This window comes from Pseudoalteromonas shioyasakiensis (assembly GCA_013391845.1).
Classification (GTDB): Bacteria; Pseudomonadota; Gammaproteobacteria; order Enterobacterales; family Alteromonadaceae; genus Pseudoalteromonas; species Pseudoalteromonas apostichopi.
Map to the genome: position 1 here is coordinate 461,372 of CP058414.1, position 48,629 is coordinate 510,000.

General features: G+C 41.3%; 32 protein-coding genes, 2 rRNA genes and 2 pseudogenes (2 of these 36 running past the window's edge). 16 read left to right on the forward strand and 20 right to left on the reverse strand.

Annotated features, from left to right (window positions below; all coding sequences use genetic code 11):
* The 3 genes from tkt to HYD28_02075 form a co-directional block, all read right to left on the reverse strand.
* Positions 1-1,262: the 5' portion of a transketolase gene (gene tkt, locus HYD28_02065; GenBank protein QLE07857.1), read on the reverse strand. The gene continues 739 nt to the left of window position 1, outside the view; only the first 1,262 of its 2,001 coding nucleotides appear in the window; the start codon lies at positions 1,260-1,262; its stop codon lies off the left edge, out of view.
* Positions 1,263-1,380: 118 nt separating this feature from the next.
* Positions 1,381-2,526, reverse strand: a complete 1,146-nt coding sequence (locus tag HYD28_02070) for a DUF1624 domain-containing protein (protein QLE07858.1) — start codon at positions 2,524-2,526, stop codon at positions 1,381-1,383.
* Positions 2,516-4,600 (reverse strand): TonB-dependent siderophore receptor, encoded by a 2,085-nt coding sequence (locus HYD28_02075; protein QLE07859.1) that lies wholly within the window; start codon positions 4,598-4,600, stop codon positions 2,516-2,518. The genes HYD28_02070 and HYD28_02075 overlap by 11 nt, the downstream gene beginning before the upstream one ends.
* 181 nt (positions 4,601-4,781) lie before the next feature.
* Between HYD28_02075 and HYD28_02080 the strand changes: the two genes are divergently transcribed.
* On the forward strand, positions 4,782-5,246 hold the full coding sequence (locus HYD28_02080) for a TonB family protein (GenBank protein QLE07860.1): 465 nt from the start codon (positions 4,782-4,784) through the stop codon (positions 5,244-5,246).
* Between the two features lie 85 nt (positions 5,247-5,331).
* Positions 5,332-5,577 carry a DUF3297 family protein gene (locus HYD28_02085; GenBank protein ID QLE07861.1) on the forward strand — a complete coding sequence of 82 codons (246 nt, stop codon included), beginning with the start codon at positions 5,332-5,334 and terminating at the stop codon, positions 5,575-5,577.
* A 60-nt stretch (positions 5,578-5,637) separates the two neighbouring features.
* Here the strand turns inward: HYD28_02085 and HYD28_02090 are convergent, their stop codons facing one another.
* The 3 genes from HYD28_02090 to HYD28_02100 form a co-directional block, all read right to left on the reverse strand.
* Positions 5,638-6,021: a MerC domain-containing protein gene (locus HYD28_02090; GenBank protein QLE10462.1), complete on the reverse strand. Its 384-nt coding sequence runs from the start codon at positions 6,019-6,021 to the stop codon at positions 5,638-5,640.
* A 63-nt stretch (positions 6,022-6,084) separates the two neighbouring features.
* A complete protein-coding gene (locus HYD28_02095) occupies positions 6,085-6,552 on the reverse strand; it encodes a transcriptional repressor (protein ID QLE07862.1) in 468 nt (155 codons plus the stop codon).
* On the reverse strand, positions 6,549-7,052 hold the full coding sequence (locus HYD28_02100; GenBank protein QLE07863.1) for a DUF2796 domain-containing protein: 504 nt from the start codon (positions 7,050-7,052) through the stop codon (positions 6,549-6,551). Before HYD28_02100 ends, HYD28_02095 begins: the two co-directional genes overlap by 4 nt.
* A 139-nt stretch (positions 7,053-7,191) precedes the next feature.
* On the opposite strand from HYD28_02100, the gene HYD28_02105 reads away from it, so the two are divergent.
* The 3 genes from HYD28_02105 (at position 7,192) to HYD28_02115 (ending at position 14,441) form a co-directional block, all read left to right on the forward strand.
* Positions 7,192-9,618 carry a TonB-dependent receptor gene (locus HYD28_02105; GenBank protein ID QLE07864.1) on the forward strand — a complete coding sequence of 809 codons (2,427 nt, stop codon included), beginning with the start codon at positions 7,192-7,194 and terminating at the stop codon, positions 9,616-9,618.
* 58 nt (positions 9,619-9,676) lie between these two features.
* The gene (locus tag HYD28_02110) at positions 9,677-11,068 is read left to right on the forward strand and encodes a 5-methyltetrahydrofolate--homocysteine methyltransferase (protein QLE07865.1); all 1,392 of its coding nucleotides are present in this window, start codon (positions 9,677-9,679) and stop codon (positions 11,066-11,068) included.
* A 157-nt stretch (positions 11,069-11,225) separates the two neighbouring features.
* On the forward strand, positions 11,226-14,441 hold the full coding sequence (locus tag HYD28_02115; GenBank protein ID QLE07866.1) for a PD40 domain-containing protein: 3,216 nt from the start codon (positions 11,226-11,228) through the stop codon (positions 14,439-14,441).
* Between the two features lie 59 nt (positions 14,442-14,500).
* On the opposite strand, the gene HYD28_02120 is transcribed toward HYD28_02115, so the two are convergent.
* From HYD28_02120 to HYD28_02150, 7 genes and pseudogenes are all read right to left on the reverse strand, one after another.
* A complete protein-coding gene (locus tag HYD28_02120; protein QLE07867.1) occupies positions 14,501-15,796 on the reverse strand; it encodes a DEAD/DEAH box helicase in 1,296 nt (431 codons plus the stop codon).
* Positions 15,797-15,965: 169 nt separating this feature from the next.
* Positions 15,966-17,094 (reverse strand): annotated as a pseudogene (locus HYD28_02125) (esterase).
* Positions 17,095-17,263: 169 nt separating this feature from the next.
* On the reverse strand, positions 17,264-18,850 hold the full coding sequence (locus HYD28_02130) for a D-aminoacylase (GenBank protein ID QLE07868.1): 1,587 nt from the start codon (positions 18,848-18,850) through the stop codon (positions 17,264-17,266).
* Positions 18,851-19,170: 320 nt separating this feature from the next.
* On the reverse strand, positions 19,171-21,114 hold the full coding sequence (locus HYD28_02135; protein QLE07869.1) for a GGDEF domain-containing protein: 1,944 nt from the start codon (positions 21,112-21,114) through the stop codon (positions 19,171-19,173).
* A 584-nt stretch (positions 21,115-21,698) separates the two neighbouring features.
* Positions 21,699-23,519, reverse strand: a complete 1,821-nt coding sequence (gene glmS, locus HYD28_02140; GenBank protein ID QLE07870.1) for a glutamine--fructose-6-phosphate transaminase (isomerizing) — start codon at positions 23,517-23,519, stop codon at positions 21,699-21,701.
* Between the two features lie 95 nt (positions 23,520-23,614).
* Positions 23,615-24,385 (reverse strand): DeoR family transcriptional regulator, encoded by a 771-nt coding sequence (locus HYD28_02145; protein ID QLE07871.1) that lies wholly within the window; start codon positions 24,383-24,385, stop codon positions 23,615-23,617.
* 120 nt (positions 24,386-24,505) lie between these two features.
* Positions 24,506-26,539 (reverse strand): winged helix-turn-helix domain-containing protein, encoded by a 2,034-nt coding sequence (locus HYD28_02150; protein QLE07872.1) that lies wholly within the window; start codon positions 26,537-26,539, stop codon positions 24,506-24,508.
* A 277-nt stretch (positions 26,540-26,816) separates the two neighbouring features.
* Here HYD28_02150 and HYD28_02155 point away from each other — a divergent pair, with 277 nt between their 5' ends.
* The 5 genes from HYD28_02155 (at position 26,817) to HYD28_02175 (ending at position 32,143) form a co-directional block, all read left to right on the forward strand.
* The gene (locus HYD28_02155) at positions 26,817-28,046 is read left to right on the forward strand and encodes an HlyD family efflux transporter periplasmic adaptor subunit (protein QLE10463.1); all 1,230 of its coding nucleotides are present in this window, start codon (positions 26,817-26,819) and stop codon (positions 28,044-28,046) included.
* Positions 28,047-28,050: 4 nt separating this feature from the next.
* Positions 28,051-28,779, forward strand: coding sequence for an ABC transporter ATP-binding protein (locus tag HYD28_02160; protein ID QLE07873.1), 729 nt, complete (start codon positions 28,051-28,053; stop codon positions 28,777-28,779).
* Entirely contained in the window at positions 28,773-31,163 is a 2,391-nt protein-coding gene (locus HYD28_02165; protein ID QLE07874.1) for an ABC transporter permease, read from the forward strand. Before HYD28_02160 ends, HYD28_02165 begins: the two co-directional genes overlap by 7 nt.
* Complete coding sequence (locus HYD28_02170; protein QLE10464.1) at positions 31,164-31,538, forward strand: prolyl oligopeptidase family serine peptidase; 375 nt, start codon at positions 31,164-31,166, stop codon at positions 31,536-31,538.
* Between the two features lie 77 nt (positions 31,539-31,615).
* Complete coding sequence (locus HYD28_02175) at positions 31,616-32,143, forward strand: sugar O-acetyltransferase (protein ID QLE07875.1); 528 nt, start codon at positions 31,616-31,618, stop codon at positions 32,141-32,143.
* 82 nt (positions 32,144-32,225) lie between these two features.
* On the opposite strand, the gene HYD28_02180 is transcribed toward HYD28_02175, so the two are convergent.
* The gene (locus HYD28_02180) at positions 32,226-33,506 is read right to left on the reverse strand and encodes an acyltransferase (GenBank protein QLE07876.1); all 1,281 of its coding nucleotides are present in this window, start codon (positions 33,504-33,506) and stop codon (positions 32,226-32,228) included.
* Positions 33,507-33,687: 181 nt separating this feature from the next.
* Here HYD28_02180 and HYD28_02185 point away from each other — a divergent pair, with 181 nt between their 5' ends.
* The gene (locus HYD28_02185) at positions 33,688-34,551 is read left to right on the forward strand and encodes a LytTR family transcriptional regulator (GenBank protein ID QLE10465.1); all 864 of its coding nucleotides are present in this window, start codon (positions 33,688-33,690) and stop codon (positions 34,549-34,551) included.
* A gap of 114 nt (positions 34,552-34,665) precedes the next feature.
* Here the strand turns inward: HYD28_02185 and HYD28_02190 are convergent, their stop codons facing one another.
* The 4 genes from HYD28_02190 to HYD28_02205 all read right to left on the reverse strand — a co-directional run bounded on the left by HYD28_02190 (position 34,666) and on the right by HYD28_02205 (position 41,530).
* A complete protein-coding gene (locus HYD28_02190) occupies positions 34,666-37,080 on the reverse strand; it encodes an FtsX-like permease family protein (protein QLE07877.1) in 2,415 nt (804 codons plus the stop codon).
* Positions 37,081-37,165: 85 nt separating this feature from the next.
* On the reverse strand, positions 37,166-39,562 hold the full coding sequence (locus tag HYD28_02195; GenBank protein ID QLE07878.1) for an ABC transporter permease: 2,397 nt from the start codon (positions 39,560-39,562) through the stop codon (positions 37,166-37,168).
* Between the two features lies 1 nt (position 39,563).
* Positions 39,564-40,265: an ABC transporter ATP-binding protein gene (locus tag HYD28_02200; GenBank protein ID QLE07879.1), complete on the reverse strand. Its 702-nt coding sequence runs from the start codon at positions 40,263-40,265 to the stop codon at positions 39,564-39,566.
* 11 nt (positions 40,266-40,276) lie between these two features.
* The gene (locus HYD28_02205) at positions 40,277-41,530 is read right to left on the reverse strand and encodes an efflux RND transporter periplasmic adaptor subunit (protein ID QLE07880.1); all 1,254 of its coding nucleotides are present in this window, start codon (positions 41,528-41,530) and stop codon (positions 40,277-40,279) included.
* Positions 41,531-41,760: 230 nt separating this feature from the next.
* Here HYD28_02205 and HYD28_02210 point away from each other — a divergent pair, with 230 nt between their 5' ends.
* The 5 genes and pseudogenes from HYD28_02210 (at position 41,761) to HYD28_02230 (ending at position 47,301) form a co-directional block, all read left to right on the forward strand.
* Entirely contained in the window at positions 41,761-43,164 is a 1,404-nt protein-coding gene (locus tag HYD28_02210; protein ID QLE07881.1) for a sigma-54-dependent Fis family transcriptional regulator, read from the forward strand.
* 3 nt (positions 43,165-43,167) lie between these two features.
* Positions 43,168-44,472 (forward strand): histidine kinase, encoded by a 1,305-nt coding sequence (locus HYD28_02215; protein QLE07882.1) that lies wholly within the window; start codon positions 43,168-43,170, stop codon positions 44,470-44,472.
* 85 nt (positions 44,473-44,557) lie between these two features.
* On the forward strand, positions 44,558-45,097 hold the full coding sequence (locus tag HYD28_02220) for a hypothetical protein (protein ID QLE07883.1): 540 nt from the start codon (positions 44,558-44,560) through the stop codon (positions 45,095-45,097).
* A 118-nt stretch (positions 45,098-45,215) separates the two neighbouring features.
* A pseudogene (locus HYD28_02225) lies at positions 45,216-46,493 on the forward strand (LysM peptidoglycan-binding domain-containing protein).
* Between the two features lie 91 nt (positions 46,494-46,584).
* Positions 46,585-47,301 (forward strand): hypothetical protein, encoded by a 717-nt coding sequence (locus HYD28_02230; protein ID QLE07884.1) that lies wholly within the window; start codon positions 46,585-46,587, stop codon positions 47,299-47,301.
* A gap of 311 nt (positions 47,302-47,612) precedes the next feature.
* On the opposite strand, the gene rrf is transcribed toward HYD28_02230, so the two are convergent.
* Together rrf and HYD28_02240 are read right to left on the reverse strand one after the other, a co-directional pair.
* Positions 47,613-47,727 (reverse strand): 5S ribosomal RNA (rrf, locus tag HYD28_02235).
* A gap of 106 nt (positions 47,728-47,833) precedes the next feature.
* Positions 47,834-48,629: ribosomal RNA gene (locus HYD28_02240) — 23S ribosomal RNA — on the reverse strand; it runs 2,112 nt beyond the window's last position.

The following is a 48,629-nucleotide window of genomic DNA, read 5'->3' on the forward strand; positions in this document are numbered from 1 at the left end:
TTCATGATTGCGCTCATACCAAACTCACGTACGCCATAGAATACGTAGTTACCATCAGCTGCATCTTGTAAGCCTTTTGCTTCTGGCCATAAGGTCAAGTTAGAACCTGCAAGGTCAGCAGAGCCACCCATTAGTTCAGGAAGCTGGTTAGCAAAGAAAGTGATCGCATTTTGTGATGCTTTACGTGTCGCAATGTTTTGCATGTCAGCTTGGCATTTAGCAATGTACTCATCAGCTAATTCAGCAAAGTTAGCTGGTAATGCTTTTTCCAAGACACGACGAGTATATTCTTTTGCAAGTTCAGGATGTGCTTTGCTATAAGCTGCAAACTTTTGCTGCCATGCACCTTCAAGCTCTTGTCCTTTCGCTTGATTATTCCACTCGTTATAAACCTCTTGTGGAACTTCAAATGCTGGGTGTGGCCAGTTTAGCTGTTCACGTACTGCGGCAATTTCGTCGTGACCAAGTGGTGCGCCGTGACAGTCGTGGCTACCTGATTTATTTGGCGAGCCAAAACCTATCACTGTTTTACAACAGATTAGTGTTGGTTGCGTGGTGTTGCTTTGTGCCGCTTCGATTGCACCAGCAATCGCATGCATATCGTGACCATCAACATCACGAATAACTTGCCAACCGTAAGATTCAAAACGTGCAGGTGTATCGTCAGTGAACCAACCTTCTACTTCACCATCGATAGAGATGCCATTGTCATCCCAGAATGCGATTAGCTTGCCAAGACCTAATGTACCTGCCAGCGAACATGCTTCGTGCGAGATACCTTCCATTAAACAACCATCACCCATAAAGCAGTAAGTGAAGTGATCAACAATATCAAACTGTGGCTTATTAAATTGCGCTGCTAAGGTTTTTTCAGCGATGGCCATACCAACCGCGTTAGCAATACCTGAACCTAATGGACCTGTAGTTGTCTCAACACCTGGTGTGTAACCATATTCTGGGTGACCCGGTGTTTTAGAATGAAGCTGACGGAATTGCTTAATATCTTCGATGCTTACGTCGTAACCGCTTAGGTGTAACAATGCATATTGAAGCATTGAACCATGGCCATTTGATAACACAAAGCGGTCACGGTTAGACCAATCTGGATTTAGTGGATTATGACGGTGAAAGTTTTGCCACAATACAGCTGCAATATCAGCCATACCCATAGGCGCACCTGGGTGGCCAGAGTTAGCTTGTTGAACGGCATCGACAGCAAGTATGCGAATAGCATTTGCAGATTGAGAACTAGGCAGAGTCATCTAATTAGCTTCCTGTTAATATTATAATATAATTAATATCGCAAAAACTCACCCAAATAGCAACTTAATAAACCGCCAGCCCCCGTACTAGGAGAGCTAGCTGTCTATTTATTGTTAGTTATAAATACTTTAACCAAGGCTTATTAGCCTTACGTTTATATTCACTAAACTTCTTGGTTGGCCAATAAAGCCCTATTGCCAACAGTAAAGTAATAAACCAAATACCGGATATATCACTTACTCCCAAATACTGTCCTTGATTTGCACCCCATATCAACATACCAATTTGATACATAATTAAAAGCACATAGAGGTGTAAAATATAAAAGAACATAGGCACAGATCCATATACACGTAGTGCATTGGTAAAGCGATTAAGCGGCCTTTCAAAGAACCATAAACCAACAAACATGCCTGCTAAAGTGATAAGCAAGAAGCTTAGTGATGGAGGGTACTTAGTCACGTTAAACACCGACATCATAGTTTCGGTTGCGGTGCTAAACGTTTGCCAAGGCAGGGTTTCACCATAAATATTAAAACCACGCAGCACAGTAAATAATCCCACACATAACAGCGCTAACAACAGCAATGCTCGTTTACGCGAATCCGCCGATTGAGTGTGCGCATATAAAGGACCTGCACAGTAACCCAGTAAGATCACGCCAATCCAAGGCAGCACTGGGTAGCTAATTTTTACGTCGATTAAACCACCTTGTGATAGATAGCCTCGGTCATGCAAAATCGTCCATAGCGAATATCCAAACTCATCAGGAGTAAAGCTAATTGGGGTCAGTAAGTTATGACCAAATACAATAACTAAGCCAAGTACCAGCAATAGATTACGTGGCAGCTTAATCAATAATGCTAACACCAGCATACAAAGGCCAATCGCCCACATCACTTGTAGCCAAATGGTGTGGTAGTAACCCATCCACGAAAAACAAATGAGGGTTACTTCTAGCGCGATTAAAAATAGCCCTCGCTTTATTAAAAAACTTCGTGCAGAGCGCGCTACACCACTTGCTGGGTGACTATAAAGCCACGCCGATAAACCGGTTAAAAAGATAAAGGTCGGCGCACAAAAGTGTGCAGCAAAGCGACTCCAAAAAAGCCCCGGCGATGTCGTATCAACCACCATAGGGTCAGCCACCTGCATGTGCAAGAAAAAGCGCTCTCGCACATGATCAAGTAACATCAGCAAAATAACGACACCACGCATGATGTCGATACTGTGAATACGGCTTTTAACGTGCTCAGAAGTCATAACTCACGCCAAGTTTAAATTGCGTAGGAGCACCCGGGTAGGCCCACAATGCATTGTATGAGCTTGCGATGTACTCTTCATCAAACACATTATCAACATTTAATGATACCGTTGTACGTTCAGTCGCTCGCCATTTAGCAAATAAACCAACGGTTTGATAGCTCGGCAGACGAAAAGTCAAATCAGCAGGGTCGCCTAAACGGTCAGACACATATTGGTAATGACCACCAATCTTTATTTCTTGTGCAAATACACTTAAGTCATGGTTTAAACCAATTGAAAGGTTATTTTTTGGTACGTTAACAAGTGGGCTGCCTTTCGGAATTGGTACTAACCAGTCAACATTTAAACTGTCTGTTGCTGTCTCGGCATCTACATAGGCATAAGACAGGTTGTACTCGGTATTGTCACCCAATGAACCCGTTAAATCTAACTCAAAACCTGTACTATTTGCTTTACCTACTGGCGTTGAATAACCCACATTGACTGGGTCTGCCACCAGCATATTGCTCTTGCTTGCATCAAAGTAAGCAAGCGTGCCGCTGATATTGGCATAGCTAAATTTAACACCGACTTCAAACGAGTCGCTTTCTTCAAAACCGAATGGCTTACCTTCTGCGTCGGTGCCGCTAAGTGGTAAAAAGCCTTCTGAGTAGCTTGAGTAAAAGTTAATATCGTCATTAAGAGCGTAAACCACACCCAAACGTGGGCTAATGCGATTTTCTTTACTGTTAGAAGCAACACCTGACTTAGTTTCAAAGATGTCTTGCTCAATTTCATCAAAACGCAGACCTAGCATCACTTTTAGGTTATCGGTTAAATCAAGCTGGTCTTGCAAATAGATACCATAAGCATTTTGCTCTTCTTTATTCTCGTATTGCATGCCCATTTCAGGGCCTTTGCCAGTGCTGTAATCTGGCTCATAGATATCAATAGTGTAGGTACCATTACCACCACGATAGCGATATAACCCCGTGCGTAATTCATAATCATACGCATCAGCACCAACGAGTACATGGTTCGTAATACCTGCAAAATCAAAATGACCACTTAATTCAAAGCGTACAGAGGTATCTTCAGACTCATAATCACGGTAACGATGTTGACGAGTTAACGTTCTACCATCATCAAACAAAGATTGGCGAGATGGCGATAGTTCAGCATCAGATGATTCTCCTGTCAGGGTTGCTGAACGATAGTTAGCCCCTGCTAGTAATGACCACTGACTATTAAAATCATAATTATAATTAATCTGATGGCCTCTAGAGTGAACTTTAGTTGGCGCATCAATTGGGTTACCTAAAAAGCGTGACTCAGGAACGGTATCAAAATCATCATTAAGTACCACAATACCGCGATCATACATTTGCTGTTGGTCAACATATTCAAATTCATAAGTAAGCGATGACTTGTCGTTAATCTGGTAATAAAGAGAAGGCGTAATGACGAATTTGTCGTGATGTACATAGTCTCTAAAGCTGTCGCTATCTTGCCATGCACCGTTGATTCTAAATGCTAAATCATCGGTCAGACCATTGGTGTAATCACCTTGAATACGCTTGTGGTCATCACTGCCAAATTCGGCTTGAAGTTGGCCTTGCTGATAAAACTGCGGTTTTTTAGTGATGATGTTAATTGTACCACCCGGCTCTGAGCGACCATAGAGTGCTGAGCCCGGCCCTTTTAACACTTCAATATATTCAATGTTTGATACATCACGCGGACCTGCAAAACCGCGACCACCACTAAAGCCGTTAACTAAATAGCCAGATGGCATATTTTCGTTACCCGACAAGCCACGAATAGAGTAGCTGTCCCATAACGCACCGCCATTATTTTTACGACTAATACTGGCAGAAAAATCGAGTGCATCGCGAAACTTAGTGATACCGTTATCAGTCATCATGTCTTTACTTAATGTGGTGATCGATTGCGGTAAATCTTTTGTTGGAATATCACCACGAAACGCTTGTTTATGCTCGATAGTGATCGTTTCCATATCGCTGTTATCAGCTGCATGTGTATTTGCTGCAAATGCCGCAGCTAAGGCTAAACTAAGAGTTGAGTACTTCATAAGGTCTAATTGTAGAGATTAAGGGAAAACGTTTTGTTATAAAATAACACAAACAACCAAGCTGATATAGTATAACAAATCATTTAGTACCGAATTTTTACTATCTTTTTATTGTTTACATAATACAAGTTCATCATTAGTATTAATAAATGACCAAAAAACAAACAAGTTAAGGAAAACTATGTATAAATCACTTTTAGCATTAACGCTTACATGCGCATCAATCAGCTCATTCGCAAACCCTGACTTATCACGTAAATTTCCATTTGTTGATATTCAAGCACAGGTACTCGATACCACTACGGATAAGCCTAGCTGGCAACGACTCCCACCAATGTCTCATGTACAATACCCGACAGGGCTGTTGAATCGACAAGGCAGTGGCTGCGCAATTGTCAACTTTCAGGTAACACCACAAGGCGATGTGAAAAATCTAAATATAGAAAATTCAGCACCTAAGCGCTTTAGTAAAGATGTTAGAAAGGCAGCAAGACAAATAGTGAGAGACTGGCATTGGCCAGAGCGTAAGGGCGAACAAGTGATTGAGTTAACCATGCGTTTTGACTACTGCTTAACACACGACTTCGACAAAAAGAGTGAAGCCGTTGCCATGTGCGTCGAACATTCAGAACAAGCCTGCGAGTAAACAATAAATTTGCCATGCAGATACTTGAGCCAATGCCAGCTATTGCCTACAATGGCGCACAATTTATTCAATGCAGATCGCAACTATGACTGATACACAAAAACCAGAATTACCAAACCAACTTTCTATCAACCCACGTAGTAAATTTTATGTGGAAGAAGTTTTCGAACATGAAATTGGTGTAAAACTTAACGGCAAAGAGCGTTTTGACGTTGAAGAATATAATATCAGCGAAGGCTGGATCAAAGTCGCTTCTCCAAAAGCGCTTGATCGCCGTGGCCAACCTTTACTATTAAAAGTAAAAGGGTCTGTAGAAGTCTTCTACAAGTAATTCAGTTATTACTGAATGAGCTTGTTGGCCAATCAATGCTTGGCCAACAAGTTTATATCTCTACGAACTAAGGCACTCATTCCCTCGTTTTTTTCCGCACAAGCGAAAGTTAAACCAATGCCCAATGACGACAAATAGCGAGCCCAATAAAGTAAGTATTTTTTCTCCCGCCTCACCAATAATATTTTCGCCAAGCAGCACTGCCGCAGACAACAACACCAGCCCTGCACCGCCTAGCATCAATAATCGGTAACGCTTATGTTTTTTACAGCCTAAAAACAGTGCTAATAAGCTACTTGGCAGTACCGCAACCAACATCCAAAAATGAAACTGTTCGTTACCTAAACCCAATGCTGCAGCACTTGGTAATAAAACCAATAACACAGGCACAGCTAAGCAGTGAATAGCACACATAGCTGATAACCCTATGGCAAATTTGTCCATCTTTTCTTGTAATTTCACTGAATAATTCCTATAAAATTGAACACATGAATTATTAAAAACGCGTCAAGCAATTTTTGCTTGGCACTCATTGCATACACCCATCATTTCAAATTGCTTTGTTTGTGAGGTAAAACCTGCATCATCAAAATGAGGGAAAAGCTTTGCAACATCACTCTGTGAAACCGCTAAAGTCTCTACTTTTTGGCAATGACGGCAAATCAAAAACAAAGAAATCTCACGCTTAAAAACCTCACTGTCGGTACCGTAAGCGATATATTTGTTAGCACTATTAAGCCTGCGAACAAGGTTTACCGATTCTAAAAAGCTCAAGATTCGATAAACAGACATGACAGATACACTCGAGCTTGTGCGCAGCTTATAACAACTGGCCAACTCGTAGGCCGATAGCGGTACGTCTGTGGTTAGTAATATTTGCAGTATTTGCTTGCGCTGAATGGTGAATTTTCGGCCATGTTCAAGGCAAACCTGCTTTGCTTTATTAAGTGTGCTGGTTAATCGCTGTTTATTCATAGCGGCCACTCAATATAAGGTTTTGTTGCTGTAAGCTCGGCTATCCCTTGCGCTTGCTCTGTAATCCACTGCGCTTCTATAACAGATATCGCTTCAGCCCATGCAAACAAAGTAACAGTGACTTTAGAGACCGGTTTATCACAACTAAACGAGTATTCAACTTCAAGGTCTTGATGTGAATGATGAGAGTGATGCTCAAATGGGTTTTCAAAATTTGCATGAATAAGCTTACATTCGCCGTTAAATGTCACTAACTGCTCTGAATTTGCTAACTGGGCTAATGTTTGTTTGATAATTTGCTTTTGCTCAGCGGTTTCAGGCTGATGCTCAAAGCCAAAAATATCTCCAGCCGGCAAAATTAACTTAACTTGCCACTTACCTTGGTCATGAACCACAAAAAGCACTCCCTCACCATGTGAATGATGATGGTGTTGATGCCCTTGAGCTGAAAAAATACATCCAACCATCAAGCATATCACTACCAATTTTGCTGCTTTCATAACCACAATCACTCCATTTACCTCTCTTTAAGCATACTGTTACAAAAAAGAATAAAACTCATTCGTCGATTCATACTTGATACATTATAACAATTAAAGCACAATTGATACGTTATAACATACCAAAGAGTGATGCATAATGAATAACATCTCAAGAGTCGCTGTCGTCATAGCAGCATTATTACCAGCCAGTGTCTTGGCGCAATCAATCAAAGGCGTTGTTTTAAATAACCAAGGTAAAGCAGTTGCTAATGCAACAGTTGACCTTGAAGGCTCAGATCAAAAAGTAACAACTAATGACAAAGGTGAGTTTGAAATCAGCGGCTTAAATAACGGCTTAAAAGAGCTGCATATTTCAGCCCCAGGTTACGCTCACTTGCACCGAGATATCACACTTGCCAATGACCAAGACCACACTACAACTTTTAATCTAAAACGTTCACCCATTGAAGTTATTGATATTGAAGCAACACCGATTCATATGTCGGCAATGGAATCTGCTTCACCAGTTAGTGTGTTATCTGGCGAGCAATTAAGACGCCAACAAGCATCAACGCTTGGTGATAGCCTTGAAAAACTACCCGGCGTTAACACAAACTTCCATGCCAAGGTTGCCAGTACCCCTGTGATCCGTGGTTTAAGCGGACCACGTGTTTTAATAACGCAAAATGGCCTAGATGTGAGTGATGTGTCACGTGTTGGTCCTGATCACTCAGTTGCATCTGAAGCATCAACGGCGCAGCAAATTGAAGTTTTACGTGGCCCAGCAACTCTTTTTTATGGCAGCGGCGCAATTGGTGGTGTCGTCAACGTGGTTGATAGCAGAGTGCCAACTGACAGCACTACACGTGGCGAGTGGAACCTAGAACATAACTCTGTAGATGAGCAAAAAATTGCTTCGTTTAATGCTACTACAGGAACAGAGTCGTTTGCCTTTTATGCTGATGCATTCTGGCGTGAATCAGACGATTACGAAGTACCTGTAGCTGCCGATATTGACGACACCGAGCGCAGCTCAAAGTACGTAGTAGAAAACAGTAATGAAGACTCAGATGGCTTTACTGTAGGCACTAGCTACTTATTTGAGCAAGGTTACGTTGGCGTTGCGGTTGAGCAGTTTAACCGCCAATACGGTATTCCTGGCCATACACATGGTGAAGAAGAGCATGAAGAACATGACCACGAAGAGGTGCACAGCGAAGAAGAAGCCGTTTTTGCAGACCTCGAGCAAACCAAAATCCAGCTACTTGGTGAATACAATATCGACAGTGAATGGCTAAGCAAAATTAACTTACGTGCTGGCCACACAGACTACGAACACGCTGAAATCGAACACGGTGCAGTAGGCACAATCTTCAAAAACGAAACCAATGAGCTTCGCGTTGACATTCTGCATAGCCAATTTGATGAGTGGAATGGTGGCGTTAGCTTTCATTACAAAAAAAGTGATGTTGAAGCACAAGGCTCTGAAGCCTTCACCCCCCCTTCTGTTACTGAAAGTATTGCCTTTGCAATTATGGAAGAAAAGCATTTTGGTGATTTTTTAGTGCAATTAGGTGGCCGTGTTGAGCGAGTCACTATTGATGCTAACAATGTGCTGTTACCAGAAATTGACGCCCATGCTCATGATGAAGAAGGCGATGAGCACGACCATGACCACGAACATGAACACGAAGAATCAAACTACACACGTGTATTTGATGTTGCCCAAGAGTTCACACCGGTGAGTTTATCAACAGGGGTGGTATGGGATTTTACTCCGGGTTATAACCTTGGTTTATCGGTATCGCGTTCTGAGCGAGCTCCGTCTGCTTCTGAGCTGTTATCTTTCGGCCCACACATAGGCACAGCAACCTATGAAGTCGGTGCGCTTTTCGATACTCATGACGGTCATTTTGAGCTTTCACAAGAAGCTATTGATTTAGAAACTGCAAATAATATCGACCTTACATTTCGTAAAACCGAGGGTGATGTTGGTTTTATCTTCAATGCATTTTACAACCAAGTAGATAACTATTATTACCAGATCAACACAGGTTTTTACGCTGAAAGCGGTCATGACCACGACCATGGTGACGAACATAACCTCGAAGATGAGCACGATCATTCATCTGAACTACCCGTTTATTTATTTAAAACAGACGATGTTGTTTTACATGGTTTTGAAGCGCAAGTTGCTTGGCAGCTAACCGACGAATTAAAAGTCGATTTATTCTCAGATTATGTACGTGCTCGCCTAAAAGACGGTGGAGATTTACCGCGTACTCCACCACTGCGTTTTGGTACCGAGTTTAGCTATCAAACAGAGAATCTAACGGCAAATATTCACGTTACACGCTACCAAGAACAAGACCGCATAGCGCATGAAGAAACCACAACTGACGGCTACACCCTCGTTGATGCCAGCATCTCTTATGACTTATCGGTACTGAACCAAGACCTATCGCTGTATTTAAAAGGCACAAACTTAACGGACACAGAAGCTCGCGTTCATAGCTCATTCTTAAAAAATATTGCACCACGTCCTGGGCGCAGTTTTGCGCTTGGTGTTCGCGGCTACTTCTAAAACATAATTACAAATAGCGGCTACTTCTAAAACATAATTACAAATAAAGGAAACCTACATGACACACTTATTTAGATTAAAACTATTGGCACTGGCAATTAGTAGCACCCTGATCACCGCATGTGGTGACGCAGAAACAAATATTGTTGAGAAAGACCCTATCGAGGTTCCTGACGACAGTGGTGATGGCCATGATCACGATCATGATGACGGTTATGCCATTGACTCAATGGGTCGTTTAGCGGTTTTAGCAGCAAATAGCAACGAAGCGAATATCTTTGATTTAGATGACGACTCATTACTAGAAACGTTTTCGCTTATCCATGATTCAAGCTCACTAAATGTTTCACCAAACTACCGTTATGCAGTTATTGCTAACCGCAGCCAAGATTACTTAGGCTTTATTGATAGCGGTTTATGGCGCGAAAATCATGGCGACCATTTACATGACTATAAACAAGGCCCAGCATTTAGTAACTATGAGCTAACAACCGGCAGCCGCCCTACTCACATCGTTAAACATGATGGCCAAATGGCCGTGTTTTACGATGGTAATGCCGATACAGGTACCGTTGCCTCAGTAGAAGTATTAACCGATAACGACATTGCAAACGAAACAACAACACTTACGGGTATTCAGTACGAAATCAATATGCATGGTGTTGCAGAACCTCGAGGTGAGCACCTAATTGCAACCTTGCGACGCGCTGATAGCGAAAGCACTTCTAATGCGAAAATCCTGCCGGATCAAATTGGTGTTTTCCATCTACATGATGGTGAATATGAGCTTGAACAAACAATTGAAGTTACCTGCCCTGATTTACACGGTGCAGCGCAAAACCATGATTATGTAGCATTTGGTTGTGGCGACGGTGTTCTGGTAACACACCAGCATGACGATGAATACCATGCAGAAAAAATCGCAAATATTGAAGCGGTTGGCGATTTAAGAATCGGTACTTTATATGGTCATGAATCAAGCAACAGCTTTATTGGTGTTGCATCTGGTCATGGTGGCGGAGCCGCAGTTTTTGTGAGCATCAATCCGAGCGAAGCTGAAATGGAAGCCCTAGAGTGGCAACTTGATGAAGGCGCAAGCGCTGTTTCTTACTCATTCTCAGGAAGCGGTGAGCACTTTTTGGTTCTTGATAGCTTAGGCTTTTTAAACGTGCTTGCAGCCCATGAGCACGACGGCCACATGCACTGGGAGCTTGCAGGTAAAGTAGATATTACTGAAGAAGACATAACAACGATGCCAGAAGGCATGAACTTTAGCATGACTGTATCACAAAATAGCGAGTTTGCTTACGTTGCTGACCCGATTGCTCAGCACGTACTAAAAGTACATATCGAAGACCTTGAAATTGAAGGTGATCTTGAATTGACCTTTGCACCAAGCGCCATCACTTGGTTAGGTATCGCAGAAGAAAGTGATGATCACGACCACTAAGAAGTTATGTTTTATGGTATGACATAGCTCGCAAAGGTTGGCATTTACTGCCAACCTTTTTTATTCATATTTTGTAACAGACCTTTCATCGCAACTGCATCGCTATTTAAGCCTTAATGGTTATGATGTAACAGTTCCCAATATAGGATGTAATCCCATGAAAAAACTAACAACGTTGGCACTGGCCATGGCTGCGACACTGGCACCTTGGGCATCAGCTTACGAAACTAAAGACACGCGCTTACTGCGTTTTCCAGATATTCATAATCAAAATGTTACCTTTGTTTACGGTGGCGATATTTACATTGCTAATACGCAAACAGGCGAGAGCAAACGCTTAACTGACCATATTGGCTTTGAAACCTTCCCTAAGTTTTCACCTGACGGTAAACGCATTGCCTTTGCGGCTGAGTACAATGGCAGCCGCCAAATTTATGTCATTAACAGCGATGGCTCAGGCTTAAAACAACTGACTTACTACAACGATGTTAGCCCAATGCCACCACGCGGCGGTTTTGATTATCGTGTTCTCGATTGGACACCAGATGGCAAAAATGTGGTATTTCGTGCTAATCGCACACCGTGGGGTAAGCGTATGGGTCGTCCATACATGGTGCCTGCTGACGGTGGCCTTGAACAGCCTCTAGCTATTCCAGAAACGGGCGGCGGTATGCTTTCGCCAGATGGGAGTAAATATGTTTACACGCCAATTGACCGTGAATTTCGTACTTGGAAGCGCACCCGTGGCGGTCGTGCACAAGATGTCTGGGTTTACGATTTAAAAAGCAATACCTCAGAGCAGCTAACCAGTAACCGCGCTACCGATCAGCAACCAACCTGGGTTGGCGATAACATTTACTTTGTATCTGATCGTGATTACACCCTTAACCTATATCAATACCAAAAAGGCGCTGAGCCGAAAAAACTAACCAACCATAAAGACTTTGACGTACTGTGGCCATCAGCTGGCCCTAATGCTGTTGTTTATGAAAATGGTGGCTACCTTTATCGCTTTGACCCACAAACTCAAAAAAGCACTAAGCTGAGCATTAACATTGCTGGTGTGCGTCAATATGCCATGCCGTACACAAAAAATGTCAGCGACTTTATCGACTCAATGTCGATTTCTCATGACGGTAAACGTGCGCTCTTTACTGCCCGCGGTGAGCTATTTAGCGTACCAGTTAAACAGGGCCCAACGCGTAACTTATCTTACACAGCAAAAGGCCGCGAAATTGACGCAAGTTGGTCGCCAAATGGTCGTTATATTGCTTATATGAGCGATGAAAGTGGCGAATACGAAATTTACTTAAAAGATCGCAGTAAAAATAATGCCACCAAGCAGCTAACCAGCAATGGAACTATTTGGCGCTTTACGCCAATTTGGTCACCAGATAGCTCAAAGCTGTTATTTGCAGATAAGAACCACACACTCTGGTGGATAGACGCAAAATCGGGTAAACAACACAAAATTGATACCAGCATCTACGATGAAGAAGGCATTCGCCAATATACTTGGTCGCCAAATAGCGAAGACATTGTGTTTGTGAAAAACAATGAAAACCGCTATGCCTCACTGTGGCACTACAATATTGATAAAAAGAAAGTGACTCGCTTAACGGATGAAATGACCAATGAGCAAAACCCAACTTTCTCTCCTGATGGCCAATACCTCTACTTTAGCTCAGAGCGCGACTTTAACTTAGCCTTCAGCAGCTATGAGTTTGACTACATGTTTAATCGTGCAACGCGTATTTATGCCGCTGCCGTAAATGACAGTATCAAACCGCTTATCGCGCTACAAAGTGACGAAACAGCGATCGTCAGCGATAAACAAAAAAATGAAGACAAGAAAGCGAAAAATACCCTGCAAAGCAGCGACTTTATGCAACGTGTAACCGCTTTAAATGCACCAGCAGGGGATTATCGCAGTTTAACGGCAGTCAAAGATGGCGTGCTAACACTGGCTAATGGCGGCCTACAATTAATAGGCACAGCTCACGACAGCGAGCTTGAAACTGTGGCTAAAGGGGTAAGCAGCTACACTATTTCAAGCAACGGTGAACACCTGCTTGTGCATGCGGGTAACGATTACAGCTTAATTGAGCCAAAAGCAAAACAAGACCTAGCAGCGAATAAGCTAGATCTTAGTAAGATGACCTTAAAAATTGAGCCACAGATTGAATGGCAACAAATGTATGTTGAAGGCTGGCGTACATTGCGTGATTGGTTCTACGATGAAAACCATCACGGCCAAGATTGGGACGCAATTTTAGCTAAGTATCAACCTATGGCTGATGCTATCTCACATCGTAGTGACCTAGATTACATTCTCAGTGAAATCGCAGGTGAAATTAACTCAGGCCACATTTATGTGCAGTCGGGTGATATGCCAAAAGCAGAGCGTAAAAAGCACGGCTTATTGGGTGCAAAACTTGCCAGCGATCCATCTGGATACGTAAAAATTGAGCAAATTTTCCAAGGTGAAAACTGGCATGAAGACTTCCGCTCACCACTTGGTACAACAGGGGTAAAAGCACATAACGGCGACTACATCATTGCCGTAAATGGCCGCTCAGTAAAAGACGTAGCTAACTTCTACGAATTACTAGAGAACACGCAAGGTGAGCAAGTTGAGCTAGTCCTTAACAGTAAACCGCGCAGCAAAGGTGCATGGCAAGTTACCGTTAAGCCTGTAGCTAGCGAGCAAGGCTTGCGCTATTTAGACTGGGTTAACTCTCGTGCAGCCTACGTTGATAAGCTATCAAATGGTCGTATTGGATATGTTCACTTACCAAATACAGCCTACGAAGGTAACCGCGCCATGTTTAAAAACTACATGCCGCAAACCACCAAAGACGCCATGATTATTGATGACCGATACAATGGCGGCGGCTTTATTCCTGAACACATGATCACTTGGCTTGCCCGTAAACCGCTTAACTATTGGAAACGCCGCGGCGTTGAGCCAACTAAAACCCCACAATTTGCTCATGATGGTCCAAAAGCCATGCTGATCAATGGTTACTCAAGTTCTGGCGGTGATGCTATTCCTTACTACTTCCGTCAAGCTGGGTTAGGTAAGCTCATTGGTACCCGTACTTGGGGTGGTTTAATTGGTATTTCGGGTAACCCAAGTCTTGTCGACGGCGGCCAAGTTATCGCGGCAACATTCCGCATTTTAGATAACGATGGCAACTGGATCATCGAAAACGAAGGTGTCACCCCTGATATCAAGGTAGTTGACCGCCCAGAGCTAATCTACCAAGGTAAAGATCCATCGATTGAACGTGCCGTAGAAGAGCTTTTAAAAGAGCTAAAAGACAATCCGAAAAAGCCTCTCACCGTGCCACCAGCACCGACTGACTTTTAATTCTTAACTGGTTGTTAAAAAGTAAAAACCCCGCAAAGATGCGGGGTTTTTTAGGGTTTTTAATGTTTCTTCCAGCCACTCCAAACATCGTCTTCTTGGTTGGCTTTGTTTTTTTTCTTACCTGTTCCCGCAGGTTTCGCTACGGGCTTGTCGTTTTTAAGTGCTTGTGCGGCATCGAGGTTTGCTTGATTTACGGTAAAACCAGGGACTTCTTCGCGCTCTAAACGAAATTTATTTTTCTTTTCGATAATTTTAAAATGATGAAAGTCTTCGTAATCAATCAGTGATAACGCTAACCCAATTTCACCGGCGCGACCACTTCGGCCAATACGGTGCATGTAATCGGCAGGGCTACGGGGTAAATTGAAATTAATCACTACAGGCAATTTAGCAATATCTAAACCACGAGCAGCAATATCAGTGGCAATTAGCACCTCAATTTCGCCATTTTTAAACTTTTCGATTACGCGAGTACGTTCACTTTGGCCCTTATCACCATGAAATACCTGCGCATTAATACCACGCTTTTCAAGCTTACTCGCCAAGTGCCCACAATCTTTCTTTGCATTCACAAAAATCAACACTTGGCGCCATTTATGGTTTTTTATTAAGTGCGCTAAAACAGTGGTCTTCTCACCTTTATTTACGGTAAATACACGCTGTACTAGAGTGCTCTCCTGTTTGCTTTGAACTTGTATTTCTACAGGGTCATTTAACAGCTTTTGGGTTAATAGCTTAACTTGATCTGGGAACGTCGCTGAAAACAGCATTGTTTGTTTTTTAGCGGGCATAAGTGCTAATAGCTCAGCAAGTTCTTCGGTAAAACCAAGACTCAACATGCGATCTGCTTCATCAAGCACTAAGGTGTTTACGTTATCAAGCTTAATAGCATTGCTTGAAATCAAATCAAGTAAACGCCCTGGGGTTGCCACAATAATATCGGCACCGCCTCGCAATGCTTGCATTTGCGCATTCACCGACACACCACCGAATACCGCGACAGTTTTAATCGCACCATTAAAATTTGCAGAGTACGATTTAACGCTATCGGCCACTTGCACCGCGAGTTCTCGGGTTGGCACTAAAATAAGCCCTGATACAAAGTTACCTTTGCCTTGTGCTTTTTTAAGTCCCTTATCTAAAAAGCACTTTTGCAACATAGGCAGAGCAAATGTCGCTGTTTTACCTGAACCTGTATTTGCTCCTGCAATTAAGTCACTACCCGCTAAAATGCTTGGAATTGCTTTTGCCTGAATAGGTGTAGGCTGGGTATATTCAAGATCAGCCAATCGAGCAAGTAGCTCTGGAATAAGGCCAAGTTCGTTGAAATTGCTAGAGTTTGCGGTTGAGGTCATAAAAGGTGTAGGCTCATTACTAAAATAGCCTGCGATTTTAGCGTATTTATTGGCCGTTAAGTAGGGATTAGTGATTTTAAATACCTTTTAAATAACAGAAACTGGTTTATGGTAATTGCTCAATATTAAAATAAGTGCTTTAAAGCCAACATTTAAGTTGGCCATATTTTTAACTCTTGCTCAACTGTGCTTGCAACCTCGTTTTTGTCTCTTTTAAGTAATCAGGGTAAGGATAAGAGTCATCTGCAACGGCTATTGCAGCCTCGATTTGAACTAATGCTTGGCGAATATTACCTTGCATTTCATAGCCATATGACAAAGCTGACAGTGCATACGCTGATTTAGGGTAGTTTTTTATATTGTACTTAAACACCTCAATAGCCCGCTCAAATTGCTGGTTATCCGTTAAGCTGTAACCCAGTAGCCTAACAGCGCGGTCTGGTGGCGCTATTTGTTCACCCCATTGCTGAGATAAACGTTGATAATAAGCATCAATTGATGAAACATCATCGCCCAATGCACTCAGAGGCATATGTTTAGATAAAAATAAGCCATGGTACGCATTAAATGCCCCAGCAGCTGAGGTTAGGTTATGCGAAACGCCTGCAAAGGCATCGCTCTTAAAGCGCAGATTTTGCACCTTACTATTTTGCATTGTTTGCTGCATATCATCGTATCTTTCGCGCATAATGCCAGCTTCTTCGCCGATATTCATATATACATAGCTGTTAATAGTTTTGGCTTTAGTAACAAAGGTTTTTAGGCTCTTAGCCGGGGCGCCATAGTTCCACCATACCGCAGGGCTATAAGCAATATGCGCTTGAAATAGCTCAGGGTCAGCCTGCATTGCGTAAAGAGCAAATACACCCGCAGCTGAGGCGCCTGCGATAACTCTATAATCATGAGTACGATACTGTTTATTAACCAAAGGCATCAGTTTCTTGCTCTACGAAAGCTAAAAACTTTGCTGCACCACCGCCTTCACCAACAGGCCCTTGTGGTTCTTTGTTCACTGTGGGATAAAAATCTCTAAGTCGATTAGTGCTTTCAATCGCAACTACAATCACCTCTGGCGCTTGATCATTTTGTTGTAAGCGTTCAAGCACAGCATTAATCAATGGTAAATTACCGGCCCCATCTAAACGGTAAATAACGGGATATCTTTTGTTTGGATCTGTTTGGTAGCTTTTTGGTAATTGCACAACGACTGTGCGCTGCTCACTAAGATTACTTGATTCGATAGTATGCGTATGTTGGCTGTAATTTGTAACCGCCTCATCAGCGGCTGGTTGAGCCATGACATGGCTAGTACAGAATAAAAAACCACTAATATAGAGTAACTTAAATAGTCGCACGACTTATCCTTAAGAAATATTGGTAATTTTTTAAGCTAACAGAATTGCAGGTACAAACAAAGATAACTTATGAACTTTTTCGTAAAAAAGTATATGTAAGTCATTATTTTAACTAAAGCGTATGACGCAATATTTGCCCAGCACTTTTACCTGTCATGCCATCTGGTGATTTAATGACTTGGCCATTAATAATGACGTATTCAATTCCTTCTGCGTACTGATGAGGTGCGCTAAACGTTGATTTATCAGCAACCGTCGCAGGGTCGAGTATGACAATGTCAGCAGCATAGCCTTGTGCTATCACTCCTCGGTCAGTTAGGCCCATTCTTGCTGCGGGTAAACTGGTCATTTTACGTATTGCATCAGGTAATGAAATCACCCCTTGTTCACGCACATAATGACCTAGTACTCTAGGAAAGGTGCCGTATCCTCTTGGATGCGGGTTGCCTTTACCAAGTTCTGAACCACCCGCATCGGTGGCGATTGCGGTAATTGGGTAAGCCATAATGTACTTAACATCATCTTCATTAATAGCGTGGAAGATCCCCTGAGCACCGCCATTTGCTTGAATTTCAATGGCAAGTTCAGCGGCTTCATCAATACTTTGCGCTCGCCCTTCACGCTTTAATACTTCAGCAAAGGTTAGCCCATCCCATGTAGGGTTTGCCGCATAATGCGCTATTTGCAGCCTTGCGGGGTCACCACCGCCTCTATCTTCACGGATATTTTTGATCAAACCTTGTTTTATTTTTTGCCTTAGTTCTGGATCTTGTAGACGCTTTTCAACTTCAGCTTGGCCACCAGCCAATGACCATGCCGGAAATAAAATAGCAAACCGCGTAGAAGAAGCCGTGTAAGGATACTGATCGAGAGTGACATCTAAACCCGCTTTGCGAGCATCACGGATCATTTGAATAGTTTGCTTACTCTCACCCCAATTTGGATGACCAATCAGCTTATGGTGAGAGATATGCACAGGAATCCCCGTGTCTTTTGCAATATCGAGCACTTCATTTATCGCCGTGACAATCTCTGCGCCTTCATCGCGCATATGAGATGCAAAAAATCCATGCTGAGCATGAGCGGTTTCGGCAAGCACCTTTACTTCAGCAAAGTTTGAGTACACACCAGGAACATATTTAAGCCCAGTCGATAAACCAAACGCCCCCTGCTGCATCGCTTTATCTACCAGCACTTGCATTGCTTTTAGCTCATCAGCGCTGGCAAGCCGCTGCTCTTCACCCATTACAGCTTTACGAACATCATTATGGCCAATTAATAAGGCTAAGTTAGGCCCTAGAGGTGAACGCTCGGTTTGCGCAAAAAATTGCTTAAAGTCGACAGGAGAAAAACCACAGTTACCGCCCAAAATAGTGGTAATACCCTGCTGTACTAAGTTATCGAGCCGAGGCAGCTCTGCAATTGAGCGCTCAGCATGGGAATGTAAATCAATAAAGCCAGGGGCAACAATCTTGCCTTTGGCATCTATAACTTGTTGAGCTTTGTCAGCCGTCATGTCACCAATTTTAGTGATCTTGCCGCTTTCAATGCCAACATCTGCGTGAACCGCTTTGCCACCAAGACCATCGAGCAACATAGCGTTTTTGATGATGAGATCAAAAGATTGCCCATAAGCAATGCCGGAGCTGAGCACTAATACGAACAATCCTATTGAGGTTAAAACACTGCGCTTTTTCATTGTTATTATCCTTAGCCTGAGTGTTTAACCATCCTAATCAATTGCAATACAAATTGCATCAGTGAACAGTAATCAAACAAGTTACAGTCACAAAAAAGCCGGCTAATTAGCCGATGTAGATGCTTAACAAAGTCAGAAACAAAAATAACGCGAGCATTTGAGTGAGCAAAAATCGCTCTAATTTTATATATCAAAGTTGGAAACAAAAACTCTGTTGATATATCTTACGTCAGATGATTTCAACTGAAAAAGTTAAACGTATTCTATTTTGCATTGCTAATTACGATCGATTTAAACGCCATTAACAATACAATCTAATTTTATGACTCTGTCTTTGCTCGTCCATTCGCCTTGGCTTTGTATAGTAAGCCGTCACATTGTTTAATAATGCTGTCTATATTAGAAACCTGATTGATTTCGACAACACCTGCGGAAAAGCTAACATTTGTCGTAGAGTCCAATTCTTTCCAGCTATTAATACCTTCAAATTTTTCTCTAATGCCATCAACGAGCGTAACCGCTGTCTTTTTATCTAAGTTGTTTAATATTAATAAAAACTCTTCACCGCCATAACGACAAAATAAATCTGTTTCTCTAATACGTTCTGAAACTACGTTACTAAACCCTTTTAAAACTTCGTCACCGGCCAAGTGACCATAGGAGTCGTTTATTTGCTTAAAATGATCCAGATCCACTAGAACGAAACAGGTCGAGTTATTAACTTGCAGTGCCTTCTCGGCCAATTTGTACATTGCTCTTCTTGTTTTTGCACCAGTCAATGTATCTGTTTCTGCTATTCTTTTTAAGGCCCTCTTATCACGCCAAAACATAAATGTAGCTGTCGCCAGCAAAGAAAATAATAGAATAAAAATGATGAGCTGTAGGTTAAGGTTTTCCTTCTTTAGTTCTGCCTTTTCCTGCATGGATAATTCATTTCTAAACTTTGCTATTTCAATATCCCTAGTTAAAGAATCAATCGGCGTAATGTTCCCTATCCCAAAATGTTCTGAGTTGTAATTTACCCTAGCAGATTGGTATAACTTACCAAAGTAAAACGCTTTATCATAATTACCATTTAACTCATATAATCGTCTTAAGTTATGATAAATAGTTAAACTTACATCCCCCGGGTGATTACTGTTATTCATGAAAGAATTTGCCTGATCGGCATAGTCTTTAACTATACGCTCAAATTCGACTTCTTTGCTTTCCTCTATTGCCGATGCTAGAGCTCTAGCAAGCTTTAAATACATAACTAATGATTCATTTGGTTGATTACCAATGAGTTGTTCCATTTGTTTAGAAAGCTTTAAAATAGTTACCCCATCCTGCTGTTGATTTCGATGAGTTAATACAGAAATTTTCAACATCTTAGAAATAAACAGTTCGATATCATTTTTATTGCGTTCAGCTCTTCTAATTGCTTCGTCACTTAATTTAAGCGCCTCGTCAAACCGACCCAGTTTATTAAGTGCATAAATACTGGGATTGATGTATAGAGGTTTTTTTTCTTCTTCACTTAATAATGATAACAATACATTACCGTGCTCTAAAGCAGCCATATGCAGTTGCAAATCGTTATAAATGTCTGCAATCCAGTGATGAACACGGATTGATGACATTTGGGTTTCCATAGGCCTCAACGGATCGAATTTTCTCAAATAAGGTAAAGCATATTCATATTCAGATAACGCTTTGAGCAATGAAATTTCTTCTATTTCTTCTCCTAAACGAGCACTAACAATTGCAATTGCATGCTTGTCTCCAAGTTCAATAATCTGCTGTTTCAAGTTTTGTAACTGTGGGATAGTGATGGCAACTCTTTTATTAGGAGTTGATTCGACATTAACACCATGAATATAAATGTAAAAACTTCTATTCGCAGCGTATAACTCTGTATCAATAGATTGTAAATAAGCCCAGTTTTGCTCAGATAAATTATATTGGTTGATTGTTAAAGTTGAAGATAACAGGCCCCGAGAAGCAAGAGTTTCCCTAATTATCGTTTGAAATATTTTACCAAGTATAGAATCGTCCGCTAATAAGTTTGAATTCTCTATTTTTTCAATAAGTTCAACGCGTCCAGCCCCATTGACCTCTTCAATAACCTGCGATGCCAAATAAACAAGTTTGCTGTATTCCCCAGCAATTTGCTGCGGTGTTTGAGGTTGAGCTTTGCAATTCGCAAAGAATAGAGTTAGTGCAATATATGCCAACCAAATACTTATTTTTTTGATAACTTGCTGCTCCGAACGTTTAATCATTTCAATTAAAACTTATAACAATATCATTAAGCTATATAATATAAAACCACATAAAATCCCCCTTATTACTTATCAACCTTGTGATAAAAACAAGTTAACAATAAGGGTAGTAGATTGTACTCTGAGGGGTGGGAAGTCCACTTGTTCAAATAAAAATGGCTGCCTTAATATTTGAAATTCAATTTTTTGGACTTCATCTAATGTTATTGGGCATCTTTAACTATAGCATCATCACGCTTTTTATATTTTCAATATTCAGCTTTATTGGACTCTTCGTTATGTGAATCGTTAAACTTAAACTGCGTGCGCAACCAGAAATCGAATGGCATGGTAAGCCAGCAGCTTTAGCTGCTGCCATATTTTAGATAAACCATCTTCCAAAAGACAAAAGACAATTTAGGGCTGTTTATGACTTTCCTACAAAGAAACAAGGTAAGTCTGGAGGTGTGGGAGAGGTATACGAATACTAAATATCATTAAAGTAATAAAACGGCCATGAAATTGGCCGTTTTAATATATTTCAAACTTTGTTCTGTAGTTTCCAACTTTATTTAGAATCCACAGCCGGCTCTTTATACTTTAACTTACTCAACCGTAACCGATTTTGCTAGGTTTCGAGGTTGGTCTACGTCGGTGCCTTTAATCACCGCAACGTAGTAAGAAAGTAACTGCAACGGAATTGTATATACAACTGGGGCAATCACGTCATCGACATGATTTACGTTGATTACACGCATCGTTTCGTCAGAATTGAACGCTGAGTCTTTGTCTGCGAATACATAAATAATACCGCCACGAGCACGTACTTCTTCTACGTTTGATTTAAGCTTTTCAAGTAGTTCGTTGTTTGGTGCCACAACAATGATTGGCATGTCGGCATCAATCAACGCAAGAGGACCATGCTTAAGCTCACCCGCTGCGTATGCTTCGGCGTGAATGTATGAAATCTCTTTCAGCTTAAGCGCACCTTCCATCGCAATTGGGTATTGTGAGCCACGACCTAAGAACAATGAATGGTGCTTGTCAGCAAATTCTTCAGCTAAATCTTCAATCCCTTCAGCAAGTAGTAATGCTTCTTCTAACTTGTTAGGAAGTGTTTTAATTGCATTCACAATCGCACTTTGATCTAGGCCTTTTTCTTGGGCAATAGATGCCGTTAGCATTAATAAGCCAACAAGTTGTGTGGTGAAAGCTTTAGTTGATGCAACACCAATTTCAGCACCTGCTTTTGTCATAAAGGCTAAATCAGATTCACGTACTAACGATGAACCCGGTACGTTACAAATGGTCATTGACGCCATGTAACCTTGCTGTTTTGCGAGACGAAGTGCAGCAAGCGTATCGGCTGTTTCACCAGACTGTGAAATTGTCACAAGTAAGCTGTTTTCATGTACAAATGATTCACGGTAACGGAACTCAGAAGCAATCTCGACATTACAGCTTACGCCTGCAAACTGCTCAAGCCAGTAACGAGCAACCATGCCCGAGTGATATGATGTACCACAGGCAATAATTTGTACGTGTTTTACGTCTTTAAAGATTTGCTGAGCACTATCGCCGAAGGCATCAATCGCTACAGTATCATTAACTAGGCGGCCATCAAGCGTGTTACGTACAGCAAGTGGCTGCTCGTAAATTTCTTTCAGCATGTAGTGACGATATTCGCCTTTACCTGATGCATCTTGCGTAATGTTTGATTCAATCACTTCGCGCTCTACTGCGTCGCCGTTTGCATCAAAAATTTCAACACTGTCGCGAGTAATACGAGCAACATCACCTTCTTCAAGGTAAATAAAGCTACGTGTAACAGGTAATAGAGCAAGTTGATCAGAGGCAATAAAGTTTTCGCCAAGACCCAAACCAATCACCAATGGGCTACCAGAGCGCGCTACGATGATTTCGTTGTCGTTCGCTTTATCAAAAACAACGGTACCAAATGCACCTTCAAACTGCTTAACTGCAGCTTGTACTGCTGCTAAAAGCGTATCGTGCTGTTGGCGAAGTTGGTGAATAAGGTGCACCATAACTTCAGTGTCAGTTTCTGATAAAAACTCATAACCGTCGCCTTTAAGCGCATCACGTAGACTGGCATGGTTTTCGATAATACCGTTATGAACTAGGGCAATTTCGCTGTTCGAAACATGTGGGTGAGCATTCGCTTCAGTTACGCCACCATGAGTTGCCCAGCGTGTATGTGCGATACCTGTAGTACCATTTACTGCTGCATCATTCAGTGCCGCTTCAAGATTAGCAACCTTACCCACTGACTTTACAGTGTTTAGCTCAGTACCTTTAAGTAAAGCCACACCAGCCGAATCATAGCCACGGTATTCAAGACGCTTTAGGCCTTCAACAAGTATTTTGTTTACTGGGCGTTCTGCAACAGCCCCAACGATTCCACACATAATTTCTCCTTTTGCACATGCCAAAGCGTTTTACTTTGGGCGGTATGTGTTTTCATAAATTTAATGTAATAAGGTGTTGTCGGTCTTATTACGGGTTATTCAATTTCTGCACAGATCAGCTGTACTCCACATGCTGTTATCGCCTCACGCTTATCTGCGCTTAGATTGTTGTCTGTGATAACAGTGGTAACACGCTGCCAAGGCAGTTCTAAATTAGGTATTCTTCGGCCAATTTTTTCTGACTCTACCAGCACCACTACCTCTCGGGCAGCTTCAGCCATCACTTGGCTAAGCCCCACTAATTCATTGAAGGTTGTGGTACCTCTATCAATATCAATGCCATCGGCACCAATAAAGAGTTGGTCAAAGTCGTAAGAGCGTAGAACATTCTCCGCAACTTGGCCTTGAAACGATTCTGAATGCGGATCCCAGGTTCCCCCAGTCATCAATAATGTTGGCTCATTTTCTAATGAAAGTAGTCGGTTAGCGACATTAATAGCATTGGTCATCACCACTAAACCGCGTTTACTCGCAAGCTCTGGGATCATCGCCGCGGTAGTGCGACCGCTATCAATTATGATGCGGTTATGATCTTTAATCAGCTTTGCAGCGGCCTGTGCGATTGCCATTTTGCGAAGCGAGTCGCTTTTCTCATTGCTATTTGCAACGATTTCTTGCGGTAGTGCAATAGCACCACCGTATCGGCGCAGTAATAAGCCACTTTTTTCAAGTGCTGTCAGATCTTTACGAATGGTCACTTCAGAAGTTTGAAACTGCTCAGCTAACGCTTCAACAGCAACTTCACCAAGTTCATTCACTTGGCTTAAGATTGTATGGCGACGTTGTTGAGTGTTTCGTTTTGTCATTTATATGATCACATAAGTTTCGTTTCGAAAGTTTTTGGATTTTAAACGAAACAATATAAATGGCAAGTCAATGTTTTGAGAACACACCTTATTAAGATATGTGGCCTATAGAGCCATTGATTAAATGCTTAAAGAAACTATTTCTGTAGATTGCTTTCCTAACCTTTTAATAATAATTAAATTATTTATCTTATCCACATAGAAATAAGGCCAAACTTCATTAAATGGAAACTCCTGTGTTAACAGAGTGCTGCCATCAACATCTTTTATATTCATTTCATAGAAAGTTGTATTGCCAATAAGGTTATAATTACTCCATAACACTCTATCTTCAACAATAGCCCAGTTTACAATTGCATCGTTAGGCAGCGTTATCGGTAAGGCCGTAAAGCTATTATTATAAGCATCAAATCGAGATAAATTCCCCCACTCGTCACCCACTATGTACCCTCCTTCAAATTCGCGAATATAACGATAACCTTTAAAAAGGAGCGTATTCGTTCTATCTGCCATAGTCTGTTCAAAAATCTGCCACTCCCCATCTGTTTTGATAGAATAGAGGATAGAGTCTTCATTATCGGAAAAGCTGACATCCCCGATCAATTCATCTGTTTTCGATACGTAATTCAATGTATTCGTTATGACATTGAATATAGCGGTTCGGTTATGATGCTTGAGTAATACATATTGTCCAGATTTTGAAGGACTGATCAATTTAAGTGGCTGCTCGGTTTGAAATAATTCAACTTTACTTGCAGAGTTATGCTTTTCATGTAGAGTTAAATAATTAACTTTATTGCGTTTTTCTATCACCCACACTTTATTGCCTAAAGAGTGATAGGTGGTAATACGCCCCTGTTCAGTGTTATTACTTTGTATCACTTCTGTGGTTTTAAATACCTCCATAGGAAGCTTTTTTTCAATAAAAGTATTAAGTCTTTCGCGAGTTTTAATCGCCAATAAAGTATGTGGGTCAAGTACGTTTAGAGCTGTAACAGTGGTATTCATAACCACTTCTGTATTGCCTGTTTTAATATTTAACTTTATCAGTTGTTTCTTATCAGCAAAAACAAGGTGCTCATCATTAAGCCATTGCAAGCTGTAAATCACATCATGATGATCATAATTAAAAAGCGTGTTGCCGGTTTCAGGATCAAGAATACGTATGTTATTACGTTTACTGTCTAAAAATACTCTAAGCACAGCAACTTTACTCATATCAGGTGAAATATCAGCATATGAGTCATACACCCCTTTTTGAGCCACAGATGTCACTTCTTCTATAAGGCCGCCTACTCTATTTAACTTATAAAGAAGCATGCTACCGTGAGGTTGCTTTTGCCCTGTAAAAAAAAGGCTATTATCATTTTTATTAAAAAATACACTGGTAATAAAATGAAAATCGGAAACTAACACCTCTACGTTATTCGCTGGGTTTATTAGAGATACCCTCTTAATTTTTGCAGAGCCAACATCATTATCCGAAAAGTATAAATATCGATCATTATTTGAAAATGCTAATCCAATAGGCAAGGTTGCAGTGTCTGTGAGAGGTTTAATTGACTGATTATCTAGATTTTTCAAGTAAATTTGATAATTACTCTCGTGACTTAATCGATTGCTAAAAGCGATGTACTTACCATTATTCGATACGCCAAGTGATCGCTTTTCAGAAGTAATAGTGTCAATAACTGTCAGGGGATCGTCATGGTTTTTTTTAGGTAGAAAATATACAAACAGAGCGCAAATAAATGCTATCGAAAAGGTTGCTAATATAAGGTTATATTTTTTTCTTTGACTAGTTGGGATGTGTGTATTCGAAGGTTGCTCTGTTTCTATAGAGGACACTTCTTCAATAGTGCAAATAAGCTTATAGCCCCGTTTCGGAAGAGACTGAAGAAAAGTAGGTTCTTTGTGATCATCACCTAATACACTACGGATTTTACTAATAACTCGTCTAACAGCAGCATCAGAAACACAACGATCTTGCCATAGGTTTTGGTGTAAATCAGCCATTGAAATGTAACGGTCGTTATGCTCAATAAAATACATTAAAACAGCAAATACCTTTGGCTCTAATATAATTGACTGTTCATCAACCAGAAGAGACATCTCTTCTGTATTTAAATAGCACTTTCCAATCCGAATAAGCATACAACTGAGTCACTCATCTACCTTAATGATCCCTCTACAAAATATTGTACTTTACTATTAACTAGGTTACTACAAACAATATAAACACTTGATAAATAAAAAAGTTACAGTTTAGTCACAGTAAAATCAGAGGAAGATTATTGGTTTCATGATTACCTTTACGTATTTTACCTTCTCGACTTCAAGCCTTTTGCCACAGCATTAGTAAGTTAAAAATATTTATATTGATAAAACGTGCATTGATAGCAGAGAAATGATCACATGAGGAAGGAAAAAAATAATGAAACTCACATCTAAACTTGTTTATCAGGGGTTAATTGGTTTGTCAGCCATTATGCTTTTATCTGGTTGGCGGTTAGGGTTTGCAGATAATGCAGAAGTGCTCTCTCTTGAATCTGTAACGATGGCAAAAGTAGAGCGAGGTGACTTTTCTATTAAAGTTGAAGGTTATGGTTCTCTTCAATCAATTAATAAAAGACTGCTCACAGCCACCAGCAATGCTGTTGTCGACGAAATAAAGCTAAAAGCAGGGGCCGTTGTAGAGCCTGATACAGTTATCCTGACATTAAACAACCCTGAGCTTGAGAGTAAGCTTCGTCTAGCTTTAGCAAAGCTCAAAAATGCAAAGACACAGAAACGTCAAACTTTGTTAGTGCAACAACGGGAGCTGTTAAACAATGAATCAAGTATCTCTGAGTTAAAAGCACAAGCAGAAATTGCCATGCTCCAAGTAGAAGCCGAACGCTCTTTAGCTAAGTCGGGAATAGTCTCTGGGATTAGTGCTAAAAAAAATGAATTGGAAGCGAAGCAGTTACTTAAACGCATCAGCCTCGAAGAATCAAAATTAGACAAGCTCACTGAAATGCAAAAAGAAGCACTTTCAATTCAAGATGATCTTATTTCTCAAGCAGAAGATGAGTTCAACGTCGCAAAACTTATGGTCGAGCAATTATCTGTAAAAGCAGGAATGAAAGGGGTCATCCAGCGCCTTCCTCTCAGTTTAGGACAAAGTGTAACAGCAGGCTCTGAGCTTGCACTCATTGGCAGCCTATCGCCATTAGTTGGGGAAATAAAAGTTCCGCAAATTCAAGCGCACTTAATTCAAATGGGCATGAAAGCTGACATTACAACACTCAATGAGCAGGTGCATGGACGAGTCGTTCGTGTTGACCCTGTTATCAATGATGGTGCTGTACAGGTTGATATTGAACTTGAAGCAATTGAGCATGGCAGCATGAAACCAATGCAACAGGTTGATGCAACCATCTACGCTGACGTACAAAAAGATATGAATTACATAAAACAACCCAGTGATGCTAAAGAGGGAGCCTATGGTTCACTATTCAAGCTAACGAGTGATAACAGGGCTGTTAGAGTTGATGTGCAATATGGCAAAACATCAGGACAGCTAATTCAAGTGTTATCAGGCTTAGAGCCTGGCGAGCAAGTTATTATTTCCACCTTAGATATTCCTGCTGAAACAAAAATGATAAAAATAGAGAGCTAGAAGTATGAACACTGAAATTTTAAGGGTTAATAACTTAACTAAGTCCTTTACCAATGGCGATCAAGTTAGTCAAATTTTAAAAGGAATTAGCTTCACTGTTTATGATGGCGAATTTATTTCTATTTCAGGCCCATCAGGGTGCGGAAAATCAACTCTGCTGAATATTATGGGATTACTCGACACCCCACAAAGCGGTGAATATTACATCGACGGCTTACTGGTTTCTGATATGGACTCAACGCAGCGCTCTAAAGTTCGTGGAAACAGAATCGGCTTTGTATTTCAATCTTTTAATCTAATAGATGAAATGACCATCTTAGAAAATGTAGCACTGCCTTTAAAATACAGAGGGGATTCGCTTTCAACGCGCCATGCACGAGCTTTAGATTGCTTAGAAAAAGTAGGCCTTGCAGATAAAACTGATTTATACCCTAACCAAATATCAGGGGGTCAACAGCAACGCGTTTCCATTGCTCGCGCTTTAGCTGGTGATTCAGGAATTATGCTTGTCGATGAACCAACAGGTAACTTAGATTCTAAAAACGGTGATGCCATCATGGCATTGATCAAAGACCTTAATCAGCAAGGCACAACTATCGTTTTAGTGACCCATGACCCGCGTTATGCCAACATGGCATCTCGTAATATTCAATTAAAAGATGGCTCTGTAATAGCTGAAAATGATGATATCAATACGCCAATAGAGGCAAATCGAGTTGCTCAGCCATGTTAAAAGTAGCCTACAATACCTTCAAACGTGCTAAACAGTACTATTTAACTACCGTATTTACATTAGCGCTCACTCTTTGCATGGTACTAAGTGCATTTAGCTTAGTGGATTTAGTCTTTTTCTCCCCCTTACCTTATCAACAAAGTGATAATTTATATTTACTGGAAGGCACCGTAAACTCAAAAAGCTATTCAGGCCCTGCTAGTAATTCAAAAGTAATGAGTTATATAGAGAATGAAAATACTCTCTTTACTGACATGGCTACCTACCATAAGTGGACCAGTTATAAATTATTAGACAGGCCAACTAGACCCGCTGTAGACGTTATTCTTGCATCTAATAACTTGTTTGACCTGCTTGGTGTAAAACCTGAACTTGGCAGATTATTTAATAACACCGAGGCGCTCGGCAGTAAACACATGTCTGTCGTTTTAGGCTATAGGGCATGGCAAGAACTTTTCCAGGGGCGAGGTGATATCATTGGTCAAAAAATACAGTTAAATCAACGCCGATTTACTATTGTTGGTGTAGCTCCAGATAATCTTGTTCTGCCCCACTACAAAAATATAAACGATGCAATATGGTTACCTATTGATGTCGATGAGGTATTTGATCCCAAAACAGCAAATGGGTTTATGGGTGCATACAAAAGTGTGGTTAGATTAAAAAGTACAGTATCAGAATCTGCAATCACACAACAGTTATCAGATCTATCACTGAAAGGCGCTCAGCTCTATGCTCCTAATATTCTGAAAGACTTTACTGTTAACGCACGTATCACGACATTTAGTGAAGCATTAAAAGGTGATAGCGGAAAAATAGTACTTATGTTGCTTTTAGGCGTTTGTTTATTATTAATCATTGCACTGATCAACCTGTCTAGTATGCAACTTGCAAAAGCAATTACCCGTATAAAACCTATTGCTATTAGCTTTGCATTTGGGGCAAGTACAAAACAACTCATTGTTGAAACACTAAAACATAACCTATTACTCATTAGCATTGCTGTCATACTAGCATTAACACTCACCCAAATAGGGTTTATGGTTATTCAAAGCTTAGCCGCAAACGCCATACAACGATTAGATACGCTTTCGCTAAGCATTAATACGCTTCTCTTTTCAACATTTTTGATTGTTACTATTGCTGCACTGTATTCATTTATAGAATTGAGTGTCGTAAAAGAGAAAAACTTAATTAGTAGCTTGCAAAGCAGCGGTAAAGGAACCGGAAAACAAATGAGTTCAGCGACAAGCCACTTGTTAGTTGGCTTACAGATCTTATTCTCCTTTTTAGTATTAACTGCCGCAAGTCACGTTGTTTTGGTTACACTCTCTGAAGCACTGAGAGATAATGGCATAAACACTAAAGGTAAATACTCACTTACAATAAATTACAGTAATATCGACAAATCTAATGAGCGAATCAATATTCATAAAGCGGTTATCCAGCAGTTATTAAACCTCAATAATGTGAGCAGTTTGGCAACTTCATCAGAACAGCGCTTACCCGATACGGTTAACGTCAATCAAATATATGATGAAGCTGGTCAATATATTGCGCAAGCGCGTAATAGCTTAGTTTCCAACAATTATTTTGCAGAATTAGATCTTAAATTAACAGGCAAGGGCTTTAACAAAGGTGATGAAAAACTCAAAAATCCGCCAATTGTAGTCAATCAACGCCTTGCGGATATGTTGGATAAAAACACACAAAATGTACTAAATAGTAAAGTCAGCTTTGACAGCAAAACGTTTTATTCTATCGTAGGTGTAGTCAGTAATACCTACGTACCAGGAAGACCTGAAAGTGAAAACTTTGAAGTGTTCACACCCAACGATTATCCAGGTTGGAGTCAATATACCTACCTTCTAACAATGAAAGATTCCGCATCAATATCGCAAATTCAGCAACTGATCTACGGGATTGATAAACGCTTAGATATACATTCATTAGCGTCATTAACAACTCAATTTGATGAGCAACGACAACGCCATTTAAACGCTGCCTGGCTTGCTATTGTCCTTGCATCAACGTCATTGCTTATGGTGTGTATTGGCATAAACGGCATTGTTAACTACCTAATTAAAGTACGCAAATATAGTTTAGGCGTTAAGCTTGCTATGGGCGCTGATAACCTAAGATTGTTAAAAGAAAGTTTACTAGAGCTTATGCAACCCATAACGATGAGCTTGGTACTCGCCTTTTCATTAGCATTTTTAATCATTGGTTATTGCTTTTCACTACCAAATGTAACCCTGACTATAAACTGGTGGCTGACACTATCCATCTGGCTTGGCCTTTTAACTATGGCTGTCATCACGAGCTTTTTTCCAATCAATAAAACACTTAGACAAGATCCAATAAAGGCATTACGCAATGAATAGATTTCTTATATTTATAGTATTGCACGCAGTGGCACTTACAACAGAACATTAACTCCTTTTGGCTTTCAGGGTGAAAAGCGTACGTTATGGCAAGCAAAAGAGACATATATAGACTTATCACCAATCATGTTCGCAGATAAAATAGATGCGCCATTACTGCTTATTCATGGCGAAAATGATCAAAACTCCGGTACTTACCCCATGCAATCCATGAGAATGTATCAAGCATTGGTTGCGAATAAAAAGACAACTCAGCTAATTATGCTCCCTTATGAAGGCCACTCTTATAGAGCGAAAGAGAATTTAACATACTTACTTAAAGAGCAGTCTGCTTGGCTCAATAAATGGTTAAGACCTCCCAATGCAAGGTTATGACGTAATATCACATGCTCTTTTGCAATCGGTAAAGGACAACGTAAAATGTGACTACTCTACGCATTACATAATGAATTATGAAAGCATTTAATAGTTTAGAAGAGTCATTTATAAAACAACGAAAAAATGCCCATGAAATTTGCCGTTTATTTGCCAAAAGCCCAAGTAAAGGCAATTTAAAACGACTAAGAAGCATGTTTGCTCACTGTGGCGAACAGGTTGTTATTGAAGCTGGTTTTCATTGTGATTATGGCAGTGGTATTAAAATAGGTGATCGCACCTTCATAAATATTAACTGTACTATGCTCGATGCGCCGCTATCTGATGCGCAAATTACGATAGGCGATGACTGCTTAATAGGCCCAAATGTGCAAATACTCGCGGTATCGCATGCAGTAAACCCTACCGAGCGTTTAGCAAAAGCTAATTTTGCAGCGCCGATTAGCATTGGTAACAATGTATGGATTGGTGCAGGCGCTATAATACTCGCAGGTATTAAAGTTGCTGATAATGCCGTGATTGGCGCAGGGGCAATAGTTACCAAAGATGTCGCGGCAAATACCCTAGTAGCAGGTAACCCCGCGGTGAAGATAAAAGATATTTAAGTACACACTTAAGTCACATCGTTCGCTAAAGCACATACTACACGAGCCCGCTACGTATATTTTATACCAATGGTATAGTTGTTTAGATTAACCTGATAATCAATGGGCTTACTAGGATTAGTCCACAAACAAAACCTACTTTTACTTGCCATGCTTTATATTTACCTGTGACTTTAATCCCTAAAAATGGACTTAATAAATCTACGCGACGCGCACCTATAAACACTAGCCAACAAAGAATAAAAGTGAGACTTAGTATAAGTAGTGACTCCATGAAACCACCTAATTGCAGCTTCGATAAATAAAAGGCAAGGCCAATAATCACACTTTGATGTAAGAGATAAAAAGGAAATACCGCTGAGTTCAATAAAGCCAATTTAGGGTGATCGTGATTTAAAAAACGTTGTGCTAGTGCCAGCATCATTAACACACCAACTAATCGTTGCGCGGTATACAACATATCCATGCCCGTAATTTGCCACTGACTGGCAGCTGAGTTTTGCCAAATCATGTTATAGCCCGCAACTACAATCAGGTAACCTACAATAAATACCACGCATAATGCCCTCCAATGAAGAAGTAGCCGACTATAAAATACTGAGTGCCACGCAAGTAAATAACCATAAAGTAAAAATAAAGCACCCATGGGGTATCGAAATGTATCGCTCGGCCAGCTCAACTTTAAAATACAAAGCGGCAATAGCAATACGATAAAAATAATTAATAACGACTGTTCACATAGACGTGTAATCACTGTTTGAACATAATGGTGATGAAGCAGTGGCAGAGCAAACACGAGCAATAAGGTAAATTGCCATAACGAGCGTAAGTACCAAAGATGGTTTACATCAACATGAGGCCAAATACCTGCTTGATAATGTTCAAATAGAGGGTTTGTCAAATCAAAAAACTGCAAGTAAAACTGCCAGTAACTTATCGCTAAACCGGTCTCTTGGCTCATTTGCGCATATAGCTGAACTGGCACAATAAACCAAACTCCAATTAATAATGGCAGTAATATTCTGACACTGCGTGATATTAAAAAACCACCTAAGCTAGCGCGCGCAATTATGAACCTCAGTGCAGCACCTGAGATAAACCAGATTAACCCCATCCGCCAAGGCGACAATAAGAGCATGATGTTTTCTATATTGCTGGATAAATACTGACTTTTAAAGTGAAAGCCCCAATTTTGAGTGTATAACATACCTGTGTGGTAAAAAATTAATAAGCCAAAGGCAAGTACTCTTAGCCAATCTAAATCATAACGACGCGGTGGTAACTCAACGGCTTGATTAAACGCATTTTGCCATGGCTGTAATAACGTGCGTGTTGTGTTTTTAATTATTATTTTAAGTTTCATGATTGATTATGGTTACGACAAGTTAATAACAACTATGAACAACACATAACGTTAAGCTATCAGAAAAGGTCGATAAAACAATCAGTAGGGATAAACGGTGGATATCAGGGATAGTATGTTTGGTGATTTATCACTATCTTGTTAGTCTAATTACGGTCTTCAAAGAGTAACAATAATAATGATCACCTTAATGCATTTTCAGCGTAACCGAACTTGGTATGCGACATTATTTTTATTTAGTTATATTTTTATAAATAACACTATTAATGCCAGCTCAGATATCATGGAAGCCCAACGCGATGGTGAACTGTCATTTTTGCTTTGGGAGCCCTTTGTCTGGGAATATTCAAGCGCTATCGGCACCTTATTATTATTTCCTGCTTTAGTTTGGTTATTGCAAACCCAACCCTTTAATTGGCAAAAGATCACTCGCTCATTGCTCACTTATTTATTCGCAAGCATTATTTTTTCCTTATTACACGTAGGGATCATGGTCGCTATCCGTGAGTTCATTTACACAATTCAAGACATGCAGTATGACTTCGGGTTGCTGTGGTTTGAGTTACTTTATGAATACCGTAAAGACTTATGGGGGTTTTTATCTTTAATTGTGATTATTAAAACGTATCAATACATTGTTAGCCAATTAACCGGCGAAGCCAAGCCAATCAATCATGAAGAAAACGCCCAACAGGATTTGAATTTCGACCGATTACTGGTTAAAAAACTAGGCAAAGAGTTCATCATCTGTACAGATCAAATTGACTGGCTTGAATCTAGCGGCAATTACGTAAACCTGCATATTGGCTCACGTATTTATCCGCTACGTACAACCATGACCCATCTTATATCTCGGTTAGAACCGCAAGGTTTTTGCCGTATTCACCGTTCTCATGCTATTAGACTCGATGTGATTGAATCAATCACGCCATTGCCAAGTGGTGATAGTGAAGTGAAACTTACAACGGGAAAAATACTTAACTTATCACGTCGTTACAAAGAGCAGTTTAAAAAACAGGTTAATTCGTCTGCCGCTCATTTTTAGCTAACTGTATATGACGTTTTTCTGCATAAAGAATTTGCTGGACTTGGTGGCCATTTAAAGGTGTAAAAAAGCCCAGCTGTATTGCTAGGCTTGGAATGGATCATGAGTTGTGTGTTACTCATAACGAAGGATTAATGATGGACGGGTGCTGGCCGCCTTGAAGGCAAGGGTTGCGACAGTCAGCCAAGTAAAGAGTGCGACCAAAAGTGCCGCAGTGCCATACACCCACACGGCTTGCTCAATACGGTCGTTAAAACCTTGCAACCAGTCATCCATTAGCCAATAAGCTAGAGGCAAAGCAATTGCCGCTGCTGCGAATACTACGATTAAAAACTCACGGGCAAGTAGGTTAACTAAACTTAAACGGGTTGCACCCAATACTTTTCGAATGGCTAATTGCTTTTGCTGACGTTTCGCTGCAAACGCAGCAAGTCCAAATAAACCTAAGCAACTTAAAAACATGGCCAGCACAGAGAAGTTTCGAATGAGCACAAACAAATCATGCTCGACGCTATAAACCTTGGCTAAGTCTTGCTGCATCAAGCTAAATTGCGGATCGGCGGTTAAATTAAACTGCTTTAAAAGCTGGCGTAACTGATTAAATAACTGAGAAAAGTTTGCTTGTTCGGTGCTTACCACCAATCGAACGGTTGATTGCGAGCTATACCCTGCTGAAAATGACACAGGCAGCCAATCATCTTTCGCCGAACCGACTTTAATGTCTTTTACCACACCGACAATGGTTGCATTAATATTGCGATAAAGCCCCTGAACATGCAGACCTACCACCTCATCCACATTATCGTAGCCAGCACGCTTTGCCATTTGTTCGGTCACCAAAATAGCCATTGCTTGAAGGTTACCTTCGCCCTGCTGCGCCTCAGTATGCTCATCGGTAGAGTGCAGCCAATCGCTCTGAAACTGTGGTGAAAAATCTCGGCCTGCAAGTAGTGTCAGACCCAAGGTTTCAACGGCATGGAAACCTGTGCCTATGGTCGGTGGCAGTTCGCTTTCTTCGTAGCCATTGGGCCAACGGAAATAAAAGCTTTCAAGAATACTGTCGGTTAAATCTGTGTCTGTAGTGGTCACTTGCATGACACCTGGCAGCGCACGGATCTCATTAAGTATCGCGTGTTCTTTTTCCATCAATTGCTTGCTGCTTAAATCATGTATCACAATGCGATCTGTCGCATCATAACCAAGCGACAAGTTTTGCAAGAACGTTAACTGTTGTAAGCTCACCATAGTACAAACAATTAAGGCCATTGCCATGGCTGCTTGAAATACTAACAGGCCTTTACGCACCGCTTGACCTGTTTGCAATTGCCCTGCAAGTAAACTTTTTAGCGATGCGCGTGCGACACAAAAAGCCGGATAAGCACCAGATATTAAAGCCAATAAAAACACCACGCCCAATACAGCTAGCAATTGTGACCAGTCCCAAATAAGCTGCAATGGTCGATTCGCAAAGGCACTAAAACTTGGTAATAACATCTCAACCCAACACAACGCTAACAACGTAGCAAGGATCACCAATAGCAAGGCTTCTAACAAAAATTGCAGTATTAATTGTCGCTTACTCGCCCCCAAGGTTTTGCGCATGGCAATTTCTTTGATGCGATAAAGCAATTGCGATACCGCAATATTAATGTAATTGGCTGCAGCAATAGCGAGTAGTAAGACACTTAGCACCAAGCTCAAGTTCACTAAAAAAGCCGAGCCGCCTGGTTTAAATTCAAAGGGCGAATGGGCTTTAAAGTACACCTCTCGCATCGGCACTAAACGATACTCAAGTTGGCTATTCTTTAACTGATATTTTTCGATAAGACGACTAGCTAACAGCTTTTCGATGTCTTTTAAATCAGCTCCTTGCTGAGTTTTTAGATAAACATAACTCGATATATCGTTATGTATGGTGAAATCAACAGACACTAAAGCATGGAACAAAAAGTGACTGTTATCGGGTAAATCATCAAAAACAGCACCCACAGTGACACTTTGCTCGCCCATCAATAACGTTTGTCTGAACGCTTTAGTGGCGCTACCAAACAGCCTTGTGGCTTCACTGTTACTCAGAGCTATTTGATTGGGCACAGAGAGTACTTGTTCTAGGTTGCCAAGCATCACCTCTAAATGAATAAAATCGCGAATATTAGCCGATGTACCATATAAATTACGCAGCTTAAATGCTTGCCCTGCAACATTAATATGAGCGGAAAGCAAATCGCTATCAACCACATCTGCCAACACCAATAAATCGCTTACATCGCTGCGTGAAGACACTGTTTGCGCAATGCTTACAACCGTTAATGGGATCTCTTCTAAGCCGGGTACATTTACATCAACATGCAAACGATATACTTGCTGATGATCGGGCTGCATTTTATCAAACGACAATTCGTACTCTGCGAATAACGCCACTAAAAGCGCCCCAGCAAGACCTATGCTTAGTCCAAAGACATTCAAAAGCGCGTACAACTTATGCCGCTTAAATACCCTAAATGCCGTGGTAATGTGTGATACTAACATGTTTTACCTTTAGACCTTACCTGTTCTACCTAAAAATGCCCCATCAGCTACGCCGATAGAGCATAGTCTTGACTAAAAACTCAATTTACTCATAACGAAGGATTAATGATGGACGGGTGCTGGCCGCTTTAAATGCTAGGCTTGCCACCGTTGCCCACGTGATAACCGCAACGACCACAGCCGCAGCGCCATACACCCACACAGCTTGTTCAATGCGGTCGTTAAAGTTTGCTAACCAATCTCCTACTAAGAAGTAAGTAACCGGGTAAGCAATAGCAATACTCACGCCCACCAGCACTAAGAACTCTTTAGCAATGATATTTACGATACTGATGCGAGATGCACCTAGCACTTTTCGAACTGCCACTTCTTTTTGACGACGCACTGTTGCAAACGAAGCCAAACCAAAGGTACCTAAGCAAGTTAAGAACACAGCAAGAGCGGTAAAGATTAAAACGACATTCGAAATTCGCTCATCGCCTTTTAACAACGTTTTGTAGTTGTCTGCGAGTAAGTTAATTTTTGGCTCATAGATATTGGCTGAGATTGCTAATACTTCAGCGATCTGAGCTTTAATGTAAGGCAAGTTTTGCTGATCAATCGTTAAAATTAATTCTGATACAGGTGATAAAAAGTTAAAGCCACATAAGAACATAATATTTGAGTTGGCATCTTTAGCATTACCTACCTTTACATCCTCAACCACACCCACAACACGCATATCTACGCCGCGACCTGAGTCTTTAATTACCTTACCGATAATGTCACTCATGTTAGTGTAACCCGCTTGCCTTGCGACAGATTCAGTCACAATAGTACCCGTACTTGTTACTCCATTTGCACGGCTTGCCCAATCACCAGCAAACTCACGACTAAAGTCACGACCAGCAACGAGTTTTAATCCTAGTGTTTTTACAACATCGTAGCTTGCGCCAACAACAGGCGTTAAGCTGCCAGACGCTTCACCATTTGGCCACGTTGGCATAAGTGTATTATTGATTGAAACGGTTAAACGGGTATCAATGACTGTTGTTTGCTGTACACCTTGAATTGCACTAATACGGTTAACTAAGGCATTTTTTTCTTTTGTGAATACTTCGCCTACAGGTAGCTCTGAAATAACCAATCTTTGTGTTGTTTCATAGCCTAAAGGTAAGCTTTGTAAGTAAGTTAATTGCTTTAACAAGGTAATAGAGGCAATGATTAAACCTATTGCTAGTGAAGCCTGTAATGTTAGTAAGCTCTTACGAACCCATATTGCAGTATTACCACGTTGTAAGTCACCACTTAAAACGCGTTTTGCACTGAATGACGAAATAAAGAATGCAGGATAAAGCCCAGCTAATATGCCCACTGCAATTGCGACCACAATAATTGCAATGCCAAATTCAGAGGCATAATTCACGCCCAATTCGCGGTCTACTAGCTGATTAAAGCTTGGTAAAAATAGCTCCACTAAAGCACATGCAATCACCATTGAAAGCATTGATACCAACACAGATTCAGATAAAAACTGCGTTACTAACTGGCCTTTACTTGCGCCAAGCGCTTTACGCACACCCACTTCTTTTGCACGTTTAGTCGATTGAGCGACGGTCATATTAATGAAGTTAAAACCTGCAATAAGAATAAGTAACACACTTAAACCAACACAGATCATGACCACTTGTTTAGCGCCACCCGCTTTCATCTCAAATGGTGATTTAGCCGTTAAGTGCAAATCAAGTAATGGATGCAGCTCTAAACTAACTTGTTCCAGCATCGAACCGCTAAAAAAGCGCTCTGTTAAGGTTTTAGCTAATGCATCGGTATCGGTGCCCTCAGCTACACGCATATAAACATAACTACTGTTGATGTCTATTTTGCTTGGATCATGCTTAACATAAACAAGGTTTTTAAAAGCAAAGTGAGTGTTATCTGTTAAGTCTGCAAACACGGCACGCACTGTGTACTGTCCTTGTTCATGTGTTAGTGTTTCACCAATCACATCGGTGCGACCAAAAATGCGCAGTGCTTCTGATTCACTAAGCGCTAGGCTATCTGGTGTACTCATTGCTGTTGTTAAGTCACCTGCAAGCGTTTCTAGAGCAATAAAGTTTTCAATATTAGGAGTCGCGCCATACAAAGCATTTAACTTATAGCCTTGGTTTCGATAACTCACATCAACCATAGCTTCACGGGTCAGCTCGACCATAGTTAATCCGAACACTTCTTCAACTTGGCTGTAATCTTCGGCCTGCTTTGACTGCACAAAATTAAAAATAGGCACCACAGCTAAACCAAGTTTTGAGAAGTCCTGGCCAACGCGATAAACACGCTCAGCATGAGGCTGTTGGCTATCGTACGAAAGCTCATTTTTTGCAAACAAAGCAACTAGAATTGCCGCAGCTAAGCCCACACTCAAACCCAGAACATTTAAAATAAAGTGCTGTTTTTGGTTTTTGAACGCGCGCAGCGCGGTGATCAAATAACTTAAAATCATGTTATGCCACCTCTGCTGTTTGTTGAACACGGTTAGCTTTATCTACCATCACTTGGCCATCAAGTAAGCGCACTAAACGGTCAGCATAATTGCCTTCTTTTTCTGAGTGAGTAACCACAATTACCGTGGTACCTTCGCGATTTAGCTCACGCAGCATCGCCATGACTTCATCACCATTTTTTGAATCAAGGTTACCCGTTGGCTCATCCGCTAAGATGAGTTTTGGATTAATCACAAGAGCTCGGGCTACCGCTACACGTTGCTGCTGACCACCCGATAACTGCTGCGGTAAGTGATCTGCTCTATGGTCGATTGCAACACGTTTTAAGATTGCGTCTACTCGCTGTTTACGTTCACTTTTTGAGATATTTTGATACTGTAATGGCAGCTCAACGTTTTCAAATACTGTTAATTCATCAATTAAGTTAAAGCTTTGGAAAACAAAACCAATCGACGCTTTTCTAAGTGTTGCTAATTGTTTTTCACCAAACCCTGCGATGTCTTCACCTAAAAATTCAAAACTGCCTGCCGATGGCGAATCCAACATACCTAAAATAGAGAGTAATGTTGATTTACCACAGCCAGATGGCCCCATAATGGCAAGAAACTCGCCTTCGTTTACATGTAAGTTAATATTATTAAGCGCTGTTGTTTCAACATCTTGAGTACGGAATACGCGTGATAAGTTAGTTAATTTAATCATTGTTTTTATCCTTAAAATTGTAGTTGTTGGGCTTTATCAAAGTTGCTATAGCTAGAGGTGATCACGCGATCTCCGGCGCTTAGGCCACTTAACACTTCATAATAGTTTTGATTCTTTTTGCCAAGACGAATGTCTTTTCGTACTGCACGATTGCCATCTTTATCCATGACATAAACCCAGTTACCTCCTGAGCTGGTAAAAAATGCGCCGCGTTCAAGTAATAAAGCAGTGCCTTTGCTATCACCTAGCATCAGCTGTACATCAAGGCTTTGCCCACGTTTTATGTTACTCGTGCCATTAGGTAAATCGACTTCAACCTGAAACTGTGATTGCTGAACACGGCTATCAATTTTGCTAACTGTTGCCGCAATTTCGCCTTGCTCGTGTTCAATAAGCACTTGCATACCTGCTTGAACTTGGCTCAGGTAAAACTCATCTAGTCTCACAACTAACTTGTATTCATTAGGAATATCAATCTGCCCTAGGCGAGAACCACGGCCTTTTGATTCACCAATTTCAACATCAAGTTCACTTAAATAACCATCAGCAGGTGCTGTTACGAGTAGGTTTTCAAGGTTCTTACGTGCAAACTGTAGGTTTTTCTCTAACATGTCGGCACTGTCTTTTAACTGAGCTACCTGAACTTCACGAATGCTGTTTTCTTGCTTTTGACGCTCAAGAGTTAGTTCTTTACGAGCTTTGTAATACGCTAAATCTTCTTGAATTTCAGATAATTGCTCTTGTGCCAACACACCCGTTTTCACTAGCGGCTGAGTCTGTTTTAAGCGACGCGATAAATGTGTGATTTTAAGATCGATTTCAAGCAAATCACGGCGTAAGTTCAAACGGCTGGTTTCCATATTCATTTGCGTGTTACGTAAAAAGTTAAGCTGCTCAGTCACCTGTGCTTCACGGCTCATTACATCAAGCTGCAAGTTAGTATTGCTTAAACGCACAAGTGGTTGGCCTTTTTTAACAAACTCACCTTGCTCAACAAGTCGCTCTTCAACTTGGCCTCCGGCAATGGTGTCGAGATAAATGGTAGTACGAGGCATAACCTGACCACGAAGACTTAAAGCATCAACAAATTCACCTTGTTGTACTGTGCTAATCGTTAAGCTTGTCGCGGTTACTTGCTGACTACGACCTGTTTGCTCAGTTTGCGTGAAACCATAAGCTGCAGCCGCAACAGCTAAGCATGCAGCTGCTATTACTGATTTCTTAAAAAATGCTTTGTTATTTGAGCGTGTAATTTTCTTATCCATGTTGACGCCTTTAAGTTATCTAGGTGCTAATTACCTATAGATAAAACAACTCTTGTGCCAACTTTTATTTTTATTAAATTACAATAACTTACACAAAAATCAACAAGCATGTATATAATCAAGTGTCCGCTTATAGAACACTTCAAAACCCATATATCGTCCATAAATGGACACTTTTACTATTTTCAATTAGTCTTAGTGTTCCCATAAAGGAATAATAATAAATAGCTATGAAACAAGCAGGATCAATTCTTATCGTCGATGATAACCCCGACGTACTCATCGCCGCACGATTACTTTTAAAGCAGCATTATCAGGTTGTAAAAACCACAGATAACCCCTTTGATATCGAAGGTATCATTAACGCACAGCATGAGGCGGATCAGGCTATAGATGTTGTGTTACTCGATATGAACTTCACGCAAGACTCAATTAGTGGCAAAGAAGGATTCTACTGGCTAAAAAAGATCATGAGCCAAGACGCTAACATTGCGGTACTGCTTATGACGGCCTACAGCGATATTCAGCTAGCTGTCGAAGCAATTAAAGCTGGTGCCTCTGACTTTATTGCCAAGCCTTGGCAAAATGAGCAATTACTCGGTGCTGTAGCGGCAGCATTTTCACACGCTAAAGACAAACAGCAAGTTGGTAAGCTCACAAAACAAAAGCAGGCCTTGCAGCAGTCAATCGGCAATCAACCATTTGAGTTTTTAGGCCAAAGTGATGCCATGCAGCAGGTTTTTTCGGTTATCGACAAAGCAGCCAACACAGATGCCAACATATTGATTAGTGGCGAAAGTGGCACAGGTAAAGAACTCACCGCACATGCAATCCACAATGCAAGCCAGCGCCAAAGCCAACCCTTCATAAGCCTAGACATGGGCTCACTAGCCGAAAGCCTGTTTGAAAGCGAACTATTTGGCCATAAAAAAGGGACGTTTACTGGCGCGAAAGAAGATCGCATTGGCCGATTTGAGCTGGCCCATGGTGGTAGTTTATTTTTAGACGAGCTAGGTAATTTACCGCTTAACCAACAAGTTAAACTACTTGCGGCACTACAAAACAGGCAAATAACACCGGTTGGTGGCTCAAAAGTCCTCGATATTGATATTCGTTTGATTTGTGCAACGAATGAAAACCTCGAACAAGCAGTGACTGAAGGTAAATTTAGGCAAGACTTACTGTACCGTGTTAATACCGTAGAGATCCGTTTGCCAGCTCTGCGTGAGCGCAGTGAAGACATTCCATTACTGTGTAACTACTACTTGCAGCACTTTGCACATAAATACAAACGTGAGCTCTCGATTACGACATCTGATATGACACGTTTAAGTCAGTATCATTGGCCAGGCAATGTCCGTGAACTTGCGCATGCAATTGAGCGAGCAGTCATCCTATCAGAAGGCTCAGAGCTCGATATAAGCTCAGTGATAAGCTCACCAAGTACCAGTGTAAGCACAAATGAACTCTCTACAAACGCTGCTGACTACGACACTTTTGATCTTGAAATCATCGAACAGAGAACCGTTCGTGCAGCTTTAAAGCATTTTCAAGGCAACGTTAGTCACGCAGCTAAAGCACTCGGCCTGACACGCGGAGCCATGTATCGTCGTTTAGAAAAATATGGACTTTAATCTATGCGAAATTTCATTAGCTTAGCTGGCCTATTAGCTGCACTAATTGGTTTCTCAATTGCTTTGTTTTGGCAAGTACAGCAAAGCGGGTTTTCTGCTATTTCGGCACTTTTAGTTATTTTAAATTTGGTATGTGCCGCGCAAATTTTTAATTTGTTTAAACGCCAAACAAGGCGTGCAGATATGGTTTTTCGCGCTTTAGCGAATGGAGACAGCACATTAGGCTTTGGTGACCAACACCCTATGCAGCAGCAATTTGAGCAGGTTAAACAACAAATTCAGGCTGCACGTTTTAATGCAGAGCAACAAGCCCAGTTCTTACAAGCGCTATTAATTCATATCGATCTAGCGGTATTAGTGTGTGATGAACAAGGCACTATTATTGAAAGCAATCCGGCGGTCAGTCGTTTACTTGGGCAAGCAGTAAAGCACATTGATGATCTAGGTGTAATAGCAAACCTAGTTCAAGAAGCTAAACAAAATAGCCGTAATACCGTGCCATGGCAAAATGGCGAGCAGCACGATACGTTATCTGTGCAGATCAGTATTGCCGAAATCCAAGGTAAAGTTCGTAAAGTGATCAGTTTGCAATCTATTCATGATCAGCTGCAATTAAAAGAGCAACAAGCTTATAAGCGCCTCACCAAAGTACTGACTCATGAAATTGCTAATTCGATTACGCCACTCTCTTCGTTAGCACAAACTTGTACGGCACTGCTGCCAAATGAGCTTAGTTTTGATGATCAGGAAGATAAACAAGACTTGCAACTCGCCCTAACAACACTCGCATCACGAACCGAGCATTTAGGCGAGTTTATAGCGCAATTTAAAAAGGTTAGTAGCTTACCCGCCCCACACTTACAGCCACATATTCTGGCAGATCTTGCCAAGCAAGTTGTAGCTCTGCACTCACAACAAGCTAAGCAACTTAATATTACTTTGAATTTATCGGTGCAAAGCCAACAGTTAGTAATGATAGATAGAGGCCAAGTTGAGCAAGTGATAATAAACCTGCTTAAAAATGCCCTTGATGTACTTAAACAATTAAATAATCCAGAGACAACTAAATGCATAGAGGTAAATATTGCACAAAATGCTAATCAGCAACTGTATTTAGAGGTCAGCGACAATGGTACAGGTATCAGCGATCATGTGATCGAGATGATTTTTGTGCCATTTTTTACTACCAAGCAACAAGGCTCAGGAATAGGCTTAAGTTTATCGCGCCAGATCATGCTCAATCATGGCGGCGATCTGGTATACATCAAACGCCAGCAAGGAGCCTGCTTTCGTTGCGTGTTCGGTTAGCTTACATAGTTAGAACACTTACTTACAATTTGCTAAGGCGCTGTTTGGTATCATGTACCCATTAACGTTTAATGGATTAACCAATATGAAGTACCTCGCCTTAGCACTGCTCTCATCACTTGCCTTTATTCCTACAAAAAGCTTTGCTGGTATTTATGACAGCCCTAATATGAACCTGTTTGTTAAGTCAGAGCATAATAGTACTGATTCAATCACCTCAGCCGGCATCGAATTTATGGCTAAAAATAACTACAGCAATTTCGGCGCAGCATTTACAACGGCACTAGGCTCAGCAGAAGTATTTACTAAAAAAGGTGATCGGGAGACATTTCTAACCTTAGATAGCGGCATCAAATTTGGTTATTTCAGCGACTTTTTTGTCTATGGCGAAGTGGGCTTAGATTTAATTGAACTTGCTGTATACGACGACCGCGATGACCACGACTACAGCGACCGCTATGATGACGATCACAATAATATTGATGGCTATGTTGGTGTGGGTATGGGCGTGGACTCAAAGCCATTCAGAATAGAGGTCTATGCCAGAGCCAGAGAAATAGACAGCCGCTATTGGGAAGCACAAAACCATGGTTATGCTGGGTTACAAGTTAGTATTTCGTTTTAATTTCAATTGGGTGAGTAAGTTAGCGAGCTGTTAATCTAATGGTCATTTTTAGCTCACCCTATGTTAAGCTTAGGCGCTTTAGTTTACCCGCACCTAAGTTAACGGAGTATTTTAATACGTGTTTTTAAATCGATTTTTAGGCCTTGTTGTTGTTTCTCTCATTGTAACAGGCTGTCAGACTGCCCCTGAGTCTCTTCCCGAAAAGAAGCCCACCATCAAAGCCAATCCTGGTACTGTGGTTGCAGAAGCTAAAACAAAACAAGTAGACGCGGTGACACCGCTCAAATCAAGTGAGCTTGATGACGTATGGCAACGTATTCGCATTCAACTGCAGTTTAGCGATTCAAGTCACCCAGATGTACAAAAGCGCATTGCTTGGTACCTTACTCATCCAAATTACATGGAAGAAATAAGCCGCCGTGCAGCGCCGTATTTGTATCATATCGTCACAGAAGTAGAAAACCGTGACTTACCAATAGAACTCGCTCTAATGCCGCTTATAGAGAGCGATTTTGATGCCAGTGCCTATTCACACAAACATGCATCGGGTTTATGGCAACTCACCCCCTCAATCGCCAAATACTTCAATGTAAAAATTACCCCTTGGTATGATGGTCGCCAAGATGTGGTCGACAGCACCCGTGCAGCTTTGGATTTTATGGAATACCTTTATAAACGCTTTGATGGCGATTGGTATCACGCTATTGCTGCCTACAATATTGGTGAAGGGCGAGTATTACAGGCAATTGCTCGTAATAAAAAACAAGGTAAGTCGACGGACTTCTTTAGTTTAAAACTACCATCACAAACCAAACAGTACGTACCTAAGTTACTGGCCGCAGCACAATTATTAAAACACCAAAGAATGGTATTCCCTGCGATTAAGAATGAGCAAGCTATTGCAACCTTACCAGTGACTGGTGCAGTGATCTTAGCAGATAAAGCGAAGTGGTAAGAGCTTGAAGAGCTAAACCATGGTGTTATCCGATACCCAGCGGTGATTGATGCGCCACATATTGTGGTCCCCAAAGATCAGCAAGCAAGTTATCAAACTCTATTAGCTAATCAAAAGAGCAATGATTATAGCCAGTGGCAACATTACACAGTTAAACGCGGTGATAGTTTAAGTGTGATTGCAAAGAACTATAAAGTAACAGTTAGCCAACTGAAAACCTTCAATAACCTAAAAACAAACACCATTCGTATTGGTCAAAAGCTGATATTGCCGCAATTAGCGGATCAGCAAATCGAGTATAAGGTGAAATCTGGCGATAGCCTTTGGAAGATAGCAAAGCAATACAAAGTCAGTATCACTAAGCTTAAACAATGGAATAACCTTTCAAGAGATAATTTAAGAGTAGGTGAAAAGCTCACGGTGTTTATCTCAAATAGTTAATACCAAATCAGGGAGTTTTACTCCCTGTCTCTTTTATCTATCCAATTAAAGTTGTATCTTTATTAGTCTATAAAAACAACAATCAATAATTATGGATAATCAGCAACAGGACGTAAGCTGTTCAACAGTGAAAACAGAGCAAGACTCTAACGTTGAAGAGCAAACAAAGACCACCCAGCAAAAAACTCAACCTGCTAGCAACCAGCATAAGGCATGGTTTACCAACGAGCGACTAAACCTATTTCTCGCACTCTGTGCCATTATTATCTCCGCAGCCTCCTTTTATGCCACTTACTTGCAAGCCAACGCTGCAGAACGACAAGTAAAAGCCGCCACATGGCCTTGGCTTGAAGTGATAACGGGGAATTTTGATGAAGAAAAAAACCTACCTGAAATCACATTTGAACTCACTAATTCAGGATCAGGACCTGCGATAGTAAAGTACGTGAAGTATCACTATAACGACCAATCATATTTAGATATCTATAAAGTAATTTCTGCATGCTGTTTTGATACACAAGCATATGAAACACAGCTACAAACTCTGCAAGAAGATTCTCCCGACATAAATATTTTCGAAGCATTTGGCTGGATTATGACGAGTGCCAGTGATAACCGGTTGCTGGCATCTGGCAGCGAACTTAAACTTTTTCGTTTCAAGCGAACGGGATTTAATGAAACTCAATGGGACAAAGTAAACAAGCAGCGTAATAGCATTAAAACCGAGATCTGCTACTGCTCGTTGCTAGAACAATGCTACCTAAGCGATGGCCGCGGCGATGTGAGAGAAATACAGCAGTGTGAGTGACACCGAGCTATCAGCTTTCAGCCGCGCGGTGAAGGTGTTTGATACTGCGTCTCCCTCTGCCGGAGGCTCTAGGCTCTAGGCTCTAGGCTCTAGGCAAAGTGTAGTTGTAGGAATGGCTTCAACCATGAATATATTGGTTAAGGTCTAGATACGGCACTGACGTGCCTCCTACAGGGGTTTGTTGCTGAGGGAGACTCTTCACTAAACACACCCACCGCTCAGCTGACATCTATTATCTGACGGCTGAAAGCTGACAGCTCCCAAACGCAAAAAAGCCCGACTCTTTCGAATCGGGCTTTCTTTAATTTGGAGCCTGGCAATGTCCTACTTTCACATGGCAAATGCCACACTATCATCGGCGCTGTTTCGTTTCACTACTGAGTTCGGCATGGGGTCAGGTGGGTCCAAAACGCTATTGTCACCAAGCAAATTTGGGTCGTTAATCGCCTTAGCAATCAACTAAAATCTGGAATTCTGATATCAAGTAAATGTCTACTTTAGTTTCTTAACTTCTGTCTGTTACGCTGTCATAAAACGCGTTTGGCGTTGTATGGTTAAGCCTCACGGGTAATTAGTACAGGTTAGCTTAATGGCTCGCACCACTTCCACATCCTGCCTATCAACGTTGTAGTCTTCAACGGCCCTTCAGAGACTTTAAAAGTCTAGTGAGAACTCATCTCGAGGCCTGCTTCGCGCTTAGATGCTTTCAGCGCTTATCAGTTCCGAACGTAGCTACCGGGCAGTGCCATTGGCATGACAACCCGAACACCAGCGGTTCGTTCACTCCGGTCCTCTCGTACTAGGAGCAACCCCTCTCAATTCTCAAACGCCCACGGCAGATAGGGACCGAACTGTCTCACGACGTTCTAAACCCAGCTCGCGTACCACTTTAAATGGCGAACAGCCATACCCTTGGGACCGACTTCAGCCCCAGGATGTGATGAGCCGACATCGAGGTGCCAAACACCGCCGTCGATATGAACTCTTGGGCGGTATCAGCCTGTTATCCCCGGAGTACCTTTTATCCGTTGAGCGATGGCCCTTCCATTCAGAACCACCGGATCACTATGACCTACTTTCGTACCTGCTCGACGTGTCTGTCTCGCAGTTAAGCTGGCTTCTACCATTACACTAACCGTACGATGTCCGACCGTACTTAGCCAACCTTCGTGCTCCTCCGTTACTCTTTGGGAGGAGACCGCCCCAGTCAAACTACCCACCAGGCACTGTCCGTAACCCCGATTAGGGGCCAACGTTAGAACATCAAAACTACAAGGGTGGTATTTCAAGGACGGCTCCACAAAGACTAGCGTCTCTGCTTCAAAGCC

Bases quoted from the DNA above. Each gene is read 5' to 3' on its own strand.
- HYD28_02070 (QLE07858.1), bottom strand. From the start codon at position 2,526: ATGACTTCTGAGCACGTTAAAAGCCGTATTCACAGTATCGACATCATG.
- HYD28_02075 (QLE07859.1), bottom strand. From the start codon at position 4,600: ATGAAGTACTCAACTCTTAGTTTAGCCTTAGCTGCGGCATTTGCAGCA.
- HYD28_02080 (QLE07860.1), top strand. From the start codon at position 4,782: ATGTATAAATCACTTTTAGCATTAACGCTTACATGCGCATCAATCAGC.
- HYD28_02085 (QLE07861.1), top strand. From the start codon at position 5,332: ATGACTGATACACAAAAACCAGAATTACCAAACCAACTTTCTATCAAC.
- HYD28_02090 (QLE10462.1), bottom strand. From the start codon at position 6,021: ATGGACAAATTTGCCATAGGGTTATCAGCTATGTGTGCTATTCACTGC.
- HYD28_02095 (QLE07862.1), bottom strand. From the start codon at position 6,552: ATGAATAAACAGCGATTAACCAGCACACTTAATAAAGCAAAGCAGGTT.
- HYD28_02100 (QLE07863.1), bottom strand. From the start codon at position 7,052: ATGAAAGCAGCAAAATTGGTAGTGATATGCTTGATGGTTGGATGTATT.
- HYD28_02105 (QLE07864.1), top strand. From the start codon at position 7,192: ATGAATAACATCTCAAGAGTCGCTGTCGTCATAGCAGCATTATTACCA.
- HYD28_02110 (QLE07865.1), top strand. From the start codon at position 9,677: ATGACACACTTATTTAGATTAAAACTATTGGCACTGGCAATTAGTAGC.
- HYD28_02115 (QLE07866.1), top strand. From the start codon at position 11,226: ATGAAAAAACTAACAACGTTGGCACTGGCCATGGCTGCGACACTGGCA.
- HYD28_02120 (QLE07867.1), bottom strand. From the start codon at position 15,796: ATGACCTCAACCGCAAACTCTAGCAATTTCAACGAACTTGGCCTTATT.
- HYD28_02130 (QLE07868.1), bottom strand. From the start codon at position 18,850: ATGAAAAAGCGCAGTGTTTTAACCTCAATAGGATTGTTCGTATTAGTG.
- HYD28_02135 (QLE07869.1), bottom strand. From the start codon at position 21,114: ATGATTAAACGTTCGGAGCAGCAAGTTATCAAAAAAATAAGTATTTGG.
- glmS (QLE07870.1), bottom strand. From the start codon at position 23,519: ATGTGTGGAATCGTTGGGGCTGTTGCAGAACGCCCAGTAAACAAAATA.
- HYD28_02145 (QLE07871.1), bottom strand. From the start codon at position 24,385: ATGACAAAACGAAACACTCAACAACGTCGCCATACAATCTTAAGCCAA.
- HYD28_02150 (QLE07872.1), bottom strand. From the start codon at position 26,539: ATGCTTATTCGGATTGGAAAGTGCTATTTAAATACAGAAGAGATGTCT.
- HYD28_02160 (QLE07873.1), top strand. From the start codon at position 28,051: ATGAACACTGAAATTTTAAGGGTTAATAACTTAACTAAGTCCTTTACC.
- HYD28_02165 (QLE07874.1), top strand. From the start codon at position 28,773: ATGTTAAAAGTAGCCTACAATACCTTCAAACGTGCTAAACAGTACTAT.
- HYD28_02175 (QLE07875.1), top strand. From the start codon at position 31,616: ATGAAAGCATTTAATAGTTTAGAAGAGTCATTTATAAAACAACGAAAA.
- HYD28_02180 (QLE07876.1), bottom strand. From the start codon at position 33,506: ATGAAACTTAAAATAATAATTAAAAACACAACACGCACGTTATTACAG.
- HYD28_02190 (QLE07877.1), bottom strand. From the start codon at position 37,080: ATGTTAGTATCACACATTACCACGGCATTTAGGGTATTTAAGCGGCAT.
- HYD28_02195 (QLE07878.1), bottom strand. From the start codon at position 39,562: ATGATTTTAAGTTATTTGATCACCGCGCTGCGCGCGTTCAAAAACCAA.
- HYD28_02200 (QLE07879.1), bottom strand. From the start codon at position 40,265: ATGATTAAATTAACTAACTTATCACGCGTATTCCGTACTCAAGATGTT.
- HYD28_02205 (QLE07880.1), bottom strand. From the start codon at position 41,530: ATGGATAAGAAAATTACACGCTCAAATAACAAAGCATTTTTTAAGAAA.
- HYD28_02210 (QLE07881.1), top strand. From the start codon at position 41,761: ATGAAACAAGCAGGATCAATTCTTATCGTCGATGATAACCCCGACGTA.
- HYD28_02215 (QLE07882.1), top strand. From the start codon at position 43,168: ATGCGAAATTTCATTAGCTTAGCTGGCCTATTAGCTGCACTAATTGGT.
- HYD28_02220 (QLE07883.1), top strand. From the start codon at position 44,558: ATGAAGTACCTCGCCTTAGCACTGCTCTCATCACTTGCCTTTATTCCT.
- HYD28_02230 (QLE07884.1), top strand. From the start codon at position 46,585: ATGGATAATCAGCAACAGGACGTAAGCTGTTCAACAGTGAAAACAGAG.